This window comes from Azospirillum sp. TSO35-2 (assembly GCF_003116095.1).
GTDB lineage: Bacteria > Pseudomonadota > Alphaproteobacteria > Azospirillales > Azospirillaceae > Azospirillum.
This window is the reverse complement of record NZ_LGRA01000013.1, coordinates 233,888-291,363: the sequence shown is the minus strand read 5'-3', so window position 1 is coordinate 291,363 and position 57,476 is coordinate 233,888. Positions and strand designations below refer to the sequence as shown.

The window sequence follows — 57,476 nt, the reverse complement described above, 5'->3', positions numbered from 1 at the left end:
CGTGTCCATCCGTTCATAGCGGTCCTCGCCGCCATGGCGCGACGCGGCGCGGTGCAGGCCGGTCACCACGTCGATGTCGAGGATCAGCGTCAGGTCGGGCCGGAAATCGCCGAAGGCCGCCGTCTGCAGCGTCTCGATCAGCGGCCGGCCCAGCCCCAGCCCATAGCCCTGGTAGGCCATGGTGCTGTCGAAGAAGCGGTCGCACAGCACCCAGTCCCCGGCCTCCAGCGCCGGCCAGACCGTGCGCTCCAGATGGTCGCGGCGGGCGGCGGTGTGCAGCAGCGCCTCCGTCGTCGCGCTCCAGCGGCCGGTTTCGCCGGTGACCAGCAGGGCGCGGATTTCCTCCGCCCCCTTCGATCCGCCCGGCTCGCGCGTCGTCACCACCCGGGCGCCGCGCGGGGCGAGCGCCGTGCTCAGCGCCTCGGCCAGCCGGCGGAGCTGCGTCGACTTGCCGGCCCCTTCACCGCCTTCCAGCGTGATGAAGCGGCCGCGGGCGGCAGACGTGGCGACGGCGGAAGCGGGCACGGCCATCAGCTCTTGCCGCCGAACACGAGATACTTCGCCGCGGCGTAGGCCCGGCCGATGAAGCCGGCCTTGGGAACGTCCTGGGCGGCCACCACCGGCACCTCCTTGCCCGGGAAGCCGGGGGCGGCGATCACCAGCTTGCCGACGACGTCGCCCTTCTTGATCGGGGCGGCGACCGGGCTGTTGGTGACCAGCGACACCTTCATGCCGGGCCGGTCGGCGCGGGCCATGGTGACGCTGAGGTTTTCCGGCACGGTGACCGGCACCATCTCCTGCTCGCCGAGCCAGACGGGGGCCTGCTCGATCGTTTCGCCGCCCTTGTAGAGGGTGTAGGACGCGAACTCGCGGAAGCCCCACTCGATCAGGCGGGCGGATTCGTCGGCGCGCGCCTGCATGCTGGGCAGGCCGTTGACCACCAGCAGCAGCCGGCGCCCGTCGCGCTCGCCCGACGCGGTCAGGCCATAGCCGCCGGCGTCGGTGTGGCCGGTCTTTAGGCCGTCGACGTTCATGTTGCGGTAGAGCAGCGGGTTGCGGTTGCCCTGGGTGATGCCGTGATACTTGAACTCCCGGATCGAATCGTACTTGTAGAATTCGGGGAAGTCCTTGATCAATCGTTCGGCCAGGATCGCCAGATCGCGGGCGGTCATGTAGTGGTTGGGGTCGGGCCAGCCGGTGGCATTGACGAAGTTGCTGTTCTTCAGCCCCAGTTCCCGCGCACGCTTGGTCGCCTGTTCGGCGAAGGAGGCCTCCGATCCGGCCAGCCCCTCGGCCAGCACGATGCAGGCGTCGTTGCCGGACTGGACGATCATGCCCTTCAGCAGGTCGTCGACCTTGATGTTGTTGTGCAGCTCCACGAACATCTTGGAGCCCTGCATGCGCCACGCCCGCTCACTCACCGGCAGGGTGCTTTCCAGCGTCAGGCGGCCGCCCTTGATCGCCTCGAACACCATGTAGGCGGTCATGATCTTGCTCATCGACGAGGGCGCCATGCGCTCGTCGGCGTTCTTCTCGAACAGCACGGTGTTCGAGGTCAGATCGACCAGGATCGCCTGCTTGGCGATGGTGTCGAGCGTCGCGGCGTTCGCGGTCAGGCTGGCGGCTATCGTGGCTCCGGCCATGGCTAATCCGGCCGCGAGCGCGACGGAACGGCCGAATGCGGCGCAAAGGCGAACGACAACAGCGTTCATGGCAACAATCCTCCAAGGACACTCGGACACAGGCGCTTCGATGATGCGGTCGGGGGAACCGGATGGCCCAGAACGAGCAAACACGATCAATCCACCACGATTTTGGCCTCCGTAAGGCCAGCCTGAATGATCTGGTTGAGCACGGCGTCGGCGCGGTCCACGCTGTCGAGCGGACCGACCCGGACGCGTTGAAGGGTCTGCCCGCCGGAACGCGTCGGGCTGACGCGGACCGGCTGGCCGATGGTCGACAGACGGGCACGGGCGCGGGTCACGTTCTCCTCGCTGCCGAAGGCACCGACCTGCACATAGATGCTGTCGTGGCTGCTCACCGGCAACTGGGCGACCACCGGGGCCGGCACGAAACGGCCGCCGGACATCGCGCCGGCCACCGTGGCGGGCGGCGGCACCGGCGCGCCGACGACGCCATCGCGGGCGGGGGAGGCCGTCGTGGTCGGCCCGGCTGCGCCGGTGACCTCGATTCGGCCGCGCGGGGCGGCCTTGGGCGGCGGGCCGTCCAGTTCCGCCAGCATCGGGGCGGGGGTGCCCTGGCGCGCGGCGGCGGCGATGGCGCGGCTTTCCTCGCCCAGGATCTGGACGCGGACCTTGGCGGTGCCGCCGGTCTCGAACCCCAGCAGTTGGGCGCCGCGGCGCGACATGTCGATGATGCGGCCGTTGGCGTAGGGACCGCGGTCGTTGACGCGGACCACCACCGACCGGCCGTTGTCCAGGTTGGTGACGCGCACCAAGCTCGGCATCGGCAGCGTCTTGTGCGCCGCGGTCAGCTCGTTCTGGTCGTAGAGTTCGCCGTTGGCGGTGGCCTTCTCGTGGAAGCCGGGGCCGTACCACGAGGCGATGCCCGTCTCGTCGTAATTGAAGTCTTCCTTGGGGTAGTACCAGACGCCGTTGATCTGGTAGGGCTTGCCCACCTTGTAGACGCCGCTGGTCGGCAGGCCGGAGCCGGTGGGCTTCTGCGCGCAGGCGGCAAGCGTCGTCACGCCGACCAGCATGATCACCCTGCTCACCCCGCGCCAGCGACGCATCCGCCAAACCCCTCGTTTCCCAAGGCCCCGAACCGTCAAGGCGGCGGCACTCTAGCCGAGTGGCACGCCCGCGCCAATGCCCGCAACGCGGGGGAGTCACAATGGCACAGGCCCCGGATGGGGGAGGGGGGAAGCCGGCGCTCAGGGGCCCGGCAGCAGGCTGTCGGTGCGGCCCATCGCCCGATAGGCGGCCAGCCCGATCCACTCGCGCACCGCGTCGTCGAGGATCACCAGATTCTGACCGAATTCGAAGCGGATGTAAGGGGTTGCGTCGTGGCGGGTGCGGTAGTCGACGGGGTAGGGGATGACGTCCCAGCCCAGGCGGCGGAAGATGCCGACCGACCGCGGCATGTGCATGGCGGAGGTGACGAGGACCCAGCGTTCGCCCGGCGCCGGCTTCACCAGATCCTGGCTGAACAGGGCGTTTTCCCAGGTGTTGCGCGAGTCCGCCTCGTAGATCACCCGGTCCTCCGGGATGCCGGCCTCCAGCAGGGCGGCGCGGGCCGAAACGTCCTCCTTGTACTCCTGGCCGAGCAGCCGGCCGGAGCCGCCGGTGAACAGCGCCCTGGCCTCCGGGTGGCGGCGGACCAGATCGGCGAAGGCCAGCACCCGCTCCGCCGCCTCGTTGACCGACGGGTCGCCGCGGTCGGCGGTGATCGGCGGGTTGACGGCGCCGCCCAGCATGATGATGCCGTCGATCCGGCCGGTCGGCTCGGCGCGCGGGAAACGGTTCTCCAGCGGCACCGCCACCAGCGCGCCCAACCCGGTGTAGGTGACGAGCAGCAGCAGCAGCGCCGCCAGCGTGATCAGCCGCTTGCCCGCCCGCTGCCAGCGCCGCGTCCGCAGCAGCGCCGCCCCCGCCGCCACCGCCAGGACCAGCGCGTTGCCGGGCGCCACGACGCCCCACAGCAGCTTCGACAGGATGAAGGACAGCACCGGCGCACCCGCTGTGATGGGGGAAAAGGCGGCGCAGCATAAGCGGGGCGGTGACGGCGGGGCAAATGCCGTTCATCGCAACCGCCCTTCACCCGGACGGGATCAGCCCCCGACCGGCGTGCAGAGTTCCACCAGCGTGCCGTCGGGGCAGCGGAGGAAGGACACCGTCTGGCCCCAGGGCTTGCGCTGGGGCGGTGACAGTTCGGCGGCGCCGGTGGCCAGCGCGGTGGCGTGCGCCGCCTCGACGTCGTCGGTGACCAGGGCGATCTCGACGCCTAGCGGCTTGGCGCTGTCGCTGGCGAAGACATAGCCGGCCGGGTGGTGCGACAGGGCCAGCTCCCGGCTGGCGAAGGACAGGGTGGTCGCGCCGGTGTCCAGCTCGCCGTAGTCGCCGGTCTCGGCGAGGAAGCGGCGGGTCAGGCCGAAGGCCTTCTCGAAGAAGGCCAGCGATGCGGCGACGTCGGGGACATAGACGATGGTGTAGCCGAACTTCATGGTCATCGGGCCTCCAGGGCGGGAGTGTCGGGTGGCGGCGATCCTATCATCCCTCCGCCCGCCGGTATCCCCAGACCGAGGCCGGCGGCAGGTTCAGCGGGGTGAAGGCCAGCCGTTCGCCCGTCAGCTCCAGCGCCTTGCGGTCGAGCGGCGAGTGCGGCATGAAGCTGTAGAGCAGGAAACGCCCGCCCGGCCGCAGGATGCGGAAGGTGGCGTCCAGCACCTCGCGCTGGAAGGCCAGCGGGAAGGTGATCATCGGGATGCCGATGACGACGGTGCCGACTGTGCCGCACCGCGCCTGCCCCAGCAGTTCGGGCGCCTTGCGGCAGTCGTCGGCGAAGACGGTGACGTCGGGGTGGCGCCGGCGCAGATGGTCGGCCAGCGCCGGGTCGATCTCGAAGCTGCAAAGGCGGTCGGCCGGGATGCCGGAGTCCAGCAGCGCGCCGGTGATCGGGCCGGTGCCGCCACCGAACTCCACCACCAGCTCGTCGGCGTCGCGGCGGACGTGGCGGGTGATGCGCCGGCGCAGCGCGGCGGACGACGGCGCCACCGAGCCCATGGCCCGGGGATCGGCCAGCCAGCGGCGGAAGAACAGCCAGGATTCGGCGATAGGCCGGTGGGCGGTGGTGGTCGGCGCGGTCGGGGTCATCCGGAGCCTCCTGCGGGGGACGCGGACCGGCCGGTCGACGCGCTGTCGCGGAGTGCCGGCGGCCCGCCCTAATGCAGTGTTGCTGCCAGAAGTTGGTGACCGGCGTATGACAGGCTGCTCGCCACCAGCGCGAAAAACACCAGCGCCGCCACGGTCAGCCCCAGCCCGACGCCGATGGCGCCGCCGTCGCGCTCGATCAGCCCCAGCGAGATCAGCACCAGGGCGAAGCCGGGCAGCCAGCCGGTCAGCGGCAGCGGCACGATGCAGGTCAGCGTCAGGATGAACAGCAACAGCCCGAACCAGCGCTCGCGGTCGATGCGGGCGAGGCGGTGGACGCGCGGCTTCAGCATCCGCTCGATCCCGGTCAGCCGCGGCATGGCGGCGTCGAGTGTGCGGGCGGCCAGCCTGGTGCCGACCGACCGCCGCAGCAGCCAGTCGGGCAGCCCGGCGCCACGCCGGCCGAAGGCGAGCTGGGCGGTGTAGAGCACGATCGGCAGGTCGAACAGGCAGGACACGCCCAGCGGCACCGGCGCGATGGTCGGCAGCGCCAGCGCCAGCAGGATGGTGCCGAGCGAGCGGTCGCCCAGCGCCTGGATCAGGTCGTTCAGCGTCACCCGGCCATCCGGCAGGTTGGCGCGGAAGCGGGCCAGCAGGTCGGACGTGCGCTCCTCCTCCACCTCGTCGGACAGGGCGGGCAGGGCGATGACGTCGTCGTCCGCGTCGCGGGCGGTCACGCGCCCGCCTCCGCTGCGGCGCTTTCGTAGGCTTCGAGGGCTTCCAACCACGTCTCCTCCGCCGTTGCCAGCTTCTTCTCCACGGTGCCCAGGTCGATCTGGAGCTTGGTCAGCGCCTCGGCCGGACCGGTGTAGAGCGCCGGATCGGCCATCTTCGCCTCGATCTTGCGCTTTTCGTCGCTCAATTTTGTGACCAAAGCCTCGGCGTCGGTCGCCTTGCGCTTCAGCGGCGCCAGGGCGGTGCGGGTCTCGGCGGCGGCGCGGCGCTGGTCCTTCTTGTTCGGCCCGGCGTCGCGGTCGGACGTGCCCTTCGCCACCGCCCGTTCGGCCTTGGCGCGGTCGAGCAGGTAGCGCCGGTAATCCTCCAGGTCGCCGTCATAGGGCTGGACGGTGCCGTTGGCCACCAGCAGCAGCCGGTCGACCGTCATCTCGATCAGGTGGGGATCGTGGCTGATGATGATGACCGCGCCGGGGAAATCGTTGATCGCCTCGATCAGGGCTTCGCGGCTGTCGATGTCCAGGTGGTTGGTCGGTTCGTCCAGCATCAGGATGTGCGGGACTTCCCGGCTCATCAGCGCCAGCAGCAGCCGCGCCTTCTCGCCGCCCGACAGGTTGGCGATCTTGGTCTCCGCCTTGGCCTGCGGGAAGCCGAAGCGGCCGAGATGGGCGCGCACCTTCTCCTCCAGCGCCAGCGGCATGATGCGCTGGGTCTGCTGGATCGGCGTCAGCGACAGGTCCAGCTCCTCCGACTGGTGCTGGGCGAAATAGCCGACGCGCAGCTTCGACGGGCGCCGCATCTCGCCGGCCATCGGCTGCAACCGCCCGGCCAGCAGCTTGACCAGCGTCGACTTGCCGTTGCCGTTGGCGCCGAGCAGGCCGATGCGGTCCTCCATGTCGATGCGCAGGTTGACCCGGCGCAGGATCACCGTGTCGCCGTAGCCGATGCTGACCCCTTCCAGCGCGATCAGCGGCGGCGCCAGCTCGTCCGGCGGCGGGAAGTTGAAGACGACCTCGGGATCGTCGTCCAGCAGGGTGATCGACTCCATCCGCTCCAGCAGCTTCAGGCGGCTCTGCGCCTGGCGGGCCTTGCTGGCCTTGAAGCGGAAGCGGTCGACGTAGGACATCATGTGCTTGCGCCGCGCCTCCTGCTTGGCCGCCATCGAGGCGAGCCGTTCCTGGTTGGCCCGGCGCTGGGACAGGAACTGGTCGTAGTTGCCGCTGTAGGTGACCAGCTTGCCGTTGTCGATGTGGATCGTCGTGGTCGGCACCGCGTTCAGCAGCTCGCGGTCGTGGCTGACCAGCAGGATGGTGTGCGGGTAGTTCTTGAGATAGCCCTCCAGCCAGATCGTCGCTTCGAGATCGAGGTGGTTGGTCGGCTCGTCGAGCAGCAGCAGGTCGGGGCGGGAGAACAGCACGCCGGCCAGCGCCACGCGCATCCGCCAGCCGCCGGAGAAGTCGGAGCAGGGCCGCTGTTGCGCCTCGGCGTCGAAGCCCAGGCCGGACAGCACCTGCGCCGCGCGCGACGGCGCCGAGTGCGCCTCGATGTCGGTCAGGCGGGCGTGGATCTCGCCGATGCGCATCGGGTCGGTCGCGGTCTCCGCCTCGGCCAGCAGGGCGGTGCGTTCGGTGTCGGCGGCCAGCACGGCGTCGATCAGCGTGGTCGGGCCGCTCGGCGCCTCCTGCGCGACCATGCCCATCCGCATGCCGGCGGGCAGCGTGATCGCCCCGGCGTCGGTCTGGAGCTGACCCGCGATCAGCTTCAGCAGGGTTGATTTCCCGGTGCCGTTGCGCCCGACCAGAGCCACGCGGTGCCCCTTGGACACGACCGCCGTCGCGTGGTCGAACAACTCTCGGCCGCCGAAGCGGAAGGTCAGGTCGTTGATGTGCAGCATAGCGGCGAGGATGTAGCACGCGGGGCCGCGGATTTGAAGCGGGGCGGGGCGAAAGCCCGCGCTTTGTCCCTTGCGGGGGTGGGGGCGTGTTGCACGGCTCCCGCCGGTCGGTCGGGTGAAAGCGTGGGAATCCGCCATTTCGCCGCGCTCGGGCCGGCGTGGATGGAACGTTTGAAACAGCATGAACCATTTTCCGGCGGGTGTTTCATCGTTTCACCGCCCCGGCGGAGAGCGCCGGCCGCAGCGGATGTCGGACATGGTTTTGGACGATGGAGCTTGTGCATGTCTGTTCGGGAAACCCCGCCGAAAGCCGGTCACGCCGGCGGATGGCCGGACGCTTCAATGAGGCCCAAGCATTTCTGCTCGGGAAAGCGGACAGGACGAGGCGCCCGACACCCGCGGCTATTGGGAGCTTCAATGAGGCCCAAGCATTTCTGCTCGGGAAAGCATCCGGGGTGACCGGATCGGTGCGCCCCCGATCGACGCGCTTCAATGAGGCCCAAGCATTTCTGCTCGGGAAAGCGCTGAACTCGGCCCGCAACCGTTTCCCTTATGGGTACAAGCTTCAATGAGGCCCAAGCATTTCTGCTTGGGAAAGCTGGCCGAGGTCTACAAGTTCATCAAAGAAGAGCGGTTGCTTCAATGAGGCCCAAGCATTTCTGCTCGGGAAAGCCTCCAGCACGGCCACGCGGCCGCAGCCCAGGCAGTGGCTTCAATGAGGCCCAAGCATTTCTGCTCGGGAAAGCCCGAGAAGAAGGGCCTCTATGTCTCTGGAAGCCTTCCCTAGCTTCAATGAGGCCCAAGCATTTCTGCTCGGGAAAGCGACGCTCAAAGCCGCCTTCCTCTACTTCAAGCCCACGGGGCTTCAATGAGGCCCAAGCATTTCTGCTCGGGAAAGCGACAAAGTGGAAGCGGTCACCTCGGGTGAGGTAGTCGCTTCAATGAGGCCCAAGCATTTCTGCTCGGGAAAGCAGCGGTGGACCGGCTGGACATGGGGCGGGACCAGAAGTGCTTCAATGAGGCCCAAGCATTTCTGCTCGGGAAAGCGTTGAGGAACAGCAGGCGATCCTTGTTGACCGCCGTGTAGCGCTTCAATGAGGCCCAAGCATTTCTGCTCGGGAAAGCGGGGTGAGCGGGCTCGACCCGCGGCGGCGGAAAAATGGCTTCAATGAGGCCCAAGCATTTCTGCTCGGGAAAGCCGGGATGTGGCGCCACCGGGTGTCGGTCTGCCCGTGCAGGCTTCAATGAGGCCCAAGCATTTCTGCTCGGGAAAGCACCGGCAATACCTTCGTTGGTATCCTAAGCGGTCGTTAGCTTCAATGAGGCCCAAGCATTTCTGCTCGGGAAAGCATCCGATGGAGCGGCACACCGCCGGCGGCTTTCTCACCGCTTCAATGAGGCCCAAGCATTTCTGCTCGGGAAAGCTCCGTGACCGAGTATCTGCTGTATCGTGTGGCTCCGCTTCAATGAGGCCCAAGCATTTCTGCTCGGGAAAGCGTGCAACGCATGCAGCAAAACCCCCGGTTCTAGCACCAGCTTCAATGAGGCCCAAGCATTTCTGCTCGGGAAAGCAGGACGTTGCGGACGACCTCCGTCACCGAGTGGGCGGCGGCTTCAATGAGGCCCAAGCATTTCTGCTCGGGAAAGCGCCACCACCTCGCCCTCGGCTGTCGCCAGCCCAATCCAGCTTCAATGAGGCCCAAGCATTTCTGCTCGGGAAAGCCGCCGCGGCCTCGGCCGGGCCGATGACGCCGAAGCAACGGCTTCAATGAGGCCCAAGCATTTCTGCTCGGGAAAGCTCCTCGTATCAGCGATACGAGACGGCGGAGCGTTTCCGGGCTTCAATGAGGCCCAAGCATTTCTGCTCGGGAAAGCGCCCGCATCGCCGTCAGTTGCGGCAAGGACGGCGCCGCTTCAATGAGGCCCAAGCATTTCTGCTCGGGAAAGCGGGGTAGGGGAAACCATCGCGCTCGAATATGTCAGGCTTCAATGAGGCCCAAGCATTTCTGCTCGGGAAAGCGTGCCGATGCTCGGCCTGGGTGCCTATCGGACCTTTGAGCTTCAATGAGGCCCAAGCATTTCTGCTCGGGAAAGCGAGGTCGGTCGCCGCCTTGATCGCCTCGCGTGTGGCGCTTCAATGAGGCCCAAGCATTTCTGCTCGGGAAAGCCCGCCACCTCCCCCAGGCGTCCGCCGTTGTCGCTGTTGGGCTTCAATGAGGCCCAAGCATTTCTGCTCGGGAAAGCGCCGCCCTTTCCGGAGCTGGTTGGACGGGGGGATCTGGGCTTCAATGAGGCCCAAGCATTTCTGCTCGGGAAAGCCGGAGAAACTGCAAGCCTCCTACGGCATCCTGACCGCGCTTCAATGAGGCCCAAGCATTTCTGCTCGGGAAAGCCCGCGCCGTCTTCGCTGGCGCCATGCGCCGCTACGCCTGCTTCAATGAGGCCCAAGCATTTCTGCTCGGGAAAGCCTGAATGACCATCTCCGCCATTCCCCAGATGCCCGGCATCGTGCTTCAATGAGGCCCAAGCATTTCTGCTCGGGAAAGCGCGGATCGACGTCTTGACCATGTTGAGGGTCATGTCGCTTCAATGAGGCCCAAGCATTTCTGCTCGGGAAAGCAGGTTGCCCTGCAGCTTGCTGGAAAACAACGGAAAGTCGGCGTGATTGCGAGCGGTCGGCGATCCTGATCGGGTGGTCAGGAATCCTGGTTCTGTTTCGTTCTTCACCCGGTCAAAGATCCCTGCGAAATCAACGGCGCCGACCGGTGCGAGCGGTGACGGGGGTTTCGCCTGCGTCGGGCCGCTTGCGGGGCGGTGCCGGCTGATGGAACATAAGTAGCACGGATGACCGGTTCCTCGCCAGACATTCGGCCGAGGCCGCGGGCGCTCCACCGTGCGTTCCTCGCGGCCGCACCGCCGCGCGCTCCAACGAACGCCTTGCCGCGCCGCGAAAGCGCCTCTATAAAGCCGCCCATCCGGCGCCCCGGTCCTTCCGGTGGCGCCTGCACGCTTTTAATCGGCGAAAAGCCCCTTCCTGCAGGAGTCACCAGCATGGCCGTTGAACGCACCCTCTCGATCATCAAGCCCGACGCCACCCGCCGCAACCTGACCGGCAAGATCAACGCCAAGTTCGAAGACGGCGGTCTGCGCATCGTCGCCCAGAAGCGCGTCCAGCTGTCGAAGGCCCAGGCCGAGCAGTTCTACGGCGTGCACCGCGAGCGTCCGTTCTTCAACGACCTGGTCTCCTTCATGATCTCCGGCCCGGTGGTCCTGCAGGTGCTGGAAGGCGAGAACGCCATCGCCCGCAACCGCGAGATCATGGGCGCCACCAACCCGGCCAACGCCGCCGAGGGCACCATCCGCAAGGAGTTCGCCGAATCGATCGAGGCGAACTCGGTCCATGGTTCGGACGCCGCCGACACCGCCGCCCAGGAAATCGCCTTCTTCTTCGCCGGCATCGAGCTGGTGGGCTGATAGGATCCCGGGCACTCCGCCCGCGGTTTTCCGAAAAGGCCGCCCTGACCGGGGCGGCCTTTTTGCGTTTTGGCCGCGGGTCTGGCAGTATCGGTGCCATAAGTCACCGGACTTGAACCACAGGGCCCGGACCATGGGCCCACGCCACAGGACCCGCACGCGGTGCGGGCCGTCATGACAGGAGCAACCGCGATGGAATCCCAGTCCGCAAAGCCGATCATCGCGGCGCTGCTGCAACCGCTGCCGGTGCTGACCCAGGCCCGCAACGACCTGTCGGACGAATCCGTCGTCCGCCTGCTGGTCCGCCAGTTCGTCGATCTCAGCCTGGGCGCGTTCAACGAGGTGCTGAACGGCCGTCTCGACCAGGACGAGGCGGTGGACGGCATCAACCGGCAGGCCATCGCGCTGAACAGCGTCTTCCTCGGCACCAGCGGCTTCGACACCGTCGTCACCCATCCCTGGAACACGCCGGACCAGCTCGGCGCCTTCCTGAAGGACACGGTCGGGCTGGAGTATCCGGAGGACGACTGCGTCCGCGCCATGCTGATCCATCTGGCGACCCAGGTGATGCATTCGCTGCGCATGCCCGACGAGGAGCGCGACGCCGATCTGGAGGCGCTGACGCTGGACGCCGCCGACCTGCTGCTGGGCCGCGCGCCCGAGGATGACGGCGAGATCGACATCGACCTCGACGTCTGAACGCCGCTGGTCCGGCGCGGCGGCAACAGTGTCCGCCGCGCCGCGACAAAAGGTTGCAGCCGCCCCGGCCATTGCGACAGAAAGAAACCCGCCGGTCGAAACTTGCTGTTAACGCCTGATCTCCTATGACGGAAGGCATTCGATGAAAACTCATCGAGCATTTGTCTTTCCGGCCCGACGGAGGTCCCGTGGACGTTGCCAGCGCCGACGAACCGATCCGCCCCCCGGTCACAGCCGCGCCGGTGCACCGGCCCGCCCTGTCCGAACGGCTTCCCGGCACCCTGGCCGGGCTGACCGGCGTCGGATCGATCCTGGCGCTGGCGGTGGCGGGCCAAGCCAGCCTGCCGGTGGCCGGCGCCCTGGCGGCGGTCACCGGCTTCGCCCTGTGGGGGGCGTGGCGGACGGCGGCGACCACGCGGGCGCTGGCGCGCTGTGAAACGGAGCTGCGGCGGACGCAGGACCATCTGCGCACCGTGCACGGCCGGGCGCACGACTTCATCGCCGCCTCGTCCAACTGGTTCTGGGAAACCGGGGCGGACCACCGCTATCTCTATGTGTCGGAACAGCTGACGGCGATCCTGGGGTGCGACCCGCGGTCGGTGTTCGGCGATTCCCTGCTGGATTTGGCGGCGCTGGCCGGGGACGAGGCGACCTGGGCGGAGTACCGGGGCGACATCGACGCCGGCCGGCCCTTCCGCGACCTGGAGGTCGGATTCGACGCGGCGGACGGCCGCAAGTTCGTGCTGCGGCTCAGCGCGGTGCCGGTGCTGGGCGCCGACGGGCGGTTCCGCGGCTATCGCGGCTGCGGCGTCGACGCCACCGCCGAGACGCTGGCGCTGGTCGAGGCGCGCTTCATGCAGGCGGTGATGCATGACGCGCTCGACAGCATCTCCGAAGGCTTCGTGCTGTTCAGCGCCGACGGCCGGCTGCTGATCTGCAACGAGCATTACCGCCGCGCCTATCCCAACCTCGCCGACCTGCTGACCCCCGGCCGCAGCTTCGCCGACATCCTGCGCGCGGCGGCGGAGCGCGGCGGCTATGAGGGCGACGGCGACATCGGCAGTTGGGTGGAGCAGCGGCTGAACCGCCATCTGCGGCATTCGGCGCCGGTCGACGGCCTGCTGTCCGACGGCCGCTGGTACCGCATCAGCGAACACGCGACCGGCACCGGCGGCGTGGTGAAGATCCTGATGGACATCACCGAGCTGAAAACGCGGGAGGAGGAGCTGGCCGGCCAGACCACCCGGCTGGAACGCACGGTCGACGCGCTCCGCGAGAGCGAGCGGCGCTATCGCCAACTGGTGGAGCTGGCGCCCTACGGCATCGTCATCTGGGACCGCGCCGCCCTGCGCTTCGCCAACACCGCCGCCGCCTCGATCCTCGGGGTCGACGCCGCCGGGCTGGAGGGGGCGCCGCTGGCGCGCTTCCTGGACCATGGCGTGGCGCTGGAGGCGACGCTGGCGACCGCCGCCGACGGCGAGAGCCGGCGGGTGGAATGCGACGCGCTGCGCCCGTCCGGCGAACACCGCCATCTGGAGGTCGGGGCGACCCCGGTGGTCTACCGCGGCGAGCCGGCGGTGCTGCTGGTGCTGAACGACATCACCGACCGCCGCCGGGTCGAGGGGGAGTTGCAGCGCGCCCAAAAGATGGAGGCGGTCGGCCGCATGGCCGGCGGGATCGCGCACGAGTTCAACAACATGCTGACCGCGATCGGCGGCTTCGCCCGGCTGGCGGAGCGCAACCCCGGCGACGCGCCCCGGGTGCTGACCTGCGTGCAGGAGATCGCCAAGGCGTCGGAACGGGCGGCGGCGCTGACCGGCCAACTGCTGGATTTCTCGCACCGCCGGGTGACCGACGAGCGCGAGGTGGTGGCGGTGGGGCCGCTGCTGCGCGACCTGCGGGTCTTCCTGAAACCGCTGCTCAGCGCCGGGATAGCGGTGGCGATCACCGGGGCGGACGAGACGGCGCACGCGCTGGTCAACCCGGTCACGCTGAACCAGGCGCTGCTGAACCTGGCGCTGAACGCCCGCGACGCCATGCCCGACGGCGGCACCCTGACCATCGCGCTGACGGTGGAGACGCCCGACGCCGCCTTCTTCGCCCGCCACGCCGGGCTGAAGCCGGGCCGCTATGTGGTGATCCGCGTGTCCGACCAGGGCGCCGGCGTGCCGGCGGCGATCCGCGACCGCATCTGGGAGCCCTTCTTCACCTCCAAGGAACCGGGCAAGGGCACCGGGCTCGGGCTGTGGATGGTCTACGGCACCGCCCAGCAGGCCGGCGGCGCCGTCGAACTGGAGCGGGGCGAGCGGGAGCGGCCGGCGGCCACGCCGGGGGCCGGTGAGCGGACCGGTGCGACCTTCGCGCTCTACCTGCCCGCCGTCGATCCGCCGCCGGCGCCGGCCGGCCTCGACCCGCTCATCGTCGCCGAGGGGGAGAGCGCCGCCATCCTGCTGGTCGACGACGAGCAGGCGGTGCGCACCTACCTGCGCCTTGCCCTGGAGGAGGCCGGCTGCGTGGTGACCGAGGCCGCCGATGGGCTGGAGGCGCTGGAGCGCTATGACGCCGCCGGCGGCCTGTTCGACGCCGTGGTCAGCGACGTGTCGATGCCGCGGATGAACGGCCCCGACCTTGCCCGCGCCCTGGAGGAGCGCAACCCGCATCTGCGCATCCTGTTCCTGACCGGCTACGCCTCGAAGGAGACGGCGGCCGGGCTGATGGCGCAGCCGGGGCGGCAGGTCGTGATGAAGCCGGTGACGCCGGAGCGGCTGCTCCAGGCGTTGCGCGGGCTTCTGGCCGATTGAGCCGGCGATGACGAGCGTGTCGCCGGAGACCGACGAGGTCGCCGCCCAGGCCGGCAGCGAGGCTGCCGCCGAGGCCGTGGTCGAGTGCCGCGAGCCGGCCGACCTCTACGCCCCGGCCGGGCGCGACAGCGTCGGCCGTTTCTGCCGGCGCTTCCTCGACGAGAACGCGCTGACCGCGACCGAACTGCTGCACCACCCGCGCCACCAGACCGCGCTGTCCAACACCGCCACCTTCGTCGCCATCCTGACCCAGGCCGAACGGGTGATGGAGCGCAAGGGGGCCCTGACCCCGCTGGTCAACGAGACCGCCCGCCTGACCCGCGAACGGCTGCGCGAGCACCCGACGCCGGAGTTCCTGGCCGACGGCTACACCGGCATCGCGGCGGAGCTGCTGTCGAACGGCGGCTTCCTCGGCCGCTTCCTGCTGGACGCGGCGATCGCCCAGCACATCGTCACCGGGCGCAGCTTCGCCGAGAAGGCCGAGGCGCTGCTGGCGCTGGCCGAGGCGGCCGGCCACGCCGACGCGCTGGCGCCGCTGGAACGGCTGCTGGGCGAGATCCTGCTGAGCGACGCCGGCACCGCATCCTGCGCCAGGGACGCGCCCTTCGTCACGCTGGTCGACCTGATCGTGACGCTGATCGCCGCCGACCGGCCGATGCCGGACGACGCCCCGCCGCTGTTCCGCCGGCTGGAGGCGCTGATGCGGCGGACGCCGATGCCGGCCCTGCGCGACAGCCTGATCGCCGCCTTCCGCCGCGAGATGGCCAAGCCGGCCTGCTTCACCATCGCCAGCGCCGGCGACATGTTCGGGATCGAGGCGGTCCAGCGCGAGATCATGGCGCTGAGCGAGTTGGCCGGGCGGCTGCGCGGTCCGGACGGCCAGTATGCCGGCGGCGCCCGCACCGAGGCGTCACTGCAACGGCGCACCGCGCTGCTGGTCAACGAGGACACCGTCCCGGAAATCACCCGCGGCCGCAACTTCGCGCAGAAGCTGCGCATCCTGTTCGTCCTGCAGAAGATGCCGCTGTCGCCCACCGCGGCCAAGGCGGTGACCGACTACCTGAAGAGCTTCTTCGACAGCCGCGACTTCGCCGGCCGGCTGCTCGATTGCTGGAAGGACCGGGCTGAGAAGCTGAAGGGGCTGGCCGAGGTCCAGCGGATGGTCGTCGCCAGCGCCTTCCCCGACGAGGAGCGGGAGGCCCTGGCCGGCCAGATCGACGACATCCAGAACGCCTTCCTGCGCACCCAGCGCGTGCTGGCCCCGCTGATCCAGGCCAAGGACGACCCGCCGACCGACATGGTGGTCGACCTCGTCCGGCTGGCGGGGGAGGGCGCCTTCTGCGCCGGCAAGAGCCGGATGGCGGTGGCGCGCGTGCTCTACCGCCATTGCCACCGCCCGCGCTTCGTCCGCCATGTCCTGCTGAACGCCCCCGGCGCCAAGGAGCGGGTGGCGCGGGCGCACTGGCTGCGGCAGTCGCTGGCCGCCGTCGGGGTGCCCTTCCTCGACCTCGCCACCCAGCGCGTGCTGGTGGTCGATGACGAGGAGGGGCCGCGCGCCTTCGTTGCGTCCGTCCTGCACGAGCTGGGGATCGGGCAGATCGACACCGCCGCCGACGGGCACGAGGCGCGCGACCGCTTCCAGGCGGACGAGGCCGGCTATGACCTGATCATCTGCGACTGGATGATGCCGCGGCTGAACGGGCTGGACCTGCTGAAGTGCGTGCGCGAGAGCCGCAGCGACCTGCCGTTCCTGATGGTGACGGCGCTGGCGACGCTGGACGCGGTGAAGAAGGCGCTGGCCCACCACGTCAGCGGCTACATCGCCAAGCCCTTCACGCCGGACCAGTTGGAAGAGAAGGTCTTCGTGGTCCTGGCGCAGAAGGGCATCGGCGAGTAGCCCGGCCGGTCATGTCAGCGGAACAGGTTCGGCACGAACTCGACGATCACGCCGGTGCCGGAGATGATCAGCACGGCGTCCGGGCCGACGCGGACCCAGCGGTGGCCGGGCGGCGGCCGGTGCAGGTGGTGGGTCGCCGGCCGGGCGATGACGTAGCGCTGCTCCCGCCACTGCGGCGGCAGCCGTTCCCCGGCACGCCAGCCATGCTCCGGCCGGACATCGGGCCGGTGGCCGGGATTGGCGTCGGGGCGGTGCGAGTCGGGGCGGTGCTCGTTGGGTCGATGCTCGTTTGGGCGACGCGGGTCGGGCCGATGCTCGTTGGGGCCGCGGTCATGCCGTTCGTCGGGGCGCGGCTGGTCCCATCCCTGGGCGCTGGCGCTGGTGCCGACCGCGCCGGCCAGGGTGAGCGTTGCGACGGCCACGGCGAGCAGGGTGCGTTTCATCGATTCCATCCTTGGTGACGGCCTTGCCTGGGTGACGGTCCGGTTCCGCCGCCGGATCGGCGTTCCCGGCGGCCAGCATGCGGCCGACTCGTTGCCGGCCTGTGTCCGGTGGCCGGCCTTTCGGTAACAGACGGTATCCGCCGCGCGGCGGGCCGCTGGTCGGGAGCGCCGGCGCCGTCCGGCTGTTGTGATGGGCATGATGACCGCAACGAAGGAGCAGTCCGATGGCCGACCAGACATCCGGCGACCGCCCCGGCACCGCCGAAGAGGGCAAGGCCCTGACCAACGAGCCCGACCGCGACATCGCCGACCCGCTGGAAGCCGCCCGGGCGGTGTCCGACACCGGAAAGCCGATCACACCCGACACCGAATCGGCCAAGCGGATCGATCGCCCGGAGGACCGGCCGCCGGGCAAGAAGGACAAGAAGTCCAGGAAATAGGCGTCCGCGCCGTCGGTGCCCTCTCCCCGACCGGCGGGGGGAGGGCGGGGGCTCAGCGCAGCTCCAGCCCGGCCCGTTTGAAGGCGCGGGCCAGCGCGTCGACGATCGACGGATCGACCTCGCCGGTGCCGTAATCGAGATTCATCACGGCGTACCACGGCACACCGGCCTTGCTCGCCAGCATCCGTGTCGACCAGCCAAGACGCAACCGTGCCGCCTGGCACTGCGCCCCGGTCATGATGCGTCGACTCCACACGTTAGCGTTTCCACACGTCAGCGTTTGCCCGAGCCGTCCCGGTGATCGCTGCACCGCAGCGGCTCTGCCCATCGGAACGGTGATCGGTGATAACAATGCAAGAAAACGGCGCCATTGTCATGTAGCGGTTTGTTGCAAAGTTGCAGACGCAGCTTTGCCGGAGTGACATGGACGGCGATTGATCGACATTTGGCGGAAATATTGCGGGGTTGGTCTGCTGTCGCGGCAAAGCCCTGTAAAGCCTGTGGACTTCGCCGCAACCGGCTCAGGACAAGGCGGACAGCAGGCGGGACACCGCCCGCGCCTGGGTCGTCAGCGGGTCTGCATCGTCGGTTGCACCACCAACTTTGCCTCCACTGGTTGCGGTGACCTCGTCGAACCGCAAGGCGATGGCGCGCGTGACCCGCTGCAGCGTGTCGTCCAGCGTGCTGAACTCCGCCGGCCGACTCGGCCCCAGGCGGGCGGTGAATTGCCGCAGAAAGCGCAGCTGGTCCAGCGGCGCCGTCACCAGCCCCGGCGTGACGTCGCGGCGCCCGACCGATTTCAGCGCGATTCGCCCCAGCATCTCCGCCAGCCCGTTCAGCGCGGCGGCGAAGGCGCTGAGCGCGACCTGATCGTCCGGCTCGACGAAGGGCGTGCGCTCCTCCTCGCCGTCGGCCAGCGCGTCGAGCAGCCGGCCGGCCACCGTCAGCAGGTTGTCGACCTGCGACACCACGGCGACGTTGTCGTACAGCGCCAGCAGGTCGGGCTTGGCGACGAAGGCGGTGATGGTTGCGGCGGCGTGCTTCAGCGTCAACCGGCTCAGCCGCCGGCCATGCTCCGACAGCGCGGCCAGCGCCGCCTTGTGGCCGAGGATGCCGAGCACCCAGCGCACCCCCTCCAGCCGCAGCACGTCCAGCGAGATGGAGCGCAGGTCGGGGAAGTCGGGCTGGTCGAGCCGGCGGCACAGCCGGTTGGTGGACAGCCGCGCCTGTTCGGCCAGCAGGGTCGCCGCCGCGCCGGCCTGGTCGTGCAGCGCACCGCGCGGCGCGGCGCGCAGCAGCACCGCCAGCGCCTCCGCCGTCGTCACCGCGTCGGGCAGCCCGGCGGTGGGGTCGGCGATCACCGCCACCAGATGCCGGCACAGCGCCGGTCCGGCCGAACGCTCCAGCGCCCGGCCGAACTGCGCCAGCAGATGGCTGCGGACGTCCGCCGGGGCGTAGCGGGCCAGCGTTTCCAGCGGCAACGCCGGGGTGGTGGCCGGCTGGACGCCGGCGGTGTCGGCCATCGACCGCACGGCGGCGGCGTCGGCGGCGCTGGCGGCGCGGTCGATCGCCTGGATCAGCGCCGCCTGGGACGCCAGCGCGTCGGGGGCGCTCACGCCAGCGCCTTGGCCAGCAGGACCAGATTGCGGCCGCCCTCCCGCCGGTAGGCGGCGCGGTCCATCGTCTTCTTGACCAGGAACACGCCGAGCCCGCCGATCCGGCGGTCGTCGAGGTCGCCGGTCAGGTCGGGGGCGGGAGCCTCGGCGAACGGATCGAAGGCGTCGGCGTCGTCCTCCACTTCCGCCCGCAGCTCGGCGCCGTCGGCTTCCAGCCGCACCCGGATCTCGTGGGTGCCGCCGTCGCCGTAGCCGTAGGAGACGATGTTGGTGATCAGCTCGTCGAAGCAGAGGTTGAACTTGAAGGCGAGGTCGGGGGGCAGGTCGTTGCGCTCGATGAAATCGTCGACCGCGACGGCGAGCCGTTCCAGTTCCGACAGGTCGTTGCGCAGGACCAGGTCCAGCCGGCGTCTCGTGGAATCGCCCATCCGCTCACCCATGCGCCGACATCCTCCACCGTTCGATCCTGTTGCGATCCCGTCCACAGCCCCATCCACGGCCCCTGCCGGTGACGGGGGTCACGCGGCGACGCCGGCCACCGCCCAGCGGCGCAGCGCCGTCAGGGCGATCCGCTCCACCTCGCTCCAGCCCAGCCCGCTCGCCATCTCGGCCAGCGCCACCAGCCGGGTCCGCGCCCCGGTGTCGTCGACCGGCGCGTTGCCCAGGTCGGCGGTCAGCCCGGCGACGAGGCCGTAGAGCATGGTCGACAGGCTGTGCATCAGCGGCGCGCAGTCGGGCGCGGTCAGCCGGGTGGCGAACAGATAGAGCTGGCCGACGCCGCGCAGGCGGGCGGCGAAGCTGTCGGCCGAGCCACCCCCGGTCATGCTCCCGGTCATGCTCCCCTGGCCCACCTCGCCGCGCAATTCCTCCACCGACAGGGCGGCGAAGCGGCCGGCGGCGGCGATGAACTCGGCCACTGCGTCCTGCGGCAGCCCGCCGGTGGCCTGCCCGCCGGTCTCGAACAGGCGCTGGGCCATGACGATCAGCTCCTCGATGTTGGCGAGGATGATCGCCACGCCGAAGCGGGCCAGCCCGTCGTTGCCGTCGGTGCAGGCGCGCAGGATCTGCGTCACCTTGCGGATGACCTGCACCGCGAACATCAGCATGGCGCTGCGGCTCTGCGCCAGCTCGGCCTCGGCGCCCAGCTCCTCCAGCGCGTGCTGCAGGATCTCCAGCCGCAGGAAGTCGAGCGACAGCATCTGGATGTCCGGGTTGTCGCCGTCCATCAGCACCCGGTTCAGCTCGCCGGAATAGAGGAAGAAGCGGCCGGACAGGTCGAAGCCGATGCGCGCCGCCGACATCCGCGCCCGGTCGATGTTCGTTGGGTCGGCCGCCGGGGTTGCCGCCAGCGCACGGCCGAGCGCGGCGAACAGCCGGACCAACGGCATCCAGTCGCGCCGCTGCGTCGCCGGCGCGGCGCGCGGGGCCGGGGCGGCGGCGATGATCAGGTCGGTCAGCGGCCCGATCCCGGCGCCGAGGATCACCGCCTGCCAGCGGCCGGCGTCGCCACCCTGTCCGGATTGCCAGTCGGCGAGCAGGCCGAGCAGCTCCGCCAGGCGCCGTTCGTCGAGCGGCTGACCGGGGATGGCGCGCAACGCGCTCTCCAGCGCCGCGGTCAGCGCGTCGCGGTCCGGCGGCGGGGCGGCGGCCGGCAGCCCGGCGTTGAACAGCGTCCGCTCGGCGGCCGGCGTCGCCACCCTTGCGGTGCCGGCGACGGCCAGCGCGTGGCGCAGCGCGTCGGCGAAGGCGGCGGCGCTGGGGTAGCGGTCGGCCGGCGCCTTGGCCAGCGCCTTCAGGATCACCGTGTCGAAGGGCGGTGGCAGCTCCGGGTTGCCGTGGGACGGCGGCGGCGGCTCGACGAACAGGATCTGCTGCATCACCGTCGCCACCGACCCGGAAAAGGGCCGGCGCTGCGCCAGCAGGTAGTAGAGCACCACCCCGGCGGAGAACAGGTCGCTGCGGGCGTCGGCCTTCTCGCCGCGCAGCAGCTCGGGCGCCATGTAGGCGGGGGTGCCCAGCAGGTCGCCGGCCTGGGTCAGGTCGGACGACGACACCTGGGCAATGCCGAAATCGGCCAGCTTGGGCGTCAGGTCGTCCTGCACCACGATGTTGGCTGGCTTGATGTCGCGGTGGATGACGTTGCGGTCGTGGGCGTAGCCCAGCGCGTCGAGCACCGCCAGCATCAGGCCGCCGGCCTGCGGCGTCGACAGCGTCTGGTCGGCCTCCAGGTAATGCTTCAGCTCGCGGCCGCGGACCAGCTCCATCGCGAGGTAGGGGGCGCCGCCCTGGCCGGCGTCCAGCGTGCCGTAGTCGTGGACCCGGACGATGTTCGGGTGGTCGAGCCGCAGGCCGATCTGCGCCTCCCGCCCGAAGCGGGCCAGCACGGCGTTGCGCTCCGCCGCCGCCAGCAGCTCGGCGCGCAGCAGCTTCAGCGCCACGGCGCGGCCGTCGCGGCTGTCGGTGGCGCGGTAGACCACGCTCATCGCACCCTGGCCCAGCACGCCCTCGACCCGATAGGGGCCGATCGGGCCGGGGAGCGTCGCGCCTACAGCGCCGTCGGGCATCGGAAGGTCTCCAGCAGATTCTTGCCGAACGGGTTGTTCACGCTGTCGGCGCGCAGCGCGAACACCGCCTTGCGGGTGCCGACCGTCACCGCGAAGGTGAAGCGGTCCGGCTGCGGCGTCGAGTCCAGCTTGCCGTCGGCGAGGAAATGGAACAGGGCCCACGGACCCTGGCGGGCGATGCCGGCCGGCTCTCCCGGCAGCGGCGGGCCGAAGCCGAGCCGCACGCTGCTGGTGCCCTCCGCCCCCGGCCATTTCATCACCTGCGGGCGGGGCGGCCCATGCTGGTAGATCAGCGTCTGGCCGTCGATGTCCAGCGCCACCTGGGTCGCCTTGGCGTCCAGCTCCACCGGGGTGATCTCGAACACCACCTTGGCGGCGGTGGCGCCGGCCGGGAACAGGCTGTCGCGGATGCGGGCCGCCCGCTCGAACTGGTCGAGCACCGCCGGCGGGATGCCGAGATCGACCTGATCGACCTTCTGCCACGCCCACGGGCTGACCGTCATGTCGACGAAGGGCCGCAGGTTGGTGTTGAAGAACTGGTCGATCATGCCGCCCGGTGCGAACAGCTTGGCGAAATCGGCCGCGGTGACATCGACCGTGCTGCCGCGCACCATCGGGAAGCGGTTGTCGAGCGCCGCCCGGCAGAAGGGCAGGACCGAGGACTGCCACGCCTTGTTGATCTGCGCCCGGGCGCCGCCGACGCTGACGCTGGCCGACGACTGGGCGACGGTGGCGACCATGCCGCCGATCGGGTCGGGCAGGTCGCGGGTCAGGGTGCGGAGCTGCGCCGCCACCGCGGCCTTGTCGCCGCCACCGGTCAGTCCGGCCAGCAGGGCGCCGTTCTGGTCGGGGGAATTCGCGGCGCGGGCGATCTGCTGGTACAGCTCGCCCAGCAGCTTCAGCGCGTCGTCCAGCTTCGACGGCACGCCGGGCTCGCCCTGCACCAGGATGCGCAGCGCCTGGAAATGGTCGTTGATCGGCTGGCCCGGCGGCGGCCCGGCCGGCTGCAGCGACACGCCGGCCAGCCGCGCCAGATAGGCGGCGTTGGTGCCGGTCGAATCGAGCGCCTTCTCCGCCGCCTGCGCCTGCTGGGCGACGCCGGCCAGCGGCCCGCCGGAAACGGGAGCCCCGGCGGGACCACCGGCGGGGGCACCAGCCTTGTCCTTGTCCTGCGGGCCGGGGGCGAGCGTCGTCTCGCGCACCATCGCGCTCAGCCACAGCTTCAGCGGCGATTGCGGGCCGGACAGCGTGTTCAGCGCGTCGGCGGCCTGGTTCAGGCTGCGCAGCGGCACGATCACCACGTCGCCCAGCAGCTCGTCCCACTGGCGGGCGTAGCGGTCGAGATAGACGGCGAGGATGCCCTTCTCCAAGGTCTGCGCGCTGGCGACCGCCTGCGGCCCGCTGCTCGGCTGGCCCAGCACCCAGTTCTCGTCGACCAGCGCCTTGGCGACCTTGGGCAGCGCCGGCAGCACCGCCTTGTGGAAGCCGTCGTAGGTGTAGAGGCCGGGCACGCCGTCCGACAGCGGCTTGCCCGACGGGCGGATCAGCACCCGGCCGGCGAGCGGCCCGGCGTTGTCGACCAGCCGCCAGTCGGCCAGCGCCTGGATCTCCGCCCGGTCGCGCAGGATGGCGAAGCCGCGTTCGGCCAGCGGGTAGCGGGTCAGGCTCTGCCGGGCCTCCTCCACCAGCGCGTCGTCGGGAGGCAGGGGGGAGAGCGGGGCGGCCAGCAGCACGTCGAGATGGCTGCGCAGGTCGCGCCGGATGCCGTCATAGGCCGGGCCCGGCAGGCTGCCCATCCAGTCCAGCGCCATCCATTCCGACACCAGCGCCTTGTCCAGCGGCCCCTTGCCGGCCAGCATCAGATAGACCTTCAGCGCCTGGAACAGGTATTCGGGCCGGCCGCGCTCGCGGCGCAACTGCTCCTCCACCCGCAGGAAGACGCGGGGCAGCAGCGTGGTGCGCAGCGCGCGGGCGTAGACCGCCTCGCTCTGCCGGCCCAGCCGGTTGCCCTGGTAGAGGCCGCCGGTCATCGCCAGCGGCGGCGGGTCGTCCCAGCCGTCGGGGATGGCGCGCAGCGTGTTCAGCGGCGGCACGATGGTGATGAAGTCGGTGTCGTCGATCTTGGTCAGCGACCGCGGGCCGGTCGACAGCGGCTCCAGCTCCGCCGCGGCCTTGGCGGCGGCGGCGTCGACCCCGGCGACCAGCGCGGTGTTCTCGGTGAAGCTGTTGGCCCAGAAGGCGGCGAGCGCCAGGCCGGCCAGCAGCATCGCCAGCACCGCCCCGGCACGCAGCAGGCGGCGCCGCCGCTCCTGGCCGCTGTCGGTGCCGACCAGCCCGGCCTCGGCGAACACCACGTCGCGCAGCGCGCGGTTGATGAAGAAGCTGCGCCCGCCGCTGCCGGCCGGCAGCACCTGCCGCTCCAGCCCGAAGGAGCCGGTCACCGTCTCGGCCAGCCGGTCGACCGGGGCGCCGTCCTGGGTGCCGCTGGTCAGGTAGAGGCCGCGCAGCAGCGGCCGTTCCTCGTAGCGGTTGGGCTCGAAGATCACGGTCAGCAGATCGGCGATCGCCGGCTTCAGCGCCGCGACCTGGGCCGGGAACAGCGCGTCGAGCGAGCGGCGCTGGATGTCGGATTCGGCGTGGACGCGGTCCAGCACCCGGCGGGCGATGCGGCCGGTCAGCGCGTCAAACTCGGCCGGGAAGCGGTAGACCGGGGCGTCGTCGGCGGTCTTGCCGTCGTCGAGCGGGAAGGTGACGCCCCAGACCTGTTCGCGCTCCTCGCGGCTGAGGTCGTCGAAGAACTCGGCGAAGCCGGGGATCAGGTCGGCCTTGGTCAGCAGCACATAGACCGGCACGCGCGATCCGACCTGCCCGCGCAGCTCCTTCAGCCGCAGCTTGAGCTGTTCGGCGTGGCTCTTGCGCTCGGCCTCGCTCCAGGCGGCGAGGTCGGGCAGGCTGACCGCCAGCAGGATGCCGTTCACCGGCTGGCGCGGGCGGTGGCGCTTCAGCAGGCCGATGAAGTTCTTCCACACCCGGGCGTCGATCGCCGGCTGGCTGTCCTGGGTGATGTAGCGCCCGGCGGTGTCGATCAGCACCGCCTCGTCGGTGAACCACCAGTCGCAGTCGCGGGTGCCGCCGAAGTCGCGCAGCGCCGTCCGCCCCATCTCGGCGGCCAGCGGGAAGCGCAGGCCGGAATTGACCAGCGCCGTCGTCTTGCCGGCCCCCGGCGCGCCGATCAGCAGGTACCAGGGCAATTGGTAGAGGTAGCGCTGGCCCCAGGTGCCGCCGAAGCGCGCCTTGCGCAACTGCTCCATCGCGTCGCGCAGCCGGCCGCGCAGCAGGTCGGTTTCCTGGCCGACGGCGTCGGCGTTCGGGTCGCCCTTCGCCGCCGGGGTGGCGGTCGCCAGCGCCTGCACCATGCGGTCGTTGGCGCTGCGGTGGCGGTAGAGCGACCATTGCATCGCCAGCGCCCAGACCAGCAGGATGCCGAACACCGCCGCCAGCCGGACCGTCGGGTCCTCCAGCGGGAAGGCGCCGGCGACGGCGACCAGGGGCCCCAGGAACCAGACCAGCGCGGCCAGGCACAGCGCCGCGACCAGCGTCAGGAACCAGCGGGAGGTCAGGGCGGACAGGATGGACTTCAGCATCGGTCAGGGCGCCAGCACGATGTCGACGCGCCGGTTGGCCTGCCGGCCCTCCGCCGTCGTGTTGGGGGCGATCGGGTCGCTGTCGCCGCGTCCCTCGGCGGCGAGGCGGTTGGCCGCGTCGTTGCCCAGCACCTCCGTCATCAGGCGCTGCACGGTGTCGGCCCGCGCCTCCGACAGCTCCTGGTTGGAGGGGTAGCGCAGCGAGCGGATGGCGACGCTGTCGGTGTTGCCGATCACGGTGATGCGGCCGGGCTCGTGGCGCAACGCCTCGGCGACGTGGCGGAACGCCTCGACATAGCGCGGCTCGATCCGGTTGCTGCCCGACGCGAAGACGGTCAGGCGGGTGCGGACGGTGACCTGCCCGTCGGTGCCGCCGCTGACCTCGACCAGACCGGCCTTGATGTCGGCGGCCAGCGCGGCGGCGACCCGCTGGGCCACGGTGCGGCTGGGCGGCGGGGCGGGCAGGGTGGCCGGCGGGGCGACGCGGGCGATCTGCACCGCCGTACCCGGGATCAGCCCGGCGAGCCGGCGGTAGGCGGCGTCCGACTGGTCGGCCAGCGCGAAGACGAACCAGGCGTAGAGCGCGGCCAGCAGCGCCACGACCAGCAGCGCCGGCAGCCACAGCGGCACCGAGGCCGCCAGCGGGCGGAAGCCGTCGGCCTGCCCGCGCCAGTGGGGCGACAGGTCGCGCTCCGCCTCGCCGCGCTGCTTGCGGATGACGCGGTAGAGCCGGTCGCGCAGCCGGCCCAGCTCGCTGTAGCCGCGCGGCAGGACGCGGTACTTGCCCTCGAACCCCAGCGAGACGCAGAGGTAGAACAGCTCCAGCTCGATCAGGTGGCGGTCGGGCGCCTCCACCATCTGGTCGAGCAGGTCGAAGAAGCGTTCGCCGCCCCAGGTCTCCTTCTGGATGGTGGAGACCATGCTCTTGTGCGCCCACAGGCTCTGGCTGCCCCAGGGGGTGGCCAGCACGACGTCGTCCACCGTCGCGCACAGGGCGTAGCCGGCGTTGCGGATCTGGTTGGCGGCGAGGCCGGCGCGGGGCGCCGCCGTCTCGAACCGCTGCATCTCGGCGATCACCCGTTCGCGCAGGGCATCGACGTCGCGGTGCTGGGCCAGCTCGCGGACGCGGACCACCATCGCCAGGATCGGCGCCGCCGCGGTGACCAGCGGGTTGTCGCTGACCGCGCCCAGCGCCGCCAGCGTCGCGCTGTCGAGCGGCCGGTAGCCGGCGCCGAGGGAGGACGAGGACGGCGCAGCCGGCGGAACCGCCCGGCCCATCGGCTGGGCGGCGGCGGACCCGAAGGCGGGTGGGGCGAAGCCGGCCTGCGACACGCCGCCCTGGCCGAAGGCCGGCGGCACCAGCCCGGACGGACCGCCGGCGTAGGGCTGCGCAACCGACGGGGCGGCGGAGGGAGCGGCGGACGGCGTGCCGGCCGCGGGGGCGATTGGGCGCTGGAACGCCATCGGCTGCATCACCGTGGCGTCGATGTCGTCCGGCTCCTCGAACGGGTTCTTGTCGGGCGGCGGCCGGACGCTCATGACGCCCCCTTCACGATCAGATTGGTCGTGGCGGCGGGCAACGGGTCGGTCACGGCCTTGATGGCGGCGTCCTTCGCGGCGGGCTTGTCGTCCGGCTTGGCGTCCGCGGCCTTGGCGTCGTCGGCTTTCGCGCCGTCCTCCGTTGGGGCGGAATCCCCGTCGGTGTCGTCGCGGGGCGGGGTGAGGGTGACCTTGCTGGCCTTGGCGGTCAGGACGAAGGCGTTCCTGGTGTTCGGCTTGATCACCGCCATCGCGCGCCAGCCGGCCTCCTCATAGGCGCGGAAGGCGGCGGCGACGGCCAGGGTCTTCACCTCGGGCTTCGGCGCGATGGTGACGGTCTGCCGGCTGTCGGGCGGCACCGCCAGCTCCTGCCGGTCGAGCAGGGTCGGGCCGAGCGTCGCCTTGTCCTGGTCGACGATCTGGAAGAAATCGGCGTTGGCGAAGGCGTCGCTGGGGCCGAGCTGGTACAGCCGCAGCATCACCGGCGACGGCCGGCCGTTGGGGTCGGGGTTCAGCGCGGCGGAGCCGACCACCGTCAGCTCGATCGTGGTCGGCGGCGGTGGCGTCGGGGTGGAACTGCACGCGGTGAGCGAAACGGCTGCGAAAGCCGGAATCACGGCTGCGAAAGCCTGCCATACGGCTGCGCCGAGGGCGGATCCCGCCCAGTTCCGGGCCAACAGCCGACCGGCATTCCCGAGCATCACGACACCTTTCCCCTCATACGGATGGATATAGCAGGGCACGAACGGATGGTCATCCTTAACCAAAGGGCGCACAGTGACAATTGCTCGACCGCCGGCTGGATAGGTTGAACCGCAGGCCCCAGCGGGACAGAGTCGGGGACGAGGGGGCCTCCGCAACGCCGCGGCGAACGGAATAAGCACGGTTCGCCCGCTGTTGGTGCCCTGGACACACCGCCCCGGACCCGACCGGCGGGACAAGCGGTGGGAACCGGCCGCCCCATGGGAACTGACCGAAGGTGCCTGACGCCATGCCGACGCTTTGGACCCGGATGAAAGCCGAACTGGGCGACAGCGACGCGCAGTACCTCCTCGCCGAATCGCTGCGCGTGAGCGACGTCGCGTCGGCGGTGCCCTGGTACCGTCGTGCCGCCCGGCAGGGACACATCCCTGCCCAGACCATGCTGGCCTTCCTGCTCGCCAACGGGATCGGCGTGCCGCCCGACCCGCGCCGCGCCATCGCCTGGTACCGCCGCGCCGCCGCCAAGGGCGACGTCGGCGCCCAGAACAACCTGGGCTACATGCACGAACAGGGGGCGGGCGTGCCCTGCGACCCGGCCAAGGCGGCGCTGTGGTACCGGCTGGCGGCGCTGCAGCATTCCGCCACCGCCCAGGTCAACCTTGCCCTGCTGCTGCTCGACGGCCGCGGCGTCGAGCGCAACGAGGCCGAAGCCGTCCACTGGCTGCGCCAGGCCGCCGGCCAGGGCCACCCCGCCGCCCAGGTCCGGCTGGGGCTGTGCCTGCGCGAAGGCGTCGGCACCCCGCGCGACCCGGCCGAGGCGGCCCGCTGGCTGCACGCCGCCGCGAGCCGCGGCGACCGCGAGGCCATGGCGGCGCTGGCCGACCTCCACCGCGCCGGCGACGGCGTCGAGGAGGACGAGGTGGAGGCGGCGAACTGGCAGCATCAGGCGGAGCGGAACCCGGTGGACCGCACGCAGTGGATGCCCGGCTGACGCGCGGTCACCCGATCACGCCCAGGCTGCGCCAGACCGGCAGGCTGTTGCGCAGGCACCAGCCCATGCTGTCGGCGATCGCCTGACGGCTGGCGTCGTCGGCGTTCTCCGGGGCGGACAGCCGGCGCATGGCGTGGGCGACCAGGGCGTTCAGCTCCTCCGGCACGCCTTCGCTCAGCCCGTCGTAGAGCAGCGCCTCCATCGTGCTGACATGCAGGCCGGCGCCGCCGGCCGACGCGGCGAAGGCGCTGCTCTTGCGCCCCTCGCTGGTCGCCAGCTCGGCGGCGGCGGCGCGGTTGTGCGACAGCACCGACGGCAGCGGCGTGATGGTTTCCGGCGGATTCGGCAGCGGCAGCGCCTGGTTGGAGCCGGTCAGCATGCCGGCGATCTCCACCGCCGACAGGTTGCCGCCGGCCCGGCGCACCTCCGGCAGCTCCATCAGCTCGCCGATGCGGCGCGGGCGTTCGGCCAGCGCGTCGAAGATCGGTTCGTAGTGCCTGGCCTCCAGCGTCGCCTCGCCCAGCGGCACCTGGATGGTGGTGCGGGCGTCGGCGCGCGGGATGGTCAGCGCCATCGCCATGTCGGCCAGCATGGCGTCGCGCTTGGCAACGCTGATCCGCCGGGCGCCGCGGACGAACACGTCGCGGCGGAAGGGCCGGCCGACGCAGTAATCCTTGAAGGTCTCGCGCAGGCTGGGCACGCCGATGCCGTCCAGCACCCGGCGCTGCTCCGGCGTCAGCGCCAGATCCGGGTAATTCTCGAACAGCGTGGCGGAGCCGGCGTAGGTCAGCTTGGCCTCGCCCAGCTCGCGGGCGACGTCGACGTGGTAGAGCGGCTGCCAGCTTCCGTTCAGATACTCGTGCGCCAGATAGACCGACTGGTCGACGGCGCTCTGCGTCTTGGTCTCGCCGCGCAGCTTGCCGAACATCGCGTCGTCGCCCAGGATCTTGGCGCCGGCCTTGAACAGCTGCTCGGCGAAGTCCAGCCCGGCCTTGACCTGCCGGTCGCTGCGCTCGTGCACCAGCCCGGAATATTCGAACAGCAGCCGCTGCAGCGGCATCATCGGCGCCCAGCCCGGCATGGCGTTGTAGCTGACATAGACCAGCCCGCCGGGCTTCAGCTTCTTCGCCAGGAAGCGCGCGATGGCGCCGCGGTTCATCGGGCTGACCCAGCTGTAGACGCCGTGCAGCGTGACGAAGTCGAACTCCGGCAGCTCCGGCCCCGCGCCGTCGGCCAGCTCGGCGAAGCTCGCCTCATGGAAGGCGATGTTGGTCAGGCCGGCCGCCTCGGCGGCGTCGCGGGCGCGGGCGATGTGGGCGGGGTGGAAGTCCACCGCGTGGAAGCGCCCCTGCGGGTTGGCCGCGGCGAACAGCGCCACCGTCGTGCCGTGGCCGCAGCCGAGTTCGCAATAGTCGAAGCCGCCCGCGGTCGAGGGCGGGGCGATGCCGTTGATCAGGCAGCTCAGCGTCAGATGCGCCGGCCCCTGTTCGCGGTAGAAGCCCGGCAGATATTCGATGTCCGACACATAGCCGGCGCTCCAGTCGCTCATGGGATCCTCGTTGTCTTGGGCAGCGCGCCCGCAAGTCTCACAAATCCTGCATCGGAAACACCGCGTCGGCCCGCTCGACCGGGCTCGGCGCGTGCAGCACCCAGCCGTTCCAGCCCAGGCGCGCGGCGTTGCGGTCGTCGTCGCCCGAGGCCAGCCGGGCGGCCGGGACATGGGCGGGCTCCAGCGTCACCTGAAGCTCGAAATCCAGCTCCGGCCCGACATAGAGGCGGGCCAGATCCTGCAGCTTCCGGAACTCGCGGCCTTCCGGCATGAAGTCGTGGAACTGCTCGCGGTCGAGCGGGCCGATGCGCAGGCGGAACTTGCCCTGGACGTCCCAGGCGCGGTCGCCGGCCAGCGCGTCGATCCCCAGCCGGCAATGCAGCCCCTGCGGCTCGGCGGCGCTGGGCAGGCGGGTCTGGCCGTCGGGCGGGATCGGCAGCCAGCCGCCGACGAAGCTCTCCACCGTCACCGGACGGCCGAGATAGTCCGACAGCATCTCCTGCAGATCGTTGGCCGAGCGGGCGCCGCGCGCCATCAGCCCGGCGTAGTGGAGCAGCGTCTCGTCCTCCACCACCAGCCGGTTCGCCAGCGAGGGCTGGCCGATGCCGACGACGCTGGCGATGGCGGTGGTGACCGGGTCGGGCTCGTTCCCGCCGCCCTGGCCGCGCTCGAACGACACCGGCAGCCGGTATTTGGCCCAGGCGCGGTAGAACAGCGAGAAGGCGCGGTGGTGGAAGACGTCGAAGAAGTCGCGCAGCCCCCGGTTCCGCTCGCGCAAGGAGCGGATCATCATCTCGGTGTAGTGCTGCGGCAGCACGCCCAGCGGCCCGACCAGCCCCATGAAGGCGCCGACGAGCTGCGGCGGCTTGCCGTCGGCGCCGGGCTCCGCCCCCGCCACCTGGTTGCCGGGGAAGGTCAGCGAGGTGTCGGCGCGCAGGCGCACCACCTCCTCGCGCGGGTCATGGTCGTGACCGACGGCGTGGCGGGGCGCGGTGCGGCTGTCGCGCGCGTCGCGGCGGGCCTGCCATTCCAGCACCCGCACCGCCTGGAAGAAGTCGAAGCGGTGGGGCGCGCGGAACAGCCGGTCGATTACAGAAGCGGGCGGTTGCCGGCGCGGGCGGGCCATGTGCGAAGCACTCCGGTGCGGCCCTTGACCGTGGCGGTCAGCCGCGTGAAGGAATTGATCGAGCAGTAGAGCCCCAGGAAATGGTCGAGGATCATGGCGAGCAGGAACAGGCCGCTGCCGCTGAAGCGCTGCGGGTCGAACTCGATCGTCACGTCGATGCCGCGGCACATCGCGTCGCCCCAGGCGACGTCGCCCGGCCGCGACGGCGCCCGCGCGGTGCCGCGCTTGGTCGCCACCTTGACGATGCCGTCGGCGATGCCGCGCGTCTCGGCGGAATCGCGGAAGTCGTAGAGCCGCAGGATCTCGCGCAGCGCCTCCGTCCCCTCCTCGCCGCCGGAGAGCGACAGGTGGTTCAGCATCAGGTGCGAGACGAGGCGCCAGCGATGGCCCTTGCGCTCGGCGATGCGCAGCGTCTGGGTCGGCGGCGTCAGGCAGGCGACGCCCTGCACCGCGGCCATGCCCTCGGTCAGCTTCAGGTGGGGATGGCCGCCGCCGTAGGGCAGTTGCCCCGGCAGGTCGCGGTTGAGGCAGGTCGTCTCGACCGACAGCACCGAATCCGCCGGGCTCGACGGGTCGAAATCGAGGTCGACCAGCGCCAGATGCACCTCGGTCCCCGGATCGCGCCCGCCGGCCGGGCGGCGGCTGGCGGTGTAGTAGGTGCGGGTGACCGATTCGACGCCGCCGTGCCGCAGGCCGTAGAAGGGCAGGAAGCGCCGCTGTTTGCCGTCGGGGTCGGTCGCCAGCACGCTGTCGACCGAATGGACCTCCAGCGCGCCGGGGCGCCGCGCGTCGGGGACGACGCGGTGCTCGTGCTGGGTCTGGGTCAGCGCCACCGGCTCCGCCCGCTGGCGGAACAGGTTGACCACCGGGGTGCAGCCCAGGGCGAAATTCTCCTTCGACACCGCGCGTTCCAGGTCGCCCTCGGTGCGGTTCAGGTAGACGAACACCTCCAGCTTGTTGCCGGCGCGCCGCAGCACCTTCGACGACAGGTCGAGGTCGAAGAACAGGAACTTCTCCGGGAAGGCGAAATACTCGGTCAGCAGCCGGTAGCCGCGGTGCGAGCGGGCGGGGTAGGGCAGCATGCCCTCCTCGTCGCCGAAACCGACCGGGCGGATGGCGTCCGGCCCCAGGATGACCGGGTCGGGATCGCGCGGGTCGTCGGCCAGCGCCACCGAGACGGCGTTGTTGAACAGCAGCTCGTGCAGCGCATAGACCTGCTGCGGCTGGCCGCGCAGGAAGAAGCGCAGGGTGTTCGGCTGCAGCTCGGTGAAGCTCATGTCCGGCACGCGGCAGCGCAGCGACAGCCGCAGCGCCGCCACCGCGTCGGACGCCCGCGGGTTGGCCGGGGCGACCAGCGGCCGGCCGGCCAGCGTCGCCTGGTCCAGCTCGACCGGCCACAGCGTCGTCGGGTAGACGGTGCGGAAGCGGCAGGTCTCGCCGCGCAGCGCTTCCGATTCCAGCTCGGTGCCCTTCGGCACGGTGTGCGGGCCGGTCAGGTCGGGGCTGCTGCGCATCTGCACCACCGCCATCGACGGGATCGGCGCCAGGTAATGCGGGTAGAGCACGTCGAGCAGCGTGTCGACCAGCTCCGGATACTCGTCGTCCAGCTTGCGGCTGATGCGGGCGTTGAGGAAGGCGACGCCCTCCAGCAGCCGGGCGACGTGCGGGTCCTCCACCGCGTCGGCGCTCAGCCGCAGCCGGCCAGCGATCTTCGGATGCGCCTCCGAGAACTCCGCCGCCATGCGGCGCAGATAGGTCAGCTCGCGGTTGTAGTAGGGAAGGAGTTCGTCAGCCACGGGTCTTGCTCGTCACGGTGACCATGTTGGAGGTCGGGTCGACCACCGAATCGAACACCATCGGTTCGGGCGCCGGGTCGGCGTGGATCAGCGCCTCGATCCGGAAGCGCAGGGTGCGGTCGGCGGGGTCGCTGTTGTCGGTCATCACCACCGACAGCCGGGCGAAGCGCGGTTCCCAGCGCCGGATGGCGATCTCGATCTGCGCCACCACCTCGCGCCGGCGGGCTTCGGTGGCGACGTTCTCCACCAGCAGGTCGTGGCAGCCGTAGCCGAGGATCGAGTCCGCCAGCTCCGTCAGGTCGTCGGGCCAGCCGACCACCCGCCGCCGGGTGTTCAGCAGGTTTTCCAGGTCGCGCCGGATCGCCGCCCGCAGGTCCGCCACCGTGTGCGGCCGCGGCGCCACGTGCTCCGGCGTGTCGTCGAGCAGACGGTCGAGGACCGACAGGGTGATGGACTGGGCGTGATCCATGGGGTTTCCTATGCGTGACCTCTCGGCCCCCTCCCTAACCCTCCCCCGCCTTTGGCGGGAGAGGGGACTGCCGCCGCTCAGCGATTCAGTTCACGCCGCAAAGCTCCTGCCCCCTCTCCCTCGAAGAGGGGGAGGGATGGGGAGGGGGCCGCGGGCAAGCGCGTCCTCACACCGCCCCGGTGAACTCCAGCGTGCCGAGCTGCAGGATCGGCACGCTCTCCTCGCCGACCAGGAAGCAGCGCTGGCCGATGCCGCGCACCGGGGCGTCGGCGGCGTCCGACCACTCCGTCGCGCGGCCGAGCTTCAGCGCGGCGTCGGCGTCGGCCGGGGCGCCGCCGTAGAGCGTCGGCAGGTAGACCTCGCCGTCGGGACCGCCGCGCACCACCATGTGGGCCGGGCGCCACAGCAGGTCGCGCGGGCGCTGCGGGGCGCGGAACTCGACCGACTCCACCGTTTCGGTGGCGATCCAGAAATACTTGCCGGTGCTGGTGTAGACCTCGAAGAAGCCGCCGGTCACGTCGTCCAGGTCGCGGAAATCGTCGAAGGCGGTGCCGTCATGCGTGCCGGACACCGGCGGGCGCAGCTCCTCCGCCCGGGCCAGCGTGGCGACCGCCCCGGCGCCGTCGCCGGCGCGCAGCGCGACCAGCGCCTCCAGATGCAGGCGCAGATGGTCGGGCGGCAGGTCGATGAACTCCGGCACCCGGCCGTCGGCGAACAGCTGGCGCCGGGCCTGGTCGGCGCGGACGAGCTGGCGGAACAGCGCCATCGTCACCGCGATCTGCGGTTCCTGGGTGCCCAGCGTGTCGAGCTGGAGGTCGGCGCGCTCCAGGTTGCCGGCGAAGCACAGCAGTTCGGCCAGGAAGACGCGACGGTCGTGGTCGGTCGGGTTCTTCCGGATCTCGCCGTTCAGCGTGGTGATCGCCTCGTCGAGGCGGCCCGCCTGGAAGAGCTGGGCTGCGGTTTCGCTCATCGTGGATGTCTCCCCCTGGGTCGAGCCGCCGGCCGGACGCGTCCTGACCGGGTCAGGCGGCGCCGCCGGTTTGTGCGAGTTCGGTCACCAGCTTGAAGGTCGAGAAGACCTGATCGAGCTGGAAGTGCGGCCGAAGATGGATGACGCATTGATAGTTGCCGGGCTTGCCCGGGATGGCGCGGACCTGGATGTTGCCCTCGCGCAGGGGATAGCGCGCCTTCTGGTCGAGGCTGGCGTCGTCGTTGCCCAGGCAATAGCCGTGCAGCCAGCTCTGCAGGTCGCGCTCGCACTCCTCCGGCGTGACGAAGGAGCCGACGCGGTCGCGCACCATCACCTTCAGGAAATGGGCGAAGCGGGCGACGCAGAACATGTAGCGCAGCATTGACGACAGCCGGGCGTTGGCGGTCGCGGCGCTGTTGGTGTATTGCGAGGTCCGCTGGACCGACTGGTTGCCGTAGAAGACCAGATAGGGCGTGTCCTTGCAGCGGCTGACCGGGATGAATCCCAGATCGTCGAGGTCGCGCTCCAGCTGGTCGGAGATCGAGACCTCGACCGAGAATTTCTGCGCGACCCGGCTGGCGTCGGTGGCGAAGTCCGGCACCACCAGCTCGGTCACCAGCCCGCCGCCGACGACGTCGCGCTGGGCGCCGCGGATGTCGGCGAACCAGCCATGCTGCATGAAGGAGCGGATCAGCACGGTGCCGAAGGCGTAGACCGCGTTGCCCCAGCAATGATCCTCCAGCCGCATGCCGCCGCCGCTGTCCAGCGACTCCTCGCGGAAGCGGAAGCCGTGGCGGGCCTGCGGGTCGTCGCCGTAGGGCGCGCGCATCAGCACGCGCGGCAGCGCCACCCCGACGAAGCGCGAATCCTCCGTCTCCTGGAAGCGCTGCCAGCGCTGGTATTCGGTCTGGCGCAGCACCGATTTCAGGTCGAGCGGCAGGCCCAGCTCGTGGAAGGTCTCCAGCCCGAACAGCTCCGGCGCCGCGCCGACGATGGCCGGGGCGAAGGCGGCGGCGGCGACCTGCGCCAGCCCCTTCAGGCCGGACACGTCGTCGGTCGGCCGCTCCTTGCCCGGGCGGTGCTGGACGGCGTAGTCGCACAGCAGCACGCCGAAGGGACGGCCGCCGGGCATGCCGAACTCGTCGCTGTAGATCTTGTTGAAGAGCTGGCTCTGGTCGAACTCGATCGCGCGTTCCTGGTCGCGGCAGATCTCCGGCCACGTCACGTTCAGCAGGCGCAGCGCGACGGACTCCGCCGCCTCCGCCTGTTTGACCAGGGTGCGCACCCCGCGCCACGAGGCTTCCAGCGCCTGGAAGCGCTTGTGGTGCAGGATGGCGTTGACCTGGTCGGACAGCAGCGCGTCGATCGCCGCGATGTCGCGGTCGAGCGCGGCGCGCAGCCGGTCCAGGCTGTCGTAGACCGGCAGGGTCAGGCCGAACCACAGCCGCAGGGCCGCGCCGGCATCGCCCGCCGCCAGGAAGGCGTCGAGCAGGGCCGGGTCGGCGCGGCCGAGCGCCATGTCGACTGCCCGCAGGCGCAACGGCCGTTCGATGACCGTCGCCTCCGCGTCGTCGCCAGGACGTTCGACCGCAGCCTCGCCCATGCCGTTGTCAGCCGGCCTGCGGGATGCGGGCGACCATGCGCATGGAGGTGGTCAGCTCCTCCATCTGCAGCCACGGGCGCATCCAGGCGACGGCGTTGTAGGAGCCGGGCTTGCCCGGGATCTCCTTCACCTGCACCTTGGCTTCCGCCAGCGGGTACTTCGCCTTCATCTCCTGGCCGGCGTCGGCGTTGCCGTTGACGTAGTTCAGGATCCAGCGGTTCAGCCACGCCTCGCAGTCGCTCGCCTCCATGAAGGAGCCGATCTTGTCGCGGCCCATGATCTTCAGGTAATGGGCGAAGCGCGAGGTCGCCATGATGTAGGGCAGGCGGGCGGAGATCGCGGCGTTCGCGGTCGCCTCCGGCCGGTCGTACTTCTTGGGCTTCTGCGTGGTCTGGGCGCCGAAGAAGACGGCGTAGTCCTGGTTCTTGTAATGGCAGAGCGGCAGGAAGCCGAGCTTCGACAGTTCCGCCTCGCGGCGGTCGGTGATGCCGATCTCGGTCGGGCACTTGGCGTCGCTGTCGCCATCGTCCGAGGTGAAGGTGTGGAAGGGCAGGTTCTCGACCTTGCCGCCGCCCTCGGCGCCGCGGATGGCGGTGCACCAGCCATACTGCGAGAAGGCGTTGGTCAGGCGCTGGCCCATCGCGTAGGCCGCGTTCATCCAGCAATAGTCGTTGTGGTGCATCGGACGGGCGACGCCGCCGTCGAACGGGGCCTCCTCGTACTCGAACTCCTCGATCGGCTTGGTGTTGGCGCCGTAGGGCAGGCGGGCCAGCACGCGCGGCATGGTCAGCGTGACGAAGCGGCTGTCGTCGCTCTCACGGAAGCTGCGCCACTTGGTGTACTCGACGCTGTCGAAGATCTTCTCCAGGTCGCGCGGCTTCGACAGCTCGGTCATGTCCTCGAAGCCGAACAGCTTCGGGCTGGCGGCCGAGATGAAGGGCGCGAAGGCGGCCGCCGCGACGTTCGACACGCCGGACAGCAGCTCCATGTCGTCGGGGTGGTTGGTGAACTCGTAGTCGCCGATCAGGGCGCCGTACGGCTCGCCGCCGGCGATGCCGAACTCGTTCTCGTAGATCTTCTTGAACAGGTTGCTCTGGTCGAACTCGACGGCCTTGGAGATGTCCTTGTACAGCTCCTTCTTGCCGCAGTTCATGACGCGGATCTTGAGCGTCGAGCCGGTTTCCGAGTTCGAGACCAGATAGTTCAGGCCGCGCCACGAGCCTTCCAGCTTCTGGAACTTCTCGTGGTGCATGATGGCGTTGAGCTGCTTGCTGATCTTGGCGTCGATCGCGGCGATCGCCTTGTTGATCGTCTGGCCCAGGTTCTTGTTGAAGGTGACCGTGCCGGCCAGCGCTTCCTGGGTCAGGGTGCGCAGCAGCTCCTGCGCGCGGTCCGGCTCGGTCTGCTTGGTGGCGGCGATGGCCTGGTCGAGGATCGACAGGCCGGTGCCCTCGGTGACCGCGCCGGCGGCGGCTGCGCCCTGGCTCTGAGCGTCGCTCATGGGATCAACCTTCCTTCTTTTCGTCGGTGCCGAGCTCGCCGTTCAGCGCCTGCAGCTCGTCGGTGTTCTGCAGCACGCGCTCCAGCAGGCCCTCCAGCTCTTCCGAGCGGTCGGCCTTGCTCAGCAGGTCGCGGAGCTGGTTGCGGGTCTCCAGCAGCTTGCGCAGCGGCTCGACCTGCTGGACGACGCGGCCCGGCTCGAAATCCTCCATCGACTTGAAGGCGAGGTCGACCGACAGCTGGGTGCCGTCGTCGGCCAGCGTGTTGTCCACCTTCAGCTTCAGGCCCGGGGTCATGCGGGCCATGACGTCGTTGAAGTTGTCGCGGTCGACCTGGATGAACTTGCGGTCCTTCATCGGCTTCAGCGGCTCGGTCGGATCGCCCGAGAAGTCGCCGAGCACACCGACGACGAAGGGCAATTCCTTGACCACCGTCGCGCCTTCGGTCTCGACGTCGTAGGTGATGTGGACGCGGGGCTTGCGCACGCGATCCAGCTTCTGGTGGATACTCGCCATGTGATCGAACCTCCCTGCTCACGCCCTATGATAGGCGGTGATCGTCAATACCCGGATTGCTCGGCCGGCGGCGGCGCCTTCGCGCCGGAGGCGATGAAGAACTGCCGCCGCGTTTCCTCGTCGGTGATGAGTTCCTGCAAAAGCTCCTGCAGCGGCATGCGGCCGCGGCGGACCACCTCCTCCAGCGTGTAGGAGATGGGGGAATGAGGTTCCGTCTTGCGGAAGAAATCGGCAACCTGCAAGAGGACCTTGAAGGCGTCCTCGCGCGATGTCACAGCGCCGCTGACCTGGGACTTGGCCGTCGCCGCGGCCGGTGCGCCGCCGCCCGCCGCCGGCTCGGCCGCCGCGGGTTGGTCGGCCGCCGGTTCGTCGCCGGCCAGCGTCGCCAGACGGTCGCGCGCGGCGTAGTTCACCGCGTCCAGCGCCGCGTTCAGCACGGTGCGGATGTTGCCGGCGGGCGGCGCGTCATGGCCCGCCTTGTCGTACAGGGCCTTGCCCAGCGCCTCGAACGCGTCGCTGGCGCCCTGGATGTCCTCGACCAGCGTCTTGAAGTCCGCCGCCGGCGTCTCGCGCACGCTCTGCTCGAACTGTTCCCAGGTCACCGCGCCGTTGTCGATGCGCGCCTGTTTGCGCGCCTCGTCGGTGATCTTCGACAGCTCGATCGCCTGCTCGTAGTGCCAGAGCGCGTAGGTCATGTCGCCCAGCGTCAGCGGCACCTTGCGGATCGGCTGGATCAGCGTGCCGTCGGCCGACTCGCCGTTCAGGCCGGCCAGCGGGCCGACGCGGGTGGCGATGCCATCCTCGTCCGGGGCGGGGTACAGCGTGTCCCAGTAGCGTTCGACCAGGCCGCGCGCCAGGGTGAAGCCGTCGCGCAGGCCGGCGAAGCCCTGGGCCCGCAGCAATGCCTCGATGAACCAGGCGGTGACCTCCAGGTCCTTGGCCTGGGTGCGCAGGATCGTCGGGCAGACGTCGAGGATGGTGCGCCATTCCGGCAGCAGGCCGCCGGCGTCGTCCTCCACATCCATCGACCGTTCGGCGGCGCGTGCGGCGCTGCGGGCATCCTTGACCGTGTAGTAGTCGGCCGAGGCGTTCTCGCGCAGGTCGATTCCGGTTTCGGCGTCCTCCCCGACCGGTTGCAGCAATCCCTCAATGTCGAAAAGCTGAGGTGTCGGCATGTAAGGAAAGCACCCTTTTCATGGTCATATGAGGGAAGTCTGGGGGCAGTCCGGCGGTTCGCATCCCATCGGGTGCCAAGCTCCCGCACCGGCGAATTGATAGCGTTACTTCCACGGGTTCGACAAGGCTATTCGTCCAGGGGGCTACGGCCATAGGGAATATTGCAACTGCGTAACAATCGGGCGTTTGATTTACCCCTCGGCGCTTGACGAATCGAAATTGCGGATGGATGCTGCGGGTCCAACATCGGCATGACCCCGTCCGGAACCCCCATCGCGATGCCTCCTGACGCGCCCAGCCTCATCCCCTGCAGCGACGGCGCCGACGCCGGTCCGGTTCCTCCGGTCCGCGTCACACCCGTCCTGGTGGAAAAGCGCAGCCCGTCGGGGCGGCTGCTGGCGCGGGTCGGGGTGGCGAACGGGATGCTGGAAGGGACGTGCATCTTCTTCGCGGAGGATGGCGAGACGGTGGTTGCGGAAACGCTGTTCCGCGACGGCCGCCCGGTCGTGATCCCGCCCGCCACGATCGGTGCGCCGGTGGCGTCCGCCGACTCGTTGTTCTGACCGGCCGGAGACACCCCATGCCGCCCGCCGCCCGCCTTGGCGACCTGATCTTGCAGGACACGCCGCACTGCCACGCGCCGATCCACCCGCCGGCCCCGGTGCCGACGCCGGTGCCGCATCCCGGCATGCCGCTGGCGATCATGCTGGGCAGCCCGACCGTGCTGATCGGCACGATGCCGGCCGCGCGCCTGACCGACATCTCGGCGCCCTGCATGCTGCCGGGTTGCGTCCCCGCCGGGCCGGGCATGATCGCCCAGGGTTCGACCACCGTGCTGATCAACAACCTTCCGGCCGCGCGGATCAACGACATGACCGCCCACACCAGCTGCGTCGCCCCGATTCCCGGCCCGGTCGGCAAGGTGCTGCCGCCCGGCTGCCCCACCGTCATCATCGGCGGCTGAGCGCATGCGCCTCAGCCATTTCGAGCGGCTGCGCCCGGTCTGCCCGCGCTGCCTCGCCACACGCGGTACCGCCGTGCCGCTGGGGCTGGGCGTGGTGGAGGAGGCGACGGCGTCGTCGGTGCGCTGGGGAACGCTGGTCTGCGGCGATCCCGGCTGCGCCATGGAATACCCGATCATTGATGGCGCCCCGATCCTGGTGCCCGACCTGCGCGGCTGGATGGCGGTCAACGGTCCGCTGCTGACGGCGCGGACGGACATTCCGCCGACGATGGAAGGGGTGCTGGGCGACGCGCTGGGCCCCGACAGCGCCTTCAACGTCACGCGCCAGCATCTGTCGAGCTACGGCTGGGATCATTACGGTGACCTCGACCGCCAGCCGGGCGGCGAGGCGGCGGCGGCCGGGTCGGTCCTGCGCTGTCTCGCCACCGCGCTTGACGCCCTCGGCGGGATGGCGGCGCTGCCGGCCGGGCCGGTGCTCGACCTCGGCTGCGCCGCCGGGCGGACCAGCTTCGAAGTGGCGGAGCGCGGCGACGGCCTCGTGCTCGGGCTCGACCTGCATTGGCCGCTGCTGGCGCTGGCCCGCCGCGTGCTGGAGCAGGGGGAGGCGGTCTACCCGCTGCGCCGGTCCGGCATCGCCTATGACCGCCGCCGGGTCGAGGCGCGCTTCGCCGCGGCGGAGCGGGTGGATTTCTGGATCGGCGACGCGCTGTACCCGCCCTTCGCCCCGCGCGGCTTCGCGCTGGTGACGGCGATGAACGTGCTGGACTGCGTGGCGTCGCCGCCGGCCCTGCTGCGGGCGATCGACGGCGCGGTGGCGGACGGTGGCGGCGCGGTGCTGGCGACGCCCTTCGACTGGGCGACCCAGGCGACGCCGGTCGAGGCGTGGCTGGGCGGCCATTCGCAACGCGGCGACGACGCCGGCCGCTGCGAGGCGGTGCTGGCCCGCCTGCTGACCCCGGGCGCCCACCCGCAATCGGTCGAACGGCTGCGCGTCGTGGTTGAGCCGATGGATGTTCCCTGGACGGTCCGCATGCATGACCGCGCTTTGATGCAATACAGGACGCATTTGATCATGTTGCGGGCATGATGCGGGAAAGTTCATGGCAGAGGCGGCGGCCAGGGCGAAGCATCATGGTGGATTTTTCAAAATGGCTTGGCCACAGTTCGTCTTGCAGCCAGGGGACGAATTGCCGTGCCGGACGGATCTTGCGGGCGTGACGCCCGCTTGAGTTGAATGCTCAGAAGTCACACGAAGGGGATGGAGCCATGGTGGCGGTCGATCTGCAGGGCATGATTTCGCGTCTGAACCCCCTGTGCCGGCGGGCGCTGGAGGCGGCGGCCGGCCAGACGCTGTCGCGCACGCACTACAATTGCGAGATCGAGCACTGGCTTCTCCAGTTGATCGGCGCCGCCGACGGCGACCTGTCGGCGATCCTGCGGGTGTACGAGATCGACGCCGGGCGGCTGTCCGCCGACCTCACCCGCGTGCTGGACAAGCTGAAGACCGGCAACAGCCGGGCCCCGGCGCTGTCGCCGAACCTGGTGCAACTGATGCGCGAGGCGTGGGTGCTGGCCTCGCTGCAGTATGGCGAGGGGGCGGTGCGTTCCGGCCATCTGCTGGCGGCGCTGCTGTCCGACGAATCGCTGTCGGCCCAGGCCCGCGACATGTCGGGCCAGTTCGCGAAGATCAGCGCCGACGCGCTGCGCCGCGACCTGCCCAAGATCGTTGCCGACACGGCGGAGGCGCGGACCTCGGCCCCGGTCGGCGCGGCCGGGTCGGGCGGCGGCGCGGCCTCGGCCGGCGCCGGTCCGAAGGTGGGCGGGGCGACCCCCAACCTCGACCAGTACACCGTCGACCTGACCGACCGCGCCCGGAACGGCAAGATCGACCCGGTGCTGGGCCGCGACGCCGAGATCCGCCAGATCATCGACGTGCTGACCCGCCGCCGCCAGAACAACCCGATCCTGACCGGCGAGGCCGGCGTCGGCAAGACGGCGGTGGTCGAAGGCTTCGCCCTGCGCATCGCCGAGGGCGACGTGCCGCCGGATCTCCGCAACGTCCGCCTGCTGTCGCTCGACCTCGGGCTGCTCCAGGCCGGCGCCGGCATGAAGGGCGAGTTCGAGAACCGGCTGAAGGGCGTCATCGACGAGGTGAAGGGCTCCACCCAGCCGATCATCATGTTCATCGACGAGGCGCACACCCTGATCGGCGCCGGCGGGCAGGCCGGCCAGAACGACGCCGCCAACCTGCTGAAGCCGGCGTTGGCGCGCGGCGAGATGCGCACCGTCGCCGCCACCACCTGGGCCGAATACAAGAAGTATTTCGAAAAGGACCCGGCGCTGACCCGCCGCTTCCAGGTGGTGAAGGTGGAGGAGCCGGCGGAACCGGTCGCCGTCGACATGATGCGGGGCCTGACCGCCACCCTGGAAAAGCACCACAAGGTCCGCATCGTGACGGAGGGGCTGATCGAATCGGTCCGGCTGTCCAGCCGCTACATCCCGGCGCGCCAGTTGCCCGACAAGGCGGTCAGCCTGCTCGACACCGCCTGCGCCCGCGTGGCGATGAGCCAGACCGCGACGCCGCCCGCCGTCGAGGACCGTCGCCGCACCATCCAGCTCACCGAGACCGAGGTCGCGATCCTGGAGCGTGAGCAGGCGATCGGCATCGACCATGCCGAGCAGATCGCCGCGCTGAAGGACAAGATCGCCGCCGCCCGGACCGACCTCGCCGCGCTGGAGACCCGCTGGGCCAAGGAACTGGAGCTGGTCCGCGCCATCAACGAGACGCGCGACCAGCTCGTCGCCGCCCACGAGCAGTCCAAGGCGCAGCCCGCGGAAGGCGCAACCGAGGGGGCGACCGCCGCGGAGCCGCTGGACGCCGCCGCGCTGACCGCCAAGCTGTCGGCCCTGACCGCCGAGCTGACCGCGCTGCAGGGCGAGGATCCGCTGGTCAAGGTCGCGGTGGACGGGCAGGCGGTGGCCGAGGTGGTGGCCAACTGGACCGGCGTGCCGGTCGGCCGCATGGTCTCCAACGAGATCAAGACCATCCTGTCGCTGGCCGACCGCATGAAGGAGCGGATCATCGGCCAGGACCACGCGCTGGACGCCATCGCCCAGGCGATGTGGACCAGCCGGGCCAAGCTGACCGACCCGCGCAAGCCGATCGGCGTCTTCCTGATGGTCGGCACGTCCGGCGTCGGCAAGACCGAGACGGCGCTGACGCTGGCCGACCTGATTTATGGCGGCGAGCAGAACGTCACCACCATCAACATGACCGAGTACAAGGAGGAGCATAAGGTCTCCCTGCTGCTCGGTTCGCCTCCGGGCTATGTCGGCTTCGGCGAGGGCGGCGTCCTGACCGAGGCGGTGCGCCGCCGGCCCTACAGCGTCGTCCTGCTGGACGAGCTGGAGAAGGCCCACCCCGGCGTGCAGGACATCTTCTTCCAGGTGTTCGACAAGGGCACGATCAAGGACGGCGAAGGCCGCGACATCGACTTCAAGAACACCGTCATCATCATGACGTCGAACGCCGGCACCGACCTGATCCACAAGCTGAGCGCCGATCCGGAAACCACGCCCGACGCCGACGGGCTGCTGGAGGCGCTGCGTCCGGAGCTGCAGAAGAGCTTCAAGCCGGCCTTCCTCGGCCGCTGCACGGTCATCCCGTATTTCCAGCTGTCGGACGAGAACCTGGCGAAGATCGTCGGGCTCCAGCTCAACCGCATCGCCAAGCGCGTGGCGCAGAACTACAAGGCCGAGTTCAGCCATTCCGACGGGCTGATCCAGAGCATCGTCAACCGCTGCCAGGAGGTCGAGAGCGGCGCCCGCAACATCGAGACCATCCTGAACCGCACCCTTCTGCCGGAGATCTCGTCCCGCATCCTCGCCCGCATGGGCGAGGGCGAGCCGATCACCCGCGTCCACGTCTCGGTCGATGGCGAAGACCGCTTCGTCTACGACATCGCCTGACGCCCGGGGCGGGGGCAAAAAAAGCGGGCGGTGACGCCCGTCACAGCCCCCGCTTCAATTCTTTCGTAACCATACCGCACCGATCAAGCTTCAACATTCCGAAGACCGTGAGGAGACCACCATGGCGATCTACATCAAGTACGACGGCATCGACGGCGAGGCCACGCACGAGACCCACAAGAAGTGGCTCGACGTCAGCTCGCTGCAGTGGGGCATCGGCCGCGCCATCAGCACCCCGTCGGGGTCGACCGCCAACCGCGAGGCGTCGGAGCCGTCGGTGTCGGAAGTGACCATCTCCAAGCTGATGGACAGCTCCTCGCCGAAGTTCTTCGTCGAGTCCTGCACCGGCGCCGTCGGCAAGAAGGTGCAGATCCACCTCGTCACCACCGGCAGCCCGGGCAACACCTACGCCGAATACACCCTGACCAACGCCCTGGTCTCGGCCTACTCGATGTCCTCGGGCGGTGACCGTCCGTCGGAATCGATCTCCATCAGCTTCACCAAGATGGAGTACAAGTTCATTCCGTACGACGACAAGAACAAGGCCGGCACGCCGATCTCGGTCTCCTACGACCTGTCGACCACCAAGAGCGCCTGATAAGCGGTGCCCTCTCCCCAACCCTCCCCCACCTTTGGTGGGAGAGGGGACGGCCGCCGCTTCGCATGAGGCACCCTCTCCCGCTGACAAGCGGGGGAGGGTCGGGGAGGGGGCAAACCTTTGCCATCGCTGAGACGTTCTCCACTTCAAGGACCAAGCCCGCATGTCGGATGCGCCCACCATCTCGCAGACCGGCCGGCTTCTGTCGCTGACCTCGCCGCTGGGCGCGGACGCGCTGATCCCGGTGGCCGTCGAGGGTGAGGAAGGGCTGTCGCGCCTGTTCCGCTACACCATCACGATGATCTCGTCGCAGATGACGATCGCGCCGGCCGACATCCTGGGGAAGTCGCTGACGCTGTCGATCGCGCGCAAGGGCGGCGATCCGCGCCTCATCAACGGCATCGTGAAGAGCTTTTCCGCCGGCCCGCTCGCCATGCGCGGCTACCGCCGCTACACGGCGGAGATCGTGCCGACGCTGTGGCTGACCACCCTGCGGTCCGACTGCCAGGTCTTCCAGGAAAAGACCGTCGTCCAGATCGTCGACGCCGTGCTGTCCGACTGCGGCGTGACCGAGGTGAAGAAGCAGGGCCTGTCCGGCACCCACAACGCCCGCCCGGTCTGCGTCCAGTACCGCGAGACCCATTTCGACTTCATCGCCCGCCTGCTGCAGGACGAGGGCATCTATTTCCACTTCCTGCACGAGTCCGGCAAGCACACGCTGGTGCTGAGCGATTCCGCCGCCGGCTACGGCGATTGCCTGGACAAGGACGTCGTCCACGCCGCGTCGAGCCAGGGCAACACCCTGATGATCGACGGCTGGTCGCACGGCCAGTCCTACGAATCCGGAAAATGGACGCTGAAGGACTATAATTTCGAGACGCCGAGCACCGACCTGACCGCCAGCACGACGACGGTGGTCAGCGTCCCCGCCTTCAAGGCGCACGAGCGGTTCGAGTATCCCGGCGGGCACATGGTCAAGGCCGACGGCACCGCCCGGTCGCGCCTGCGCATGGAGGAGACCGAGACCGGCTACGACGTGGTGGAGGGCAGCGGCACCTACCGCGGCCTGTTCAGCGGCGGCAAGATCACCATGACCGACCATGCGGTGGCGGCGGAGGTGGGGAAGGGCTATGTCCTGACCGGCCTCGCCCTCAGCGCCCAGGACGACAGCCATCTCGGCAACAGCGGCGCGGCGCCCTTCTTCGGCTGCCGCTTCACCGCCATCCCCGACAGCGTGGTGTTCCGCCCGCCGCCGGTGCCGCGCCCGCGCACCCATGGCCCCGACACCGCCACCGTGGTCGGCCCCAGCGGCGAGGAGATCTACTGCGACACGTATGGCCGGGTGCGGGTGCAGTTCCATTGGGACCGCAAGGGCACCAACGACGAGAAGAGCTTCGTCTGGCTGCGCGTCGCCCAGACCATGGCCGGCAAGAACTGGGGCACCATCTTCACCCCGCGCGTCGGCATGGAGGTGCTGGTCGATTACCTGGGCGGCGACCCCGACCGGCCGCTGATCGTCGGCTGCGTCTACAACGCGGAGAACATGCCGCCCTACACGCTGCCCGACAACAAGACGCAGAGCGGCATCAAGACCCGCTCCAGCAAGGGCGGCGACGCGGCGACCTTCAACGAGCTGCGCTTCGAGGACAAGAAGGACGCGGAGGAGATCTATTTCCACGCCCAGAAGGACTTCAAGCGGATGGTGGAGAACGACGACACGCTCCAGGTCGATCACGACCAGACCATCACCATCAAGAACAACCGGACCGAGACGGTGTCCGAAGGCAACGAGGCGGTGACCATCGCCAAGGGCACCCGCACCGTGACGGTGTCCGAAGGCGACGACACCCACGAGGTGACCAAGGGCAACCGGACGGTCACCGTCAGCGCCGGCAACGACAGCCACACCGTCGCCAAGGGCAACCGGACGGTCGAGGTCGGGCAGGGCAACGACGCGCTCACCGTCGGCCAGGGCAACCTGTCGGTCGACGTCAGCCAGGGCAACTACGCGCTGACGCTGGGCATGGGCGACGCGACGGTGAAGGCCAGCACCGGCAAGATCACCTTGCAGGCGACCACCTCGATCGAGTTGAAGGTCGGCGCCAACAGCCTGAAGATCGACCAGACCGGCGTCACCATCAAGGGTACGATGGTCAAGGTGACCGGCGACGCCCAGGTCCAGATCAAGGGCGCCATCACCCAGGTGAACGGCGACGGCATGGTCCAGGTCAAGGGCGGCGTGGTAACCATCAACTGAGGATGCCGTCAACGGATGGGGCGCCGTCCGGACATGGGACGGCCTTGCGAGCGGGGTTTGGGACGGTGGACATCGGGTTGTTGCCGAAGTTGCGCTTCGCCCGCGCGGCCGAAGCGGTCGCGGGCATGGAGCTGTCGCCGGAGGCCAAGGCGCTGATGGCGCCGAACGCCGGCACGGCGGCCTTGCTGAAGGCGCTGATCGCGGCGGAGCTGTACGCCGACGCCATCCGGCTGCTCGGCATGGCGCTGCCGCGGCGCGAGGCGGTGTGGTGGGGCTGTCTGGCGGCGCGCGGCGCGCTGCCGCCCGAGCCCAAGCCGGCCGACATCGCGGCGCTGGAGGCGGCGGAGGCCTGGGTCTACCGCCCGACCGAGGAGAACCGCCGCGCCTGCTTCGCGCCGGCCGAGGCGATGGGGTTCGAAACCGCCTGCGCCTACGCCGCGCTGGCCGCCTTCTGGTCGGGCGGCAGCCTCGCCCCGCCCGACGCCGCGGTGGTGGTGCCGCCGGGCGACGGGCTGACCGGGACCGCCGCCGCCGCCGCGGTGCTGATCGCCGCCGCCGCGGTGCCCAAGGAGGTGTTGGCCCGCCAGCGCGCCACGCTGGTCCAGGCGCTGGACATCGCCAACGGCGGCAGCGGCATGGTCGGTGGCGGCAAGGTTGCCGGCGACAAGGCCGGGTGAGGGAGCGGCGAAGGCGATGAAGCTGCGTTTGACCCTGATCCAATGCCCGCCGGCGCAGGGCGGCGACATCAGCCGCGACCTCGGCACCGGGCGGCTGGTGATCGGCCGCGGTCCCGATTGCGACTGGGTGCTGAACGATCCGGAACGGCTGCTGTCCAAGGCCCACTGCCTGGTGGAGTTCAAGGGCGGCGTCTATGTCGTGATCGACAGTTCGACCAACGGCGTCTTCCTGAACGACAACCAGGCGCCGATCGGCCGCGGCAACTCGGCGGTGATCGGCGACGGCGACCGGCTGCGGCTGGGCGGCTTCGTGATGCGCGCCGGCTTCGCCGCCGAGGACGCGCCGCCGGCCAACGACCCGTTCCTGGCGGTGCTGCGCGGCTCCGGCCCGCCGGCGGCCGATCCGGGATTCGGCGGGCCGGCCGGTGACGACCCCTTCGCGCTGCCGGCTTTCCAGCGCGGGTCGATGCCGGTGATGCCGATCCCCGACGACGACGACCTGTTCGGCGAGCCGGCCGCTGGCGGTTCCCGCGGATTCGCCGGCTGGGAACGCACCGCCGCCGGCGGTTCGGACACCGGCGGTGGCGGTGCGGACTGGCCGGACTCGACCCAGACCGACTTCGTTCCCAGCGGGCTCGGCACCATGCGGGTCGGCCTCGACGGCGCCGGTGGCGGGATCCCCGACGACTGGCTCGACGAGCCGGTTGCCGCCGCGCCGCCGGCCGACGCTCCGCCGCTCGCCGCCGCACCCCCGGCTCCGCCCGCCCTGGCGCCCGACTGGGACGACGAGCCGCTGGTGCCGCCGGCCTTCGCCGCCCGCGCCGCGCCGCCTTCCGCCGCGCCTCTTGCGCCGTCCGGCGATCCGGGCGGCGATCCGGCGCTGACCCGCGCGCTGGTCGATGTCGTGCTGACCATGGTCCGCCGGCAGGCGGCGCTGGAGGCGCTGCTCGGCCTCGACCCCGACGACACGCTGGCGCAGGGTGATTCGCTGCTGCGCCGCGCCACCGACCCCGACGACGCGCTGGCCCGCCTGCGGGCGCTGCCGCCGGCGGAGGCGGAGGAGCTGCTGCGCGCGGTGATCGCCGACGGCGCCGCCCACCAGTCGGCGCTGCTGGCCGCGGTCCGCGAACTGACGGGGGAGACCGCCGACGGCGGCACCCGGCTGGCCGCGCTCTACCGCCGGCTGCTGCCGATCCACCGCCACGCGCTGGGCGGCTGACGGCGGCGGCCATGGCATCGTCCCACCGTCCACACGCCATCATTCGGCAAGCCATCATCCTGCAAGCCATCATCCTGCAAGAGGGAACGCGCCCATGAGTTGGGACGACAAGGTCATCTGGTCCGAAGGCATGTTCCTGCGGGCGCAGCATTTCCAGCAGCAGGACCGCTATGTGGAACGGCTGGTGCGCGGCCGGGTCGGCGGCATCCGCCCCTTCGCCTGGGGCATCACCGAGCTGACGATCAACCGCGAGCTGCTGGCCGTCGGCAAGTTCGCCGTGCTGCGCTGCAAGGGCATCCTGGAGGACGGCACGCCGATCAACATCCCCGACGACGACGACCCGCCGCCGCCGCTCGACCTGCCCGAAACGCTGGGGTCGAGCATCGTCTACCTCGCCCTGCCGGTGCGCCAGCGCGGCGGCGTCGAGTTCGAGGTCGGCGAGAGCGCCGACGCCGCCACCCGCTATGTCGGCGAGGAGACCGAGACGGTCGACGCCGTCGCCGGGTCGGCCAGCGTGTCGCGCATCCGCACCGGCAAGCTGCGGTTGCGCTACCGGCTGGAACGGCAGGAGCGCGCCGGCTACCACTGCCTGGGCCTCGCCCGCATCCAGGAGGTGCGGTCGGACCGCCACGCCACGCTCGACGACCGCTACATCCCGCCGGCCCTGAACGTGGCGGCGCTGCCGCCGCTCGCCGGCTACGTCACCGAAATCCTCGGGCTGCTGGGCAGCCGGGCCGAGGCGCTGGCCGCCCGCGTCTCCGGCTCCGGCGCCCGCGGCGCGGCGGAGATCGCCGACTTCCTGATGCTCCAGGTGGTCAACCGGATGGAGCCGGTGGTGGCCAACCTCGCCCGCATGCCCGACATTCACCCGGAGAGGTTGCACACCCTGGTGCTCGGGCTGGCCGGCGAGCTGGCGACCTTCACCGCCGCCAACAAGCGCCCGCCGTCCTTCCCGCCCTACCGCCACGACGACCTGCAGGGCACGCTGGAGCCGGTGGTGGCGGAGATCCGCCGGTCGCTGAGCGCGGTGCTGGAGCAGACCGCCGTCCCGATCGACCTGCAGGAGCGCAAGTACGGCATCCGCGTCGGCACCATCGCCGACCGCAGCCTGATCACCACGGCGACCTTCGTCCTGGCGGTGCGGGCCGACATGCCGGGCGAGGCGCTGCGCCGCAACTTCCCGGCCCTGGTGAAGATCGGCCCGGTCGAACAAATTCGCGAGCTGGTGAATGTCCAGCTGCCCGGCATCCGTGTAAGGCCGCTGCCGGTCGCGCCGCGGCAACTGCCCTATCACGCCGGCGCCGTGTATTTCGAGCTTGAACGGGGTAGCCCGATTTGGAAACAGCTTGCAACGTCGGGCGGAATCGCGGTTCATCTGGCGGGTGACTTCCCACAGGTTGCGATGGAGCTTTGGGCGATCCGTGGCTGATGCGGCGCATATTTCCGGAGCGGCGACTCCATGAGGCTGGGCGGGGTGCTGGCCCTGCGCACCGGCGCCGTCATCGCGGCGACGGTGGCGACGGCCGTCCTGCTGTCGGTGGCGCTGTCCGGGCTGAAGTTCGAACAGAAGCTGCGCGAGGTCACCAGCTCCCGCCTGTCGGTCGTCGCCGATGAAATGCGCCGCCGGGTCGAATACGGCCTGACGCTCGGCCTCGACCTGTCGGAACTGGTCGATGTGCAGGCGCAGGCCGAACGCGCCGGCGCCGGTGACGAGATCCTCGGCGTCGAGGTGGTGGACGACCGCGGCGTCGTGCTGTTCGCCGCCGACCGCGCCGCCATCGGCCATCCCACCCCGGTCCATTGGGACGGCGACGCCGCGGCCCCGGCCGCCGGCCTGCGCCAGCGGATCGACGGCGACACCCTGGTGCTGGGCGCCGGGGTGCGCAACAGCTTCGGCCAGACGGTGGGCGAGGAGATCCTGCGCTCGTCCCTGGCCGGGCTGCGGGCGCGCGTCGCGCTGGTGGAGGACCGGTTGCGCGTGGGCACGCTGATGCTGGTCGCGCTGGCGGCGCTGGTGACGCTGGTGGCGGTCTTCCTGGTGGTTCGGCACGGCGGCGGACGCCGCGGCCTCGCCGCCGGCACGGCCCCGCTCGGCGTGGTGCACGACCGCCTCAAACAGGGGATGGACGCCGCCGACCACGCCATGGAAGAACTGGAGCGCGAACTCGACGCCATGGTGCCTCCCGGCACCTTCGCCATGGTGCCACCCGGCACTTCCCTGCACGGGGTGGCCTCATGAACAAGGCCGGCATGTCCCGCGATCCGATCAGCGCCCTGGTGCTGCGGCTGACCATCGTCACGGTGGCGGTGCTGCTGCTCGCCGCCGGCGCCGCGTCCTGGCTGGCGCTGCGCAGCTTCGACCCGCTGTTCCAGCCGGAACTGGCGCGCAAGGCGCAGACGGTCGGCGACCTGCTGGCGTCGCAGATCAACCGCGGCCTCGCCGTCCGGATCCCGCTGAACCGCATGGCCGGCCTCGACAGCCTGTTCACCGCGGAGGTCGACCGCCACGAGGACATCGCCTACGTCGCCGTCACCGATCCGTCCGGTCGCGTCGTCGCCGCGGCCGGAACACCGCTGGCCGGGACCGCCGCCCTGGCGGTGGAGCGGCTGGGCGGGCCGGCCGACGGGCGGCTGGTGGGCGGCTTCATCGACATCGACCGGCCGCTGGGCGACGACGCCGCGCCGGCCGGCGTGCTGCATGTCGGCATCGACAGCGCCTTCCTCGCCAAGGCCTCCACCGATCTGGCGCTCGACGTGCTGTCGGTGGTCATCGTGTCGGTGCTGCTGATCTTCGAGGTGCTGCAGCTGGTGGTGAACCTCGCCATGCGGCGGGTGCTGACCCTGCGGCTGCTCGCCGACCGGGCGGAGGAGGGCGACTTCCGCGCCACCCTGCCACCGGCCACCGGCGGCGACGCCATCGCCCCCGACCTCGCGCGGGAGGAGGGCGGGGTGCGGACGGCGCTGGACGCGGTGAACGCCCGCTACGCCGGTCTGGCGGCGCGGGTGGCGGCGCTGCGCGGCGGCCTGGGCGCCGACGACCCGCGGGTCGGCCGGGCGGAGGCCGGGCTGGCGGCCCTGGCCCGGCGCTTCCGCTTCCGCGATCCCGCCACCACCACCACCGCCGCGCCGACGCCGCTGAACCTGGTCTTCCTGCGCCTGCCGGTCTTCCTGTTCTGTCTGTCGGAGGAGCTGTCGCGCCCCTTCCTGCCGGCCTACGCCAAGTCCTTCGCCGGCGAGGTGCCATGGCTGACGCCGGACATGGTGGTCAGCCTGCCGATCACCCTGTTCATGCTGGTCTGGGCGCTGTCGCAGCCGGGCGGGGCGCGCTTTTCCGAACGCTGGGGCCGGGCGCGGTCCTTCACCATCGGGGCGCTGCTGGCCGCCGCCAGCCTGGCGCTGACCGCCGGCGCCGGGTCGCTGTTCGAGCTGATGCTGTGGCGCTGCCTGACCGCGCTCGGCTACGGGCTGGTGCTGATCACCGCGCAGGGCATCGTCATCGACCACACCACGCCGCGCAACCGCGCCACCGGCATGGCGATGTTCATCGGCGCGCTGCTGGCCGCCGGCGTCTGCGGCCCGGTCGGCGGCGGCATCATCGCCGATCAGGTCGGCTTCCGCGCCACCTTCCTGCTGGGGGCGGCGCTGGCGCTGGGCGCCGGGCTGTCGGTCAGCCTGCTGCTGCTGCGCGGGCGCGGGACGGCGGCGGGTCCGACGGCGGCCCGGCCGGCGCTGGGCGCCGCGCTGCCGCTGTTCCGCGACGCCCGCTTCTCCGCCCTGATGCTGCTCAGCGCCATCCCGACCAAGATCGCCTCCACCGCCTTCCTGTTCTGCCTGGTGCCGCTGCTGCTGACCGCCGACGGCGCCAGCAAGGCGGAGGTCGGGCGGGTGCAGATGATGTATTTCGTCGCCTTCATCCTGGTGTCGCCGCTGGCCGCCACCCTGTCCGACCGCTGGCAGGCCCGGCGCGGCTTCATCGCCGCCGGCGGCCTCGGCACGCTGGCGAGCTGCCTGCCCATCGTCGCCACCCAGGCGCTGTGGGGGCCGCCGCTGGCCATCGCGCTGTTCGGGCTGGCCCAGGCGCTGGTCGGCGCCCCGCAACTGACCCTGGTGTCGCAGATCGCCCGCGACGGCGGCCTGCCGGAAACCGCGGCGATCGGCTGGTACCGGCTGATCGAGCGGCTGGGCGGCGCGCTGGGTCCCGTCACCGCGATGGCGGTCGCCGTCGCCACCTCCTACCGCGAGGCGATGCTGGGCATCGGCCTGCTGTGCGGGGCGAGCGCGCTGCTGTTCTGGATTCTGTTCCGCACCGGCCGGCCGGCGACCCCCGCCGCCCGACCGCAGGAGGCCTGACCATCATGAGTTTCGATCCCCGCCTCCTTCCCATCGGACGGCGTTCGCTGCTGCGGTTGGCGGCGGCAGGCTCGCTCGCCCTGCCGGGCGCCGCGGCGGCCGGCCGGGCGCTGGCGGCGACGGTGCCCGACAAGACCTTCCGGATCACCATGGTGCTGGGCCGCGGCGAGAGCGACAACGAGTTCGGGTTCAAGGACTATCTGGCCCGCCGCGGCCTGAGGGCCGAGTTCACCATCCGCAACACCGGCGGCGACAGCGCGAAGCTGCCGGGCATCATCGAAGAGATCAAGGACACCCGGCCCGACCTGATCTACAGCTGGGGCACGCCGCAGACCCGCGGCCTCGTCGGTCCCTACGACGACGCGGATCCGCGCCGCTACGTCACCGACATCCCGGTCGTCTTCACCTTCGTCGCCGCCCCGGTCGACGCGCGGATCGTGCCCGACCTCGCCCATCCCGGCCGCAACGTCACCGGCACCGTCCACATCGCGCCGATCGCGGTGCAGCTCAACACCATCCAGGCCTACCGCCCGGTCCGCCGCATCGGCGTCGTCTACAACCCGCAGGAGCGCAACTCGGTCCTCACCATCGAGGGGCTGCGGGCGGAGGTGGCGCTGCGCAAGCTGGAGCTGATCGAGGAGCCGGTGCCGCTGGACGGCAAGGGCGACCCCGACGCCTCGGCGGTGCCGGAGATGATCGCCCGCGTCGCCAAGCGCGGGGCGGAGGTGCTGTACATCGGCCCCGACACCTTCATCGCCTTCCACAACCGCAGCGTTGTCGCGGCGGAGGCGTTGCGCCACCGGCTGCCGACCTTCTCGGTCACCGAGCTGATCGTGCGCACCGACAAGGCGATGCTGGCGCTGGCCAGCAGCAGCTACGGCATCGGCCGCTTCACCGCCTTCAAGGCGGCGCAGATCCTGGTGGACGGCACCAGCCCGGCCGACATCCCGGTCGAAACGCTGAAACGCTTTTCCGTCATCATCAACATGGCGACCGTGCGGGCGCTCGAACACTACCCGCCGATCGGCCTTCTGAACTTCGCGGAGATCATCGAATCATGAGCGGGCGTATCACCCGGGCCAACGGGAGGGGCGCGTCATGAGCCCACGCTCCTGCGCCGGGCTGCCAGTCGGCGCCCTGCCGTTGCGCGGCGACGCGGCCCGGGCGGTTGCCGCCGTGCGGCTGTCGCGGCTGGCCGCCCTGCTGCCGGACGGGCTGTCCGTCCGGCTGATGGACGGCGACGATTCCAGCCTGCTGGCCGATTTCCGCGTGCGGGTGGTGGCGACGCTGGAAGACCCCGACCATTACCGCATGGCGGGCGAGGTCGGGAACTTCGTCGCCGACCATCTGGGCGACCGCGGGCTGACCGCCGGCGTCTTCCGCGGCGGGCGGCTGGTGGCCTACGGCGCGCTCGGCCTGCCCGGGGCGGACGACCCCAACCGCGGCCGCGACCTCGACCTGCCGGAGGCGGAGCTGGGCTCCGTCGCCCACATGTCGTCGGCGATGGTCGACCCGTCGGAGCGCGGGCGCGGCCTGCACCACCGGCTGATCGACTGGCGCATCGAGGTGGCGGAGGCGCTGGGCCGCCGGCACCTGCTGACCACGGTCAGCCCGCGCAACCATTGCAGCTGGGGCCATCTCGCCGGGCACGGCATCTACCCGAAGCGGCTGGTCCGCGTCGGCGGCGATCTGGTGCGGCTGCTGGTCCACCGCGACTTCACCACCGACCCGATCTTCGACCCGGCCACCGCCGAGCTGGTGGCGATCGAGGATCTGGCCGGCCGCTGGGACGTGTTCGAGCGCGGGCATGTCTGGGGCCGTGTCGCCGCCGGCGACGGCGCCGCCCGGCGCTGGTACGCGCTGTGCGGGCGGGTGTGGCGCGGGCGCGGCCGCTGAGCGGCGCCGAAGGGGGAAGGCCGGGATGGGATCGGGAAGCTTCGGGGCACGGCTGGCGGCGTTCGTGGCGGTGGCGGTGCTGGTCGCCGCCCTGTCCGCCGTCGTGCTGTGGACGCGCGAACAGGCGCGCCGGCTGGACGAGGCGGTGACCTCCCAGGTCGATTTCGTGCTGAGCGAGGCCAAGGCGTCGCTGGAGGTCCAGTTGAACCTCGGCCTCGCCCTGGAGGATCTGCCGCGGGTCGACGGGCTGTTGACCCGCGCCCGTGCCGCCCTGCCGGGCATCCAGTCGGTCGCCGTGCTGGACGAGGCCGGGACCGTCCTGTTCTCCACCAACGCGGTGGAGGTCGGGGAGCGGCCGCCGATCGGCCACGCCGCCAATGCGTCCGGCTCCGCCGCCGTCACCGGCTTCTGGTCGGAGGGGCAGGGCGCCGAGCGGGTCTACGGCGTCGGGCTCGCCACCAGCTTCGACACCGTGGCGGGCAGCGTGCTGCTGCGGATGCCGGCCGGCGCGATGGCGGAGCCGATGCGCCATTACGCGCTGACCCTGGCGATCGGCGCGGTGCTGGTGGCGCTGCCGCTGGCGCTGCTGGCGTGGCTGGCCGGCCTGTGGCTCGCCCGCCGGCCGCGCCGCGCGCTGTCCGACCTTGCCGCGGCGCTGGAGGGGCTGGGCGAGGGCGCCGGGCCGTCCGGAACCCCGGCCGCCGCCGCGGCCGGTGCCGCGCGGACGCTCGGCCTGCCGGCCGATGCCTTTGCCGACGCGGTGCGCCGGCGCCTGGACATCCTCGATGGGGCGGAGCGCGAAGTCGCGCGCCTGGACGAACTCGCATGACCACCGCCGCGCCCAGCCATCCCCCCGGAACCCGCCTGTTCATGGCCGGCATCCCCGCCGTCATCCTGCTGGCGGCGCTGCTGGCGATGGCCGGCGTCGGGCTGCTCGGCACCCTGCTGGCGCAGACCCAACTGGGCGAGGCGCGCGCCGCCAAGGCCGCCGCGGTGGCGGAGGCGGTGCAGCACGACCTGGAACGCGCCATCGGCTTCGGCATTCCGCTGGAGCGGATCGAGGGCGTCGGCGCCTATCTCCAGGGCATCGCCGGGCGCAACCCCGACCTTGGCGTCCTCGCCCTGACCGGGGCGGACGGCGCGCTGCTGCAAGGCGCGCTCGGCGGCGCGTCGGCAACGGCCCAGGGGCCAAGCCCGGAGACGGGGCGGCCGAACGCCGGGACGCTGGCGGCGCTGGCCGCGGCGCTGCGCGGCCTGCCGACGCCCGAGACGCGGGCGGCGACGCTGCAGCCGATCGAACAGGACGGTTTCCTGATCCTGCGCCTGCCGGTGCGGGTCGGCCGCTATTCCTCCGAAGGCGGCGGTGGCGGCGTCAGCCAGCCGCCGGCCGGCCATGTGCTGGTCGGCGTCCAGCCGGGCGACGTGCGCGGCCAGATCGCCGGGGAGCTGGTGACGGTGGCGCTGGGCGCGCTGGGCGTGCTGCTGCTGGTGGCCGAGCTGGCCGGCGTGCTGGTCCGCGCCGGTTTCCGCGCCCCCTTGCGGCGGCTGGCGGGCGTGATGGACGAGGCGTCCGCCGGGCGTTTCGCCACGCTGATCGGCCGCCGGCCGCGCGATCAGGTCGGCCGCCTGCTGTTCGCCTTCAACGCCGTCGTCTACGGCCTGCACGACCGCCGCCAGCGCTTCGCCGCCCACGCCGAGGAGGTGCGCACCGCGGTGTTCGACCCGGAGGTCGCCGCCGCCGTCGAGCGCACCCGCAGCGAGGCGCTGGCGGCGCTCGGTCCCGGGCTGGAGGCGACGCCGCGCCGGGTGGTCGACGCCCGCGCCGACGACGTCCACGCCTTCGCCACCCTGGCCACCGCCGCGGCGGTCCTGCTGGCGCTGGGCGGCGCGGCGACGACGCCCGGCGCGGCCTGGACCGGTCCGCTCGGCCTTGGCCTCGCCGCGCTGGCCGCCGCGCTGGCCGGGGCCGGCGCCGGGTACGCCGTCGCCGCGCGCTGGCGACGGTGGGCGGCGCTGCTGACGATGGCGACGACCGTCGTGGCCGCCGTGCTGCTGCTGGAGGGCGTCGCCGCGGCCGGGTTGCTGCCGGGGGCGCTGTGCGCCGGGCTGGCGGCCGGGCTGTCGCTGTCCTACCGGCGCCGTCAGGTCGGGCCGGGGGCTGGTGGCGGCGTCGTCGCCCGTGCGCTGGCGTCCGGTGCCGTCGCCGCCATCCTGTGGGGGGCGGCGACCGGCTGGGACGGCGCCACCCTCGCCGCGTCCGCCCTGGTGCCGGCCCTGCTCGCCGCCCTGATGGCGCGCTCCATCGTCGTTCCGCGGAGCTGAGAGGCCCCCATGCTGCTTCAGACCCGCATCATCCTGTTCGTGCTGGCGACCGTCACCGTGGTCGCCGGGCTTCTGCTCGGCTTCGCCGGCCTGCGCGAGGACGCCGCCGACCAGCACGCCCGCGCGCTGGAACTGGCCCGGCTGGAGACCTCGTGGCAACTCGCCCTGGCCGGTGCCGCCGGCCGCGTCGACCAGAGCCTGGGCCGCCTGATCGGCGATCCCGAGATCGCCCGCGCGCTGGAGGCGGAGGAC

General features: G+C 70.9%; 46 protein-coding genes, 1 pseudogene and 1 CRISPR repeat array (1 of these 48 cut by a window edge). Of the genes and pseudogenes, 22 read left to right on the top strand and 25 right to left on the bottom strand.

Features of this window, described 5'->3' with window-relative positions:
* The 8 genes from tmk to TSO352_RS08645 all read right to left on the bottom strand — a co-directional run.
* Positions 1 to 531: the 5' portion of a dTMP kinase gene (gene tmk, locus TSO352_RS08680; RefSeq protein ID WP_109106946.1), read on the bottom strand. The gene continues 150 nt to the left of window position 1, outside the view; only the first 531 of its 681 coding nucleotides appear in the window; its start codon is at positions 529 to 531; its stop codon lies off the left edge, out of view.
* The gene (locus tag TSO352_RS08675; protein WP_109106945.1) at positions 531 to 1,712 is read right to left on the bottom strand and encodes a D-alanyl-D-alanine carboxypeptidase family protein; all 1,182 of its coding nucleotides are present in this window, start codon (positions 1,710 to 1,712) and stop codon (positions 531 to 533) included. Before TSO352_RS08675 ends, tmk begins: the two co-directional genes overlap by 1 nt.
* A gap of 86 nt (positions 1,713 to 1,798) precedes the next feature.
* Entirely contained in the window at positions 1,799 to 2,752 is a 954-nt protein-coding gene (locus TSO352_RS08670) for a septal ring lytic transglycosylase RlpA family protein (RefSeq protein ID WP_109106944.1), read from the bottom strand.
* Positions 2,753 to 2,893: 141 nt separating this feature from the next.
* Positions 2,894 to 3,688 carry a YdcF family protein gene (locus TSO352_RS08665; protein WP_109106943.1) on the bottom strand — a complete coding sequence of 265 codons (795 nt, stop codon included), beginning with the start codon at positions 3,686 to 3,688 and terminating at the stop codon, positions 2,894 to 2,896.
* A gap of 102 nt (positions 3,689 to 3,790) precedes the next feature.
* Positions 3,791 to 4,189: a VOC family protein gene (locus TSO352_RS08660; RefSeq protein ID WP_247871985.1), complete on the bottom strand. Its 399-nt coding sequence runs from the start codon at positions 4,187 to 4,189 to the stop codon at positions 3,791 to 3,793.
* Between the two features lie 40 nt (positions 4,190 to 4,229).
* On the bottom strand, positions 4,230 to 4,832 hold the full coding sequence (locus TSO352_RS08655; protein ID WP_109106942.1) for a phospholipid methyltransferase: 603 nt from the start codon (positions 4,830 to 4,832) through the stop codon (positions 4,230 to 4,232).
* A 68-nt stretch (positions 4,833 to 4,900) separates the two neighbouring features.
* On the bottom strand, positions 4,901 to 5,566 hold the full coding sequence (locus TSO352_RS08650; RefSeq protein ID WP_109106941.1) for an exopolysaccharide biosynthesis protein: 666 nt from the start codon (positions 5,564 to 5,566) through the stop codon (positions 4,901 to 4,903).
* Entirely contained in the window at positions 5,563 to 7,458 is a 1,896-nt protein-coding gene (locus tag TSO352_RS08645) for an ABC-F family ATP-binding cassette domain-containing protein (RefSeq protein WP_109106940.1), read from the bottom strand. The genes TSO352_RS08650 and TSO352_RS08645 overlap by 4 nt, the downstream gene beginning before the upstream one ends.
* A gap of 336 nt (positions 7,459 to 7,794) precedes the next feature.
* Positions 7,795 to 10,078: a CRISPR direct-repeat array (repeat unit 37 nt; unit sequence GCTTCAATGAGGCCCAAGCATTTCTGCTCGGGAAAGC).
* Between the two features lie 431 nt (positions 10,079 to 10,509).
* Between TSO352_RS08645 and ndk the strand changes: the two genes are divergently transcribed.
* From ndk to TSO352_RS08625, 4 genes are all read left to right on the top strand, one after another.
* A complete protein-coding gene (gene ndk, locus TSO352_RS08640) occupies positions 10,510 to 10,932 on the top strand; it encodes a nucleoside-diphosphate kinase (RefSeq protein ID WP_109106939.1) in 423 nt (140 codons plus the stop codon).
* Positions 10,933 to 11,124: 192 nt separating this feature from the next.
* Positions 11,125 to 11,631 carry a hypothetical protein gene (locus TSO352_RS08635; protein WP_109106938.1) on the top strand — a complete coding sequence of 169 codons (507 nt, stop codon included), beginning with the start codon at positions 11,125 to 11,127 and terminating at the stop codon, positions 11,629 to 11,631.
* 188 nt (positions 11,632 to 11,819) lie between these two features.
* Positions 11,820 to 14,432: a response regulator gene (locus tag TSO352_RS08630; protein WP_109106937.1), complete on the top strand. Its 2,613-nt coding sequence runs from the start codon at positions 11,820 to 11,822 to the stop codon at positions 14,430 to 14,432.
* Between the two features lie 7 nt (positions 14,433 to 14,439).
* Positions 14,440 to 16,329, top strand: a complete 1,890-nt coding sequence (locus TSO352_RS08625) for a response regulator (RefSeq protein WP_109106936.1) — start codon at positions 14,440 to 14,442, stop codon at positions 16,327 to 16,329.
* A 14-nt stretch (positions 16,330 to 16,343) separates the two neighbouring features.
* Here TSO352_RS08625 and TSO352_RS33185 read toward each other — a convergent pair whose 3' ends face one another.
* Positions 16,344 to 16,772, bottom strand: coding sequence for an RcnB family protein (locus TSO352_RS33185; RefSeq protein ID WP_158284555.1), 429 nt, complete (start codon positions 16,770 to 16,772; stop codon positions 16,344 to 16,346).
* Between the two features lie 224 nt (positions 16,773 to 16,996).
* On the opposite strand from TSO352_RS33185, the gene TSO352_RS08615 reads away from it, so the two are divergent.
* Complete coding sequence (locus tag TSO352_RS08615; protein ID WP_109106934.1) at positions 16,997 to 17,212, top strand: hypothetical protein; 216 nt, start codon at positions 16,997 to 16,999, stop codon at positions 17,210 to 17,212.
* Between the two features lie 52 nt (positions 17,213 to 17,264).
* Here TSO352_RS08615 and TSO352_RS32910 read toward each other — a convergent pair whose 3' ends face one another.
* From TSO352_RS32910 to tssJ, 7 genes are all read right to left on the bottom strand, one after another.
* The gene (locus TSO352_RS32910) at positions 17,265 to 17,450 is read right to left on the bottom strand and encodes an XRE family transcriptional regulator (RefSeq protein WP_146210732.1); all 186 of its coding nucleotides are present in this window, start codon (positions 17,448 to 17,450) and stop codon (positions 17,265 to 17,267) included.
* A 283-nt stretch (positions 17,451 to 17,733) separates the two neighbouring features.
* A complete protein-coding gene (locus TSO352_RS08610) occupies positions 17,734 to 18,828 on the bottom strand; it encodes a hypothetical protein (RefSeq protein ID WP_109106933.1) in 1,095 nt (364 codons plus the stop codon).
* Entirely contained in the window at positions 18,825 to 19,268 is a 444-nt protein-coding gene (locus tag TSO352_RS08605) for an ATP-binding protein (protein ID WP_199231541.1), read from the bottom strand. The genes TSO352_RS08610 and TSO352_RS08605 overlap by 4 nt, the downstream gene beginning before the upstream one ends.
* A gap of 78 nt (positions 19,269 to 19,346) precedes the next feature.
* Positions 19,347 to 21,392 carry a serine/threonine-protein kinase gene (locus TSO352_RS08600; protein WP_109106932.1) on the bottom strand — a complete coding sequence of 682 codons (2,046 nt, stop codon included), beginning with the start codon at positions 21,390 to 21,392 and terminating at the stop codon, positions 19,347 to 19,349.
* A complete protein-coding gene (tssM, locus tag TSO352_RS08595) occupies positions 21,374 to 25,036 on the bottom strand; it encodes a type VI secretion system membrane subunit TssM (protein WP_109106931.1) in 3,663 nt (1,220 codons plus the stop codon). The genes TSO352_RS08600 and tssM overlap by 19 nt, the downstream gene beginning before the upstream one ends.
* A gap of 3 nt (positions 25,037 to 25,039) precedes the next feature.
* Complete coding sequence (icmH, locus tag TSO352_RS08590; RefSeq protein WP_109106930.1) at positions 25,040 to 26,575, bottom strand: type IVB secretion system protein IcmH/DotU; 1,536 nt, start codon at positions 26,573 to 26,575, stop codon at positions 25,040 to 25,042.
* Complete coding sequence (tssJ, locus tag TSO352_RS08585; protein ID WP_247871984.1) at positions 26,572 to 27,192, bottom strand: type VI secretion system lipoprotein TssJ; 621 nt, start codon at positions 27,190 to 27,192, stop codon at positions 26,572 to 26,574. Before tssJ ends, icmH begins: the two co-directional genes overlap by 4 nt.
* Before the next feature lie 374 nt (positions 27,193 to 27,566).
* On the opposite strand from tssJ, the gene TSO352_RS08580 reads away from it, so the two are divergent.
* Positions 27,567 to 28,268 (top strand): tetratricopeptide repeat protein, encoded by a 702-nt coding sequence (locus tag TSO352_RS08580; protein ID WP_109106928.1) that lies wholly within the window; start codon positions 27,567 to 27,569, stop codon positions 28,266 to 28,268.
* A 7-nt stretch (positions 28,269 to 28,275) separates the two neighbouring features.
* Here the strand turns inward: TSO352_RS08580 and TSO352_RS08575 are convergent, their stop codons facing one another.
* From TSO352_RS08575 to tssA, 9 genes are all read right to left on the bottom strand, one after another.
* Positions 28,276 to 29,817, bottom strand: coding sequence for a class I SAM-dependent methyltransferase (locus TSO352_RS08575; protein WP_109106927.1), 1,542 nt, complete (start codon positions 29,815 to 29,817; stop codon positions 28,276 to 28,278).
* Positions 29,818 to 29,854: 37 nt separating this feature from the next.
* Positions 29,855 to 30,943: a type VI secretion system baseplate subunit TssG gene (gene tssG, locus TSO352_RS08570; protein WP_109106926.1), complete on the bottom strand. Its 1,089-nt coding sequence runs from the start codon at positions 30,941 to 30,943 to the stop codon at positions 29,855 to 29,857.
* Positions 30,907 to 32,739, bottom strand: coding sequence for a type VI secretion system baseplate subunit TssF (gene tssF, locus TSO352_RS08565; protein ID WP_109106925.1), 1,833 nt, complete (start codon positions 32,737 to 32,739; stop codon positions 30,907 to 30,909). The genes tssG and tssF overlap by 37 nt, the downstream gene beginning before the upstream one ends.
* The gene (gene tssE / locus TSO352_RS08560; protein ID WP_109106924.1) at positions 32,732 to 33,208 is read right to left on the bottom strand and encodes a type VI secretion system baseplate subunit TssE; all 477 of its coding nucleotides are present in this window, start codon (positions 33,206 to 33,208) and stop codon (positions 32,732 to 32,734) included. Before tssE ends, tssF begins: the two co-directional genes overlap by 8 nt.
* Positions 33,209 to 33,374: 166 nt before the next feature.
* A complete protein-coding gene (locus TSO352_RS08555) occupies positions 33,375 to 34,178 on the bottom strand; it encodes a type VI secretion system accessory protein TagJ (protein ID WP_109106923.1) in 804 nt (267 codons plus the stop codon).
* Between the two features lie 52 nt (positions 34,179 to 34,230).
* Positions 34,231 to 35,781: a type VI secretion system contractile sheath large subunit gene (gene tssC / locus TSO352_RS08550; RefSeq protein WP_109106922.1), complete on the bottom strand. Its 1,551-nt coding sequence runs from the start codon at positions 35,779 to 35,781 to the stop codon at positions 34,231 to 34,233.
* A 7-nt stretch (positions 35,782 to 35,788) separates the two neighbouring features.
* Positions 35,789 to 37,282, bottom strand: a complete 1,494-nt coding sequence (gene tssC / locus TSO352_RS08545) for a type VI secretion system contractile sheath large subunit (RefSeq protein ID WP_109106921.1) — start codon at positions 37,280 to 37,282, stop codon at positions 35,789 to 35,791.
* 4 nt (positions 37,283 to 37,286) lie between these two features.
* Positions 37,287 to 37,796 (bottom strand): type VI secretion system contractile sheath small subunit, encoded by a 510-nt coding sequence (tssB, locus tag TSO352_RS08540; RefSeq protein ID WP_109106920.1) that lies wholly within the window; start codon positions 37,794 to 37,796, stop codon positions 37,287 to 37,289.
* A gap of 44 nt (positions 37,797 to 37,840) precedes the next feature.
* Positions 37,841 to 38,971, bottom strand: coding sequence for a type VI secretion system protein TssA (gene tssA / locus TSO352_RS08535; protein WP_109106919.1), 1,131 nt, complete (start codon positions 38,969 to 38,971; stop codon positions 37,841 to 37,843).
* Between the two features lie 279 nt (positions 38,972 to 39,250).
* Between tssA and TSO352_RS08530 the strand changes: the two genes are divergently transcribed.
* From TSO352_RS08530 to TSO352_RS08455, 16 genes and pseudogenes are all read left to right on the top strand, one after another.
* Positions 39,251 to 39,535 carry a hypothetical protein gene (locus TSO352_RS08530; RefSeq protein WP_146210731.1) on the top strand — a complete coding sequence of 95 codons (285 nt, stop codon included), beginning with the start codon at positions 39,251 to 39,253 and terminating at the stop codon, positions 39,533 to 39,535.
* 17 nt (positions 39,536 to 39,552) lie between these two features.
* Positions 39,553 to 39,936 (top strand): PAAR domain-containing protein, encoded by a 384-nt coding sequence (locus tag TSO352_RS08525; protein ID WP_109106917.1) that lies wholly within the window; start codon positions 39,553 to 39,555, stop codon positions 39,934 to 39,936.
* Between the two features lie 4 nt (positions 39,937 to 39,940).
* On the top strand, positions 39,941 to 41,023 hold the full coding sequence (locus TSO352_RS08520) for a methyltransferase domain-containing protein (RefSeq protein ID WP_109106916.1): 1,083 nt from the start codon (positions 39,941 to 39,943) through the stop codon (positions 41,021 to 41,023).
* Between the two features lie 179 nt (positions 41,024 to 41,202).
* Entirely contained in the window at positions 41,203 to 43,905 is a 2,703-nt protein-coding gene (tssH, locus tag TSO352_RS08515; RefSeq protein WP_109106915.1) for a type VI secretion system ATPase TssH, read from the top strand.
* A gap of 121 nt (positions 43,906 to 44,026) precedes the next feature.
* Positions 44,027 to 44,503: a type VI secretion system tube protein Hcp gene (locus TSO352_RS08510; RefSeq protein WP_109106914.1), complete on the top strand. Its 477-nt coding sequence runs from the start codon at positions 44,027 to 44,029 to the stop codon at positions 44,501 to 44,503.
* A 163-nt stretch (positions 44,504 to 44,666) separates the two neighbouring features.
* Entirely contained in the window at positions 44,667 to 46,760 is a 2,094-nt protein-coding gene (gene tssI / locus TSO352_RS08505; RefSeq protein ID WP_109106913.1) for a type VI secretion system tip protein TssI/VgrG, read from the top strand.
* Between the two features lie 80 nt (positions 46,761 to 46,840).
* Complete coding sequence (locus TSO352_RS08500) at positions 46,841 to 47,437, top strand: hypothetical protein (protein ID WP_247871983.1); 597 nt, start codon at positions 46,841 to 46,843, stop codon at positions 47,435 to 47,437.
* Positions 47,438 to 47,453: 16 nt separating this feature from the next.
* Entirely contained in the window at positions 47,454 to 48,656 is a 1,203-nt protein-coding gene (locus TSO352_RS08495) for an FHA domain-containing protein (protein WP_109106911.1), read from the top strand.
* Between the two features lie 94 nt (positions 48,657 to 48,750).
* Positions 48,751 to 50,085 (top strand): type VI secretion system baseplate subunit TssK, encoded by a 1,335-nt coding sequence (gene tssK / locus TSO352_RS08490; RefSeq protein ID WP_109106910.1) that lies wholly within the window; start codon positions 48,751 to 48,753, stop codon positions 50,083 to 50,085.
* Between the two features lie 30 nt (positions 50,086 to 50,115).
* Complete coding sequence (locus tag TSO352_RS08485; protein ID WP_109106909.1) at positions 50,116 to 50,895, top strand: hypothetical protein; 780 nt, start codon at positions 50,116 to 50,118, stop codon at positions 50,893 to 50,895.
* A gap of 11 nt (positions 50,896 to 50,906) precedes the next feature.
* Complete coding sequence (locus TSO352_RS08480) at positions 50,907 to 53,006, top strand: MFS transporter (RefSeq protein WP_247871982.1); 2,100 nt, start codon at positions 50,907 to 50,909, stop codon at positions 53,004 to 53,006.
* 5 nt (positions 53,007 to 53,011) lie between these two features.
* Entirely contained in the window at positions 53,012 to 54,067 is a 1,056-nt protein-coding gene (locus TSO352_RS08475; protein ID WP_109106907.1) for an ABC transporter substrate-binding protein, read from the top strand.
* A gap of 37 nt (positions 54,068 to 54,104) precedes the next feature.
* A complete protein-coding gene (locus TSO352_RS08470; protein WP_109106906.1) occupies positions 54,105 to 54,902 on the top strand; it encodes a GNAT family N-acetyltransferase in 798 nt (265 codons plus the stop codon).
* A gap of 25 nt (positions 54,903 to 54,927) precedes the next feature.
* Positions 54,928 to 55,731, top strand: coding sequence for a hypothetical protein (locus tag TSO352_RS08465; RefSeq protein ID WP_109106905.1), 804 nt, complete (start codon positions 54,928 to 54,930; stop codon positions 55,729 to 55,731).
* Positions 55,728 to 57,224, top strand: coding sequence for a HAMP domain-containing protein (locus TSO352_RS08460; protein WP_109106904.1), 1,497 nt, complete (start codon positions 55,728 to 55,730; stop codon positions 57,222 to 57,224). The genes TSO352_RS08465 and TSO352_RS08460 overlap by 4 nt, the downstream gene beginning before the upstream one ends.
* 9 nt (positions 57,225 to 57,233) lie before the next feature.
* Positions 57,234 to 57,476 (top strand): annotated as a pseudogene (locus TSO352_RS08455) (sigma-B regulation protein); the annotation flags it as partial.

Bases quoted from the DNA above. Each gene is read 5' to 3' on its own strand.
- TSO352_RS08675 (WP_109106945.1), bottom strand. From the start codon at position 1,712: ATGAACGCTGTTGTCGTTCGCCTTTGCGCCGCATTCGGCCGTTCCGTC.
- TSO352_RS08670 (WP_109106944.1), bottom strand. From the start codon at position 2,752: ATGCGTCGCTGGCGCGGGGTGAGCAGGGTGATCATGCTGGTCGGCGTG.
- TSO352_RS08660 (WP_247871985.1), bottom strand. From the start codon at position 4,189: ATGACCATGAAGTTCGGCTACACCATCGTCTATGTCCCCGACGTCGCC.
- TSO352_RS08655 (WP_109106942.1), bottom strand. From the start codon at position 4,832: ATGACCCCGACCGCGCCGACCACCACCGCCCACCGGCCTATCGCCGAA.
- TSO352_RS08645 (WP_109106940.1), bottom strand. From the start codon at position 7,458: ATGCTGCACATCAACGACCTGACCTTCCGCTTCGGCGGCCGAGAGTTG.
- ndk (WP_109106939.1), top strand. From the start codon at position 10,510: ATGGCCGTTGAACGCACCCTCTCGATCATCAAGCCCGACGCCACCCGC.
- TSO352_RS08635 (WP_109106938.1), top strand. From the start codon at position 11,125: ATGGAATCCCAGTCCGCAAAGCCGATCATCGCGGCGCTGCTGCAACCG.
- TSO352_RS08625 (WP_109106936.1), top strand. From the start codon at position 14,440: ATGACGAGCGTGTCGCCGGAGACCGACGAGGTCGCCGCCCAGGCCGGC.
- TSO352_RS33185 (WP_158284555.1), bottom strand. From the start codon at position 16,772: ATGAAACGCACCCTGCTCGCCGTGGCCGTCGCAACGCTCACCCTGGCC.
- TSO352_RS08615 (WP_109106934.1), top strand. From the start codon at position 16,997: ATGGCCGACCAGACATCCGGCGACCGCCCCGGCACCGCCGAAGAGGGC.
- TSO352_RS32910 (WP_146210732.1), bottom strand. From the start codon at position 17,450: ATGACCGGGGCGCAGTGCCAGGCGGCACGGTTGCGTCTTGGCTGGTCG.
- TSO352_RS08605 (WP_199231541.1), bottom strand. From the start codon at position 19,268: ATGGGTGAGCGGATGGGCGATTCCACGAGACGCCGGCTGGACCTGGTC.
- TSO352_RS08600 (WP_109106932.1), bottom strand. From the start codon at position 21,392: ATGCCCGACGGCGCTGTAGGCGCGACGCTCCCCGGCCCGATCGGCCCC.
- tssM (WP_109106931.1), bottom strand. From the start codon at position 25,036: ATGCTGAAGTCCATCCTGTCCGCCCTGACCTCCCGCTGGTTCCTGACG.
- icmH (WP_109106930.1), bottom strand. From the start codon at position 26,575: ATGAGCGTCCGGCCGCCGCCCGACAAGAACCCGTTCGAGGAGCCGGAC.
- TSO352_RS08580 (WP_109106928.1), top strand. From the start codon at position 27,567: ATGCCGACGCTTTGGACCCGGATGAAAGCCGAACTGGGCGACAGCGAC.
- TSO352_RS08575 (WP_109106927.1), bottom strand. From the start codon at position 29,817: ATGAGCGACTGGAGCGCCGGCTATGTGTCGGACATCGAATATCTGCCG.
- tssG (WP_109106926.1), bottom strand. From the start codon at position 30,943: ATGGCCCGCCCGCGCCGGCAACCGCCCGCTTCTGTAATCGACCGGCTG.
- tssE (WP_109106924.1), bottom strand. From the start codon at position 33,208: ATGGATCACGCCCAGTCCATCACCCTGTCGGTCCTCGACCGTCTGCTC.
- TSO352_RS08555 (WP_109106923.1), bottom strand. From the start codon at position 34,178: ATGAGCGAAACCGCAGCCCAGCTCTTCCAGGCGGGCCGCCTCGACGAG.
- tssC (WP_109106922.1), bottom strand. From the start codon at position 35,781: ATGGGCGAGGCTGCGGTCGAACGTCCTGGCGACGACGCGGAGGCGACG.
- tssC (WP_109106921.1), bottom strand. From the start codon at position 37,282: ATGAGCGACGCTCAGAGCCAGGGCGCAGCCGCCGCCGGCGCGGTCACC.
- tssB (WP_109106920.1), bottom strand. From the start codon at position 37,796: ATGGCGAGTATCCACCAGAAGCTGGATCGCGTGCGCAAGCCCCGCGTC.
- tssA (WP_109106919.1), bottom strand. From the start codon at position 38,971: ATGCCGACACCTCAGCTTTTCGACATTGAGGGATTGCTGCAACCGGTC.
- TSO352_RS08530 (WP_146210731.1), top strand. From the start codon at position 39,251: ATGCCTCCTGACGCGCCCAGCCTCATCCCCTGCAGCGACGGCGCCGAC.
- TSO352_RS08525 (WP_109106917.1), top strand. From the start codon at position 39,553: ATGCCGCCCGCCGCCCGCCTTGGCGACCTGATCTTGCAGGACACGCCG.
- TSO352_RS08520 (WP_109106916.1), top strand. From the start codon at position 39,941: ATGCGCCTCAGCCATTTCGAGCGGCTGCGCCCGGTCTGCCCGCGCTGC.
- tssH (WP_109106915.1), top strand. From the start codon at position 41,203: ATGGTGGCGGTCGATCTGCAGGGCATGATTTCGCGTCTGAACCCCCTG.
- TSO352_RS08510 (WP_109106914.1), top strand. From the start codon at position 44,027: ATGGCGATCTACATCAAGTACGACGGCATCGACGGCGAGGCCACGCAC.
- tssI (WP_109106913.1), top strand. From the start codon at position 44,667: ATGTCGGATGCGCCCACCATCTCGCAGACCGGCCGGCTTCTGTCGCTG.
- TSO352_RS08495 (WP_109106911.1), top strand. From the start codon at position 47,454: ATGAAGCTGCGTTTGACCCTGATCCAATGCCCGCCGGCGCAGGGCGGC.
- tssK (WP_109106910.1), top strand. From the start codon at position 48,751: ATGAGTTGGGACGACAAGGTCATCTGGTCCGAAGGCATGTTCCTGCGG.
- TSO352_RS08485 (WP_109106909.1), top strand. From the start codon at position 50,116: ATGAGGCTGGGCGGGGTGCTGGCCCTGCGCACCGGCGCCGTCATCGCG.
- TSO352_RS08480 (WP_247871982.1), top strand. From the start codon at position 50,907: ATGTCCCGCGATCCGATCAGCGCCCTGGTGCTGCGGCTGACCATCGTC.
- TSO352_RS08475 (WP_109106907.1), top strand. From the start codon at position 53,012: ATGAGTTTCGATCCCCGCCTCCTTCCCATCGGACGGCGTTCGCTGCTG.
- TSO352_RS08470 (WP_109106906.1), top strand. From the start codon at position 54,105: ATGAGCCCACGCTCCTGCGCCGGGCTGCCAGTCGGCGCCCTGCCGTTG.
- TSO352_RS08465 (WP_109106905.1), top strand. From the start codon at position 54,928: ATGGGATCGGGAAGCTTCGGGGCACGGCTGGCGGCGTTCGTGGCGGTG.
- TSO352_RS08460 (WP_109106904.1), top strand. From the start codon at position 55,728: ATGACCACCGCCGCGCCCAGCCATCCCCCCGGAACCCGCCTGTTCATG.